Annotated in this window: 58 protein-coding genes (2 of these 58 running past the window's edge); 32 read left to right on the top strand and 26 right to left on the bottom strand. The window is 65.6% G+C overall.

Annotated features, from left to right (window positions below):
* The 3 genes from AC1DYL_RS01990 to AC1DYL_RS02000 all read right to left on the bottom strand — a co-directional run.
* Window positions 1–160, bottom strand: partial view of a diacylglycerol/lipid kinase family protein gene (locus AC1DYL_RS01990; RefSeq protein WP_477171857.1) — the 5' portion only. 782 nt of this gene lie to the left of the window's left edge; the window shows 160 of its 942 coding nt (coding positions 1–160); the start codon lies at window positions 158–160; the stop codon falls past the left edge of the window.
* 46 nt (window positions 161–206) lie between these two features.
* Window positions 207–1601, bottom strand: a complete 1395-nt coding sequence (locus AC1DYL_RS01995; RefSeq protein ID WP_477171858.1) for a sensor histidine kinase — start codon at window positions 1599–1601, stop codon at window positions 207–209.
* A gap of 117 nt (window positions 1602–1718) precedes the next feature.
* Entirely contained in the window at window positions 1719–2474 is a 756-nt protein-coding gene (locus AC1DYL_RS02000) for a Crp/Fnr family transcriptional regulator (protein ID WP_477172026.1), read from the bottom strand.
* Between the two features lie 158 nt (window positions 2475–2632).
* On the opposite strand from AC1DYL_RS02000, the gene AC1DYL_RS02005 reads away from it, so the two are divergent.
* On the top strand, window positions 2633–2998 hold the full coding sequence (locus tag AC1DYL_RS02005; RefSeq protein WP_477171859.1) for a response regulator: 366 nt from the start codon (window positions 2633–2635) through the stop codon (window positions 2996–2998).
* Here AC1DYL_RS02005 and AC1DYL_RS02010 read toward each other — a convergent pair.
* Together AC1DYL_RS02010 and AC1DYL_RS02015 are read right to left on the bottom strand one after the other, a co-directional pair.
* Entirely contained in the window at window positions 2995–3549 is a 555-nt protein-coding gene (locus AC1DYL_RS02010; RefSeq protein ID WP_477171860.1) for an RNA polymerase sigma factor, read from the bottom strand. The genes AC1DYL_RS02005 and AC1DYL_RS02010 overlap by 4 nt on opposite strands.
* A gap of 3 nt (window positions 3550–3552) precedes the next feature.
* The gene (locus tag AC1DYL_RS02015; RefSeq protein ID WP_477148681.1) at window positions 3553–3726 is read right to left on the bottom strand and encodes a NepR family anti-sigma factor; all 174 of its coding nucleotides are present in this window, start codon (window positions 3724–3726) and stop codon (window positions 3553–3555) included.
* A 193-nt stretch (window positions 3727–3919) separates the two neighbouring features.
* Between AC1DYL_RS02015 and AC1DYL_RS02020 the strand changes: the two genes are divergently transcribed.
* Together AC1DYL_RS02020 and AC1DYL_RS02025 are read left to right on the top strand one after the other, a co-directional pair.
* Complete coding sequence (locus tag AC1DYL_RS02020; protein WP_477148680.1) at window positions 3920–4714, top strand: response regulator; 795 nt, start codon at window positions 3920–3922, stop codon at window positions 4712–4714.
* Between the two features lie 111 nt (window positions 4715–4825).
* Complete coding sequence (locus AC1DYL_RS02025) at window positions 4826–4993, top strand: DUF1328 domain-containing protein (protein WP_477148679.1); 168 nt, start codon at window positions 4826–4828, stop codon at window positions 4991–4993.
* A gap of 174 nt (window positions 4994–5167) precedes the next feature.
* On the opposite strand, the gene AC1DYL_RS02030 is transcribed toward AC1DYL_RS02025, so the two are convergent.
* Complete coding sequence (locus tag AC1DYL_RS02030) at window positions 5168–5368, bottom strand: CsbD family protein (RefSeq protein ID WP_477156512.1); 201 nt, start codon at window positions 5366–5368, stop codon at window positions 5168–5170.
* Between the two features lie 135 nt (window positions 5369–5503).
* Here AC1DYL_RS02030 and AC1DYL_RS02035 point away from each other — a divergent pair, with 135 nt between their 5' ends.
* From AC1DYL_RS02035 to AC1DYL_RS02060, 6 genes are all read left to right on the top strand, one after another.
* Window positions 5504–6286 carry an ABC transporter ATP-binding protein gene (locus tag AC1DYL_RS02035; RefSeq protein ID WP_477171861.1) on the top strand — a complete coding sequence of 261 codons (783 nt, stop codon included), beginning with the start codon at window positions 5504–5506 and terminating at the stop codon, window positions 6284–6286.
* A gap of 170 nt (window positions 6287–6456) precedes the next feature.
* On the top strand, window positions 6457–7212 hold the full coding sequence (locus tag AC1DYL_RS02040; protein WP_477148676.1) for a transporter substrate-binding domain-containing protein: 756 nt from the start codon (window positions 6457–6459) through the stop codon (window positions 7210–7212).
* A gap of 51 nt (window positions 7213–7263) precedes the next feature.
* Window positions 7264–8073 (top strand): ABC transporter permease subunit, encoded by an 810-nt coding sequence (locus AC1DYL_RS02045; protein WP_477171862.1) that lies wholly within the window; start codon window positions 7264–7266, stop codon window positions 8071–8073.
* Window positions 8070–8822, top strand: a complete 753-nt coding sequence (locus tag AC1DYL_RS02050; RefSeq protein WP_477171863.1) for an ABC transporter permease — start codon at window positions 8070–8072, stop codon at window positions 8820–8822. Before AC1DYL_RS02045 ends, AC1DYL_RS02050 begins: the two co-directional genes overlap by 4 nt.
* Window positions 8823–8826: 4 nt before the next feature.
* Window positions 8827–9969, top strand: coding sequence for a succinylglutamate desuccinylase/aspartoacylase family protein (locus tag AC1DYL_RS02055; protein ID WP_477171864.1), 1143 nt, complete (start codon window positions 8827–8829; stop codon window positions 9967–9969).
* Window positions 9970–9984: 15 nt separating this feature from the next.
* Window positions 9985–10497, top strand: coding sequence for a hypothetical protein (locus tag AC1DYL_RS02060; protein WP_477171865.1), 513 nt, complete (start codon window positions 9985–9987; stop codon window positions 10495–10497).
* Here AC1DYL_RS02060 and AC1DYL_RS02065 read toward each other — a convergent pair.
* Window positions 10494–11567 (bottom strand): Gfo/Idh/MocA family protein, encoded by a 1074-nt coding sequence (locus AC1DYL_RS02065; RefSeq protein WP_477171866.1) that lies wholly within the window; start codon window positions 11565–11567, stop codon window positions 10494–10496. The two genes, AC1DYL_RS02060 and AC1DYL_RS02065, sit on opposite strands and share 4 nt — an antisense overlap.
* On the bottom strand, window positions 11567–12784 hold the full coding sequence (gene uxuA, locus AC1DYL_RS02070) for a mannonate dehydratase (protein ID WP_477171867.1): 1218 nt from the start codon (window positions 12782–12784) through the stop codon (window positions 11567–11569). The genes AC1DYL_RS02065 and uxuA overlap by 1 nt, the downstream gene beginning before the upstream one ends.
* Window positions 12785–12850: 66 nt before the next feature.
* Between uxuA and AC1DYL_RS02075 the strand changes: the two genes are divergently transcribed.
* Window positions 12851–13555, top strand: a complete 705-nt coding sequence (locus AC1DYL_RS02075; protein WP_477171868.1) for a GntR family transcriptional regulator — start codon at window positions 12851–12853, stop codon at window positions 13553–13555.
* A gap of 3 nt (window positions 13556–13558) precedes the next feature.
* Here the strand turns inward: AC1DYL_RS02075 and AC1DYL_RS02080 are convergent, their stop codons facing one another.
* From AC1DYL_RS02080 to AC1DYL_RS02095, 4 genes are read right to left on the bottom strand one after another with little or no spacing between them, the layout of a single operon-like run.
* Window positions 13559–14686, bottom strand: coding sequence for an iron-containing alcohol dehydrogenase (locus AC1DYL_RS02080; protein WP_477171869.1), 1128 nt, complete (start codon window positions 14684–14686; stop codon window positions 13559–13561).
* A 5-nt stretch (window positions 14687–14691) separates the two neighbouring features.
* Window positions 14692–15087 (bottom strand): DUF4326 domain-containing protein, encoded by a 396-nt coding sequence (locus AC1DYL_RS02085; RefSeq protein ID WP_477171870.1) that lies wholly within the window; start codon window positions 15085–15087, stop codon window positions 14692–14694.
* Window positions 15087–15704 carry a trimeric intracellular cation channel family protein gene (locus AC1DYL_RS02090; protein ID WP_477148666.1) on the bottom strand — a complete coding sequence of 206 codons (618 nt, stop codon included), beginning with the start codon at window positions 15702–15704 and terminating at the stop codon, window positions 15087–15089. The genes AC1DYL_RS02085 and AC1DYL_RS02090 overlap by 1 nt, the downstream gene beginning before the upstream one ends.
* Window positions 15705–15760: 56 nt before the next feature.
* Window positions 15761–16207: a hypothetical protein gene (locus tag AC1DYL_RS02095; RefSeq protein WP_477171871.1), complete on the bottom strand. Its 447-nt coding sequence runs from the start codon at window positions 16205–16207 to the stop codon at window positions 15761–15763.
* Between the two features lie 85 nt (window positions 16208–16292).
* Here AC1DYL_RS02095 and AC1DYL_RS02100 point away from each other — a divergent pair, with 85 nt between their 5' ends.
* From AC1DYL_RS02100 to AC1DYL_RS02115, 4 genes are all read left to right on the top strand, one after another.
* Window positions 16293–16910, top strand: a complete 618-nt coding sequence (locus AC1DYL_RS02100; protein WP_477171872.1) for a hypothetical protein — start codon at window positions 16293–16295, stop codon at window positions 16908–16910.
* A 429-nt stretch (window positions 16911–17339) separates the two neighbouring features.
* Window positions 17340–18251 (top strand): acetamidase/formamidase family protein, encoded by a 912-nt coding sequence (locus tag AC1DYL_RS02105; protein ID WP_477171873.1) that lies wholly within the window; start codon window positions 17340–17342, stop codon window positions 18249–18251.
* Window positions 18248–18769 carry a GNAT family N-acetyltransferase gene (locus tag AC1DYL_RS02110; RefSeq protein ID WP_477171874.1) on the top strand — a complete coding sequence of 174 codons (522 nt, stop codon included), beginning with the start codon at window positions 18248–18250 and terminating at the stop codon, window positions 18767–18769. Before AC1DYL_RS02105 ends, AC1DYL_RS02110 begins: the two co-directional genes overlap by 4 nt.
* Before the next feature lie 165 nt (window positions 18770–18934).
* Window positions 18935–19294, top strand: coding sequence for a hypothetical protein (locus AC1DYL_RS02115; RefSeq protein ID WP_477171875.1), 360 nt, complete (start codon window positions 18935–18937; stop codon window positions 19292–19294).
* Window positions 19295–19297: 3 nt separating this feature from the next.
* Here the strand turns inward: AC1DYL_RS02115 and denD are convergent, their stop codons facing one another.
* From denD to AC1DYL_RS02140, 5 genes are all read right to left on the bottom strand, one after another.
* Complete coding sequence (denD, locus tag AC1DYL_RS02120; protein ID WP_477171876.1) at window positions 19298–20284, bottom strand: D-erythronate dehydrogenase; 987 nt, start codon at window positions 20282–20284, stop codon at window positions 19298–19300.
* Window positions 20285–20371: 87 nt separating this feature from the next.
* Entirely contained in the window at window positions 20372–21124 is a 753-nt protein-coding gene (locus AC1DYL_RS02125) for an SDR family NAD(P)-dependent oxidoreductase (RefSeq protein WP_477171877.1), read from the bottom strand.
* Between the two features lie 88 nt (window positions 21125–21212).
* Complete coding sequence (locus tag AC1DYL_RS02130; RefSeq protein ID WP_477171878.1) at window positions 21213–22037, bottom strand: sugar phosphate isomerase/epimerase family protein; 825 nt, start codon at window positions 22035–22037, stop codon at window positions 21213–21215.
* On the bottom strand, window positions 22037–23200 hold the full coding sequence (locus AC1DYL_RS02135) for a dihydrodipicolinate synthase family protein (RefSeq protein ID WP_477171879.1): 1164 nt from the start codon (window positions 23198–23200) through the stop codon (window positions 22037–22039). The genes AC1DYL_RS02130 and AC1DYL_RS02135 overlap by 1 nt, the downstream gene beginning before the upstream one ends.
* 1 nt (window position 23201) lies before the next feature.
* Complete coding sequence (locus AC1DYL_RS02140; protein ID WP_477156493.1) at window positions 23202–24356, bottom strand: Gfo/Idh/MocA family protein; 1155 nt, start codon at window positions 24354–24356, stop codon at window positions 23202–23204.
* A 185-nt stretch (window positions 24357–24541) separates the two neighbouring features.
* Between AC1DYL_RS02140 and AC1DYL_RS02145 the strand changes: the two genes are divergently transcribed.
* The 8 genes from AC1DYL_RS02145 to AC1DYL_RS02180 all read left to right on the top strand — a co-directional run bounded on the left by AC1DYL_RS02145 (window position 24542) and on the right by AC1DYL_RS02180 (window position 32321).
* Window positions 24542–25222 (top strand): TetR/AcrR family transcriptional regulator, encoded by a 681-nt coding sequence (locus AC1DYL_RS02145; protein WP_477156492.1) that lies wholly within the window; start codon window positions 24542–24544, stop codon window positions 25220–25222.
* Between the two features lie 242 nt (window positions 25223–25464).
* Entirely contained in the window at window positions 25465–26745 is a 1281-nt protein-coding gene (locus AC1DYL_RS02150) for an ABC transporter substrate-binding protein (RefSeq protein ID WP_477156491.1), read from the top strand.
* Window positions 26746–26764: 19 nt separating this feature from the next.
* A complete protein-coding gene (locus tag AC1DYL_RS02155) occupies window positions 26765–27694 on the top strand; it encodes a carbohydrate ABC transporter permease (RefSeq protein ID WP_477172027.1) in 930 nt (309 codons plus the stop codon).
* 109 nt (window positions 27695–27803) lie between these two features.
* The gene (locus tag AC1DYL_RS02160) at window positions 27804–28577 is read left to right on the top strand and encodes a carbohydrate ABC transporter permease (RefSeq protein WP_477156752.1); all 774 of its coding nucleotides are present in this window, start codon (window positions 27804–27806) and stop codon (window positions 28575–28577) included.
* A 157-nt stretch (window positions 28578–28734) separates the two neighbouring features.
* Window positions 28735–29145 carry an endonuclease domain-containing protein gene (locus AC1DYL_RS02165; protein ID WP_477171880.1) on the top strand — a complete coding sequence of 137 codons (411 nt, stop codon included), beginning with the start codon at window positions 28735–28737 and terminating at the stop codon, window positions 29143–29145.
* 7 nt (window positions 29146–29152) lie between these two features.
* Window positions 29153–30172 carry a Gfo/Idh/MocA family protein gene (locus AC1DYL_RS02170; RefSeq protein WP_477171881.1) on the top strand — a complete coding sequence of 340 codons (1020 nt, stop codon included), beginning with the start codon at window positions 29153–29155 and terminating at the stop codon, window positions 30170–30172.
* Window positions 30169–31248: a Gfo/Idh/MocA family protein gene (locus AC1DYL_RS02175; RefSeq protein ID WP_477171882.1), complete on the top strand. Its 1080-nt coding sequence runs from the start codon at window positions 30169–30171 to the stop codon at window positions 31246–31248. Before AC1DYL_RS02170 ends, AC1DYL_RS02175 begins: the two co-directional genes overlap by 4 nt.
* On the top strand, window positions 31248–32321 hold the full coding sequence (locus tag AC1DYL_RS02180; protein ID WP_477156488.1) for an ABC transporter ATP-binding protein: 1074 nt from the start codon (window positions 31248–31250) through the stop codon (window positions 32319–32321). The genes AC1DYL_RS02175 and AC1DYL_RS02180 overlap by 1 nt, the downstream gene beginning before the upstream one ends.
* Here the strand turns inward: AC1DYL_RS02180 and AC1DYL_RS02185 are convergent.
* The 3 genes from AC1DYL_RS02185 to putA all read right to left on the bottom strand — a co-directional run bounded on the left by AC1DYL_RS02185 (window position 32318) and on the right by putA (window position 38379).
* Window positions 32318–33568: a phage tail tip lysozyme gene (locus tag AC1DYL_RS02185; protein WP_477171883.1), complete on the bottom strand. Its 1251-nt coding sequence runs from the start codon at window positions 33566–33568 to the stop codon at window positions 32318–32320. The genes AC1DYL_RS02180 and AC1DYL_RS02185 overlap by 4 nt on opposite strands.
* 47 nt (window positions 33569–33615) lie before the next feature.
* Window positions 33616–34683, bottom strand: coding sequence for a hypothetical protein (locus AC1DYL_RS02190; RefSeq protein WP_477171884.1), 1068 nt, complete (start codon window positions 34681–34683; stop codon window positions 33616–33618).
* Between the two features lie 144 nt (window positions 34684–34827).
* The gene (gene putA, locus AC1DYL_RS02195) at window positions 34828–38379 is read right to left on the bottom strand and encodes a bifunctional proline dehydrogenase/L-glutamate gamma-semialdehyde dehydrogenase PutA (RefSeq protein WP_477171885.1); all 3552 of its coding nucleotides are present in this window, start codon (window positions 38377–38379) and stop codon (window positions 34828–34830) included.
* Window positions 38380–38853: 474 nt separating this feature from the next.
* Between putA and AC1DYL_RS02200 the strand changes: the two genes are divergently transcribed.
* From AC1DYL_RS02200 to AC1DYL_RS02230, 7 genes are all read left to right on the top strand, one after another.
* Window positions 38854–39882 carry a VWA domain-containing protein gene (locus AC1DYL_RS02200; RefSeq protein WP_477171886.1) on the top strand — a complete coding sequence of 343 codons (1029 nt, stop codon included), beginning with the start codon at window positions 38854–38856 and terminating at the stop codon, window positions 39880–39882.
* Window positions 39883–39908: 26 nt separating this feature from the next.
* Entirely contained in the window at window positions 39909–42506 is a 2598-nt protein-coding gene (locus AC1DYL_RS02205) for a vWA domain-containing protein (RefSeq protein ID WP_477171887.1), read from the top strand.
* 125 nt (window positions 42507–42631) lie between these two features.
* Window positions 42632–43231: a DUF4360 domain-containing protein gene (locus tag AC1DYL_RS02210; protein ID WP_477148644.1), complete on the top strand. Its 600-nt coding sequence runs from the start codon at window positions 42632–42634 to the stop codon at window positions 43229–43231.
* Window positions 43232–43358: 127 nt separating this feature from the next.
* Entirely contained in the window at window positions 43359–43922 is a 564-nt protein-coding gene (locus tag AC1DYL_RS02215; protein WP_477171888.1) for a DUF4360 domain-containing protein, read from the top strand.
* 12 nt (window positions 43923–43934) lie between these two features.
* Window positions 43935–44495 (top strand): DUF4360 domain-containing protein, encoded by a 561-nt coding sequence (locus AC1DYL_RS02220; RefSeq protein WP_477156480.1) that lies wholly within the window; start codon window positions 43935–43937, stop codon window positions 44493–44495.
* A 120-nt stretch (window positions 44496–44615) separates the two neighbouring features.
* Window positions 44616–45623, top strand: coding sequence for a glycosyltransferase family 10 fucosyltransferase (locus AC1DYL_RS02225; protein ID WP_477171889.1), 1008 nt, complete (start codon window positions 44616–44618; stop codon window positions 45621–45623).
* Window positions 45620–46756, top strand: a complete 1137-nt coding sequence (locus AC1DYL_RS02230; protein ID WP_477171890.1) for a nucleotidyltransferase family protein — start codon at window positions 45620–45622, stop codon at window positions 46754–46756. The genes AC1DYL_RS02225 and AC1DYL_RS02230 overlap by 4 nt, the downstream gene beginning before the upstream one ends.
* Here the strand turns inward: AC1DYL_RS02230 and AC1DYL_RS02235 are convergent.
* The 6 genes from AC1DYL_RS02235 to AC1DYL_RS02260 are packed head-to-tail and all read right to left on the bottom strand — an operon-like array spanning window position 46701 to window position 51929.
* Window positions 46701–47840 (bottom strand): glycosyltransferase, encoded by a 1140-nt coding sequence (locus AC1DYL_RS02235; protein ID WP_477171891.1) that lies wholly within the window; start codon window positions 47838–47840, stop codon window positions 46701–46703. The genes AC1DYL_RS02230 and AC1DYL_RS02235 overlap by 56 nt on opposite strands.
* Complete coding sequence (locus AC1DYL_RS02240) at window positions 47837–48016, bottom strand: hypothetical protein (RefSeq protein WP_477171892.1); 180 nt, start codon at window positions 48014–48016, stop codon at window positions 47837–47839. Before AC1DYL_RS02240 ends, AC1DYL_RS02235 begins: the two co-directional genes overlap by 4 nt.
* A gap of 59 nt (window positions 48017–48075) precedes the next feature.
* The gene (locus AC1DYL_RS02245) at window positions 48076–48903 is read right to left on the bottom strand and encodes a hypothetical protein (RefSeq protein ID WP_477171893.1); all 828 of its coding nucleotides are present in this window, start codon (window positions 48901–48903) and stop codon (window positions 48076–48078) included.
* Window positions 48876–49172: a hypothetical protein gene (locus tag AC1DYL_RS02250; protein WP_477148636.1), complete on the bottom strand. Its 297-nt coding sequence runs from the start codon at window positions 49170–49172 to the stop codon at window positions 48876–48878. The genes AC1DYL_RS02245 and AC1DYL_RS02250 overlap by 28 nt, the downstream gene beginning before the upstream one ends.
* Window positions 49173–49197: 25 nt before the next feature.
* Window positions 49198–50430 carry a glycosyltransferase gene (locus AC1DYL_RS02255; RefSeq protein WP_477171894.1) on the bottom strand — a complete coding sequence of 411 codons (1233 nt, stop codon included), beginning with the start codon at window positions 50428–50430 and terminating at the stop codon, window positions 49198–49200.
* Window positions 50427–51929, bottom strand: coding sequence for an alpha-mannosyltransferase (locus AC1DYL_RS02260; RefSeq protein WP_477171895.1), 1503 nt, complete (start codon window positions 51927–51929; stop codon window positions 50427–50429). The genes AC1DYL_RS02255 and AC1DYL_RS02260 overlap by 4 nt, the downstream gene beginning before the upstream one ends.
* 94 nt (window positions 51930–52023) lie before the next feature.
* On the opposite strand from AC1DYL_RS02260, the gene AC1DYL_RS02265 reads away from it, so the two are divergent.
* The 3 genes in view from AC1DYL_RS02265 to AC1DYL_RS02275 are tightly spaced (at most 34 nt apart) and all read left to right on the top strand, a layout consistent with a single transcriptional unit that may run on beyond the window.
* Window positions 52024–52797, top strand: coding sequence for a glycosyltransferase family protein (locus AC1DYL_RS02265; protein WP_477171896.1), 774 nt, complete (start codon window positions 52024–52026; stop codon window positions 52795–52797).
* A 34-nt stretch (window positions 52798–52831) separates the two neighbouring features.
* Entirely contained in the window at window positions 52832–53659 is an 828-nt protein-coding gene (locus AC1DYL_RS02270) for an FkbM family methyltransferase (protein WP_477171897.1), read from the top strand.
* A protein-coding gene (locus AC1DYL_RS02275; RefSeq protein WP_477171898.1) for an NAD-dependent epimerase/dehydratase family protein crosses the window boundary here: on the top strand, window positions 53656–54606 show its 5' portion. It continues 18 nt past the right edge of the window; only the first 951 of its 969 coding nucleotides appear in the window; its start codon is at window positions 53656–53658; its stop codon lies beyond the right edge, outside the window. Before AC1DYL_RS02270 ends, AC1DYL_RS02275 begins: the two co-directional genes overlap by 4 nt.

A 54606-nucleotide genomic window follows, 5' to 3' on the forward strand; every position in this document is an offset into this window, starting at 1 on the left:
CCCGCTCCAGCTCGGCAAGTAGTTCGTTGCCATCGACCACCCGGCATTCGAGCACGTGGCCCTGTTCGGTGAAGATCTTCTCGGCCATGGCAACGAACGCCGATATGTCCATGGTGCGGAACGTGCCGCCGTCCTTGTTGAAGACGCCGATGAAGTGCATGCCCGCCTCCGTTGCCCGCCTCGCCTCGACGAGACCGCTTTGTTCCTTAGGCCGCCGGCGAAACATCCAGTCGCGGCAATTGCACAGTCACGGAAGTACCACCGCCGGCTCGTGTGCGATACTCCGGCTCGGCCCCGCCGAACTGCCGCGCCAGCTGCTTGACGATCAGCGCACCGAGGCCGTCTTCGCCGTCAGTAGTGGCCATGCCTTTGCCGCTGTCCTCGACCGTGAGCTGGGTCACGCCTCCGTCCGGTCGATCGAAGCGCACCCAGATCGTGCCGACCTGGCCCTCATCGAAGGCGTGCTTGACCGCGTTAGTCACCAACTCGCTGAGCACGATCCCCAGGCTCGTTGCATCGCGCGCCGGGATGACCATTGCCTGAAGCTGCTTCTCGAACCTCACCGGCTTGCTTGGTGGCACGGTCGTCGCGAGATCGTCTATGACATCTGACAGGAACTCGGCCGCATCGGTGGTTTCGAGGTCAGCGCCCAGCCGCAGCCGGCGGTGACCGGAGGCGATCGCCTGCACACGCAGCTGTGCCGCCTCGAGGGCGTTGCGCACTTCGTCGGAGGACGTGCGCGCCAACTGCAGGCCGAGCAGCGATGATACGGTCGCCAGCGAGTTGCCGATGCGGTGGTTGGTGTCTTGCAACAGCGTTTCGAGCCGGGCCTGCTCGCGCTCGGCACGGCCTCGCGCCTCCTCGACCTCCGCAGTTCGTATCCGCACATGTTCCTCCAGCTCGACGTTCTGGCTGCGAAGGAGGTTCTGCTCCTCCGATAGCCTCGCGACCTTTCTCTGGGTCCGGGAGAGCAGAGCGTAGGCAAGGATGGCGGCGGCACCCAAGGCAGCGAGAATAGTGGACACCAGCAGCTGCCGGTACATCTCCATCCGACCGTTGCGCTCGACCAGTTTCCCGTCTTCATCGCCGATCACCAGGCGGAGCGATGTGCTGATCCGCTCCATCAGTTCGAGCCCGGTGTCGGAACGCAGCAGGGCCAGTGCCTCGGCACTCTGCCCGGCCGACATCAGCTCGATAGTGCGCGCCATCTCGGCGCGCTTGGCGTCGAGATCGGGCACCAGGCCCTCGATCCGGGCGCGCTGCGTGGGGTTGTCACTGAGCAGCGCCAGGAGGTGCTGGTAGGTCTGGCTCAGATTGCCGACTGCAGCGTTGTAGGGATCGAGATAGGTCTCGTCGCGGGTGATCAGGTAGCCGCGCTGCCCGGTCTCGGCATTGACGATCGCCAGCATCAACTCGCGCGCCTGGCGCCGGATCTCGTAGGTCTTGGCGATATCGGCGAGCTGGCTGTCGACGGTGCGGACCAGATAGAGCGAAGCCGCCACCGCGACGAGCACCAGCGTCATCGAGGCAATGATGGCGATGCGCCGCACCCCTCGCCGCGGCGCAGCGTAATCGATCGACTGCGTGCTGACATCAAGCATCAAGGCGCCGTTCCTCGGCCGGGATGGTGCTGGACGACCCGGCTTTGCTTGCGGGATCAAACGATCGAAAGAACTGGAGGATGCTTAGGCCGACCGGGTGGCAAGAATGCGGCTCGTTCATATCAGGGGCCGTTTCCCCTCGCCGAGCCCATCCCAGCCGGCGAGCCCGGCCAGCGCCTCAGGATCGAGCACTTCACACGCGCGATCGTGCCAGCGAATAAGCTTCCGCTCGGCGAGTTTGCGCAACGTCTTGTTGGTATGAACGATCGACAACCCCAGCGTATCGGCGACGTGCTGCTGGGTAATCGGGATCATGTGCTTGGAGGCCCGGGACTGCCCGACCTGTTCGGAGCGCTGATGCAGGAAGGCAATCAGGTAGGCAGCCCGCTCCATGGCGCTGCGGCGCCCCAGGCTCAGCAGGTTCTCGTCGAGCATGCGCTCCTCGCGCGACGCCAGCCAGGTGACATCGAAGGCAAGGCCGGGATGGTTCTCGAAAAGCGTCGGGAGGTTGTCGCGCTGGAACACGCACAGCACCACTGCGGACAGCGACTCCACCGAGTGTTCCATCTCACCGATCACCGACCCCTGCAGGCCGACCAGGTCGCCGGGCAGCAGGTAGTTGAGGATTTGCCGGCGGCCATCCTCGAGCGTCTTGAAGCGGAATGCCCAGCCCGAAAGCAGGGTGAACAGCTGGGCGCTATGCGCTCCTTCGGCGAGGATCGTCGAGCCGGGCTCGCTCACGAGTTCGCCGCGCTTGAAGGCGCTGACGAACTTCAGCTCCTCCGGAGTGAAATCCCGAAAGTGCTCGTTGTCGCGAAGCGGGCAGGCCTCGCATGGGATGCGTCGAGCGGTTGCGGCGTTGGCCAGGGTCATGCTCACAGTTCGGGCTCTGCGCAGCATGTCGGATGGGCCGACGAACGCAACTGGTAACTGTGCCGGGCGCAGCCAACCGGCATGTCATTGTTAAATGACCGATCCTGCCGAACCACCGATGGTGCGGACCATTTCCATCGCGTCATGGTCACAACCCAATGCACGGACTGCGTGTCCTCGTCGTCGAGGAAGAATATCTCGTTGCTGCCGACATAGAGGAGACGCTGCGAACTGCAGGTGCCGAGGTAGCGATCGAGCGGGACGCCGAGGAAGCGCGAGCCCTCGACCTCTCCGCCTTCGATTTCGCGGTGATCGAAGCGAAGTTCGGCAGCCCCGCCGCGCTGGCACTCAGCAATTCGCTTCGAACCGCCGGAATCGCGGTCGTCGTGACCTCTGCCGACCACGCGGTGCAGTCGCTCTTCACCGGTGCAATCCCCCTGCAGAAGCCTTTCGACTCCGCTGCCCTGCTGGCGGCCTGCGACGCCGCCCGGCGCCGCGACCCTTCGTTTCCCGAGCCCGCTTAGGTGAAACGGGGCGTCGTGGTGACCTGCGCCGACACCGCATCCGGTCCGTAGTCGGACTCGCCGGTGATCTTCAGCAGTTCCTGCAGCTTGGTACGCGCACGGCTGACGCGGCTCTTCATCGTGCCGACCGCGCATTTGCAGATCTCGGCCGCTTCCTCGTAGGAAAAACCCGAGGCGCCGATCAGGATGATCGCTTCGCGCTGGTCGTCCGGCAGCTTGTCGAGCGCGTTCCGGAAATCGCCCAGATCCAGTATGCCGTACTGAGCCGGGTGCACCGCCAGGCGTTCGGTGAACGCGCCGTCGCTGTCCTGCACCTCGCGGCCGCGCTTGCGCATCTGGCTATAGAATTCGTTGCGAAGGATCGTGAACAGCCACGCCTTCATGTTGGTGCCCATTTCGAAGCTGTCCTGCTTCGCCCAGGCCTTCATCACCGTATCCTGAACGAGGTCGTCGGCCTTGTCGTGGCGGCCGGAGAGCGACACTGCGAAAGCCCGGAGACTTGGCAGGGTCGAGAGCAGCTCACGCTTGAAGCTCGGTTTCTCGGCTTCCATGAACTACTCACCCTTCGAGGGCTTGGTCTGCTTCTCGACGGCATCGAGCTGTTCCAGCAGGTCGATGAGCTTGGAAGGGATCTGCTCGCCCTGTACTGCGCCGTAAAGCGCGCGCAGCTTGTTGCCGATGTCCGAGTTTGGCCCCAGCCCATCGTCGCGGCGGCGCGGCCGCATCATACCCAAATCATTCATTGTTGTTTTGTCTCGCATAAACCCTTAGCCCCACAGCAGGATCTGACGCCCCATACTCCAGCTGCGGCTACCTAAATGCGCCGCAGCAAAAAAAGTTCCACGCGAACGGGAACCAAGTTTTCAGCATACCGTTCTCGATCATGGTAAGCTCTAATAGCGTCACGGGAGTAGCATATCGATGTCCCTATCTACGCGGATCGCACCGCATCTTCCTTATTTGCGCAGGTTTTCGCGCGCCGTCACCGGCTCGCAGACTTCGGGCGACGCCTATGTAGCGGCAACGCTCGAGGCTTTGATTGCCGATCTGACGATCTTCCCCCAAGCGAGCAATGATCGTATCGCGCTCTACCGGTTGTATTCGGCCCTGTTCTCCAGCTCGGCCATCCGCGTACCGGAACCGAGTTCGACCTTCCCCTGGGAATCACGCGCGGCGGCCAATCTCGCCAATCTCGCCCCACGACCGCGCCAGGCGTTCCTGCTCGTCGCAGTGGAAGGCTTCACCCACGCCGAAGCCGCGGAAATCCTCGACGTTTCCACCGACGAGTTCGCTGACCTGCTCTCGCAGGCCTCCGCCGACATCTCGCGCCAGGTGGCGACCGATATCCTCATTATCGAGGACGAGCCACTGATTGCGATGGATATCGAGCAGATGGTGGAGGGCCTCGGCCACCGCGTCGTCGGTATTGCCCGCACCCACAAGGAAGCGGTGGCGCTGTACCATAAGACCAAGCCGCGGATGATCCTCGCCGACATCCAGCTCGCCGACGGATCCTCGGGCATCGATGCGGTCAACGACATCCTCCACGCCCATCCGATCCCGGTGATCTTCATCACGGCGTTCCCCGAGCGCCTGCTGACCGGCGAGCGGCCGGAGCCGACATTCCTCGTCACCAAGCCGTTCAACCCCGACATGGTGCGGGCGCTGATCAGCCAGGCGCTGTTCTTCGACGAAGGCTCGCGGGCTGCGGCCTGACGAAATCCGGACGCCCCTCCGGAGATAAGCCGGGCTCCTGCCCGGCTTCTTTTTTTGCCCGGAACCCACGACGCCGCCCGCCGTTACTCCTTGATCAACGGAGCCACGAGAATGTTGCAATACGCTCTGCTATTTCTGGTCATCGCGATCGTCGCCGGCGTGCTCGGCTTTGGTGGAATCGCCGGGACCGCCTCGGGCATCGCACAGATTCTGTTCTTCCTGTTCCTCGCCTTCCTGGTGGTCTCGCTGATCATCGGCCTGTTCCGGCGCGCTTCGTAATACCAGACGCAGAACTCGGGCCGTCCCAGCCGGGTCCGCGGTTCGAGGTGGCGGCGGCTCCATCCGAGTGGATGGAGCCGCTAGCTCCATGGGGCACAAGAACGGCCCCCGAAGCGGGCCAAGGGGGCACAAAAAAGGCCCCGCCGAAGCGGGGCCAAGTGAGGCAACTCGTTTTCAGTGCAGGCGGTTGAACCAGTCATCCACCTCGCGCTCGGCGTCTTCCTGCACCTTGCCGTAGCGCTCCTGGATTTTGCCGGCGAGTTGCTTGCGGCTGCCTTTGATGATGTCGAGGTCACTGTCGGTCAGCTTGCCCCACTGGGTCTGGACCTTACCCTTGAACTGCTCCCAGTTGCCTTCCATCTGGTTCCAATTCATTGCAAATCTCCCTTTCTCAGGTGTTGAGGAAAGGAGCCGCCGTCTTGGTGGGCTCCTGGAAAAAGAACGCCTCGCGAGGGTGTCGGTTCCGCAAAAGCCTTGCCAGTCGGCGTTGCTTTGGGTTTTGTGCGAGCGATGCAGAACCCGCTCGCCCCACCCGTCGTCGAGATCGCCGATCTTCACAAGTCCTACGGCCCGCTCGAGGTGCTCAAAGGCGTGTCGATGACCGCCCGCCAGGGGGAGGTCGTGGCACTGATCGGCTCCTCCGGCTCCGGCAAATCGACGCTGCTGCGCTGCATCAACATGCTCGAAGTGCCCGAGAGCGGCACGGTACGGGTCGGCGGCGAGGAGATTGCCCTGACCGGCAAGCCGCCGCATCGCAAGCCCGCCGACGAGCAGCAGATCCGCCGCATCCGCTCCGAGCTGGGCATGGTCTTCCAGTCGTTCAACCTGTGGAGCCACATGTCGGTGCTCGGCAACGTCATGGAGGCACCGCTCCGGGTGCAGAAGCGCGACCGTGCCGATGTGCATGCCGAGGCGCTGGAAATGCTGGCCAAGGTCGGCATCCGCGACAAGGCGGAGAACTATCCCAGCCAGCTCTCCGGCGGCCAGCAGCAGCGCGCCGCGATTGCCCGGGCCCTGTGCATCAACCCCAAGGTGATGCTGTTCGACGAGCCGACCTCGGCGCTCGACCCCGAGCTCGAGGTCGAAGTGTTGCGGGTGATCAAGCTGCTGGCTGACGAAGGGCGGACGATGATCCTCGTTACCCACGACATGCAGTTCGCCAAGACCATCGCCGACCGGGTGATCTTCCTGCACCAGGGCAAGATCGAGGAAGAGGGCACGGTGGCCGAGGTGTTCGGCGCCACCAAGTCGACCCGGCTCAAGCAGTTCCTCAGCGCGGCCGGACACGGGTGATCCGGCCTCTGCCGCGGATCGAGCCTGTGCAACAATCTTCTAATGATTGACCAACCGGTAAAAACCGATAGCGTTATCGCAATGCCCGCCTCCGCAGGGCGGCGCGACCAATCAGCCGGGGGTTGGACCGGCAAAGATACGCCGGCATCAGCCCGGCGACAGGAGAGACAATGAAGAAGTTCGTCATCGCGGCAGCGGCGGCTATTGCCATGCTCGCGACTGCGGCCAATGCCCAGGCCATTCGCATCGGTACCGAGGGCGCTTACGAGCCCTGGAACTACGTCGACGCCAGCGGCAACCTCGCCGGCCTCGACATCGACGTCATGAACGAGCTGTGCAAGCGGGCTGCCCTCGAATGCACTTTCGTGCAGACGGCCTGGGACACGATCATCCCGAACCTCAACGCCGGCAACTACGACGTGATCGCTGCAGGCATGTCGATCACCGACGAGCGCAAGCAGTCGATCAACTTCACCGCCGACTATTCCCCGCCCGATCCGTCGGGCTACATGATGCTGGCGAGCAGCACCGTCGATCCCGCCAAGCTGACCGGCGTCAAGATCGGCACCCAGACCGGGACGATTCAGGCCGACTACGCGGCTGCGAACCTTGCCACCGGCAACACGCTGCTGACGTTTGATACGGCGGCCGACGCGCTGGCCGACCTGATGGCGGGCAACATCGACGTCATCCTTGCCGACAGCTCCTATATCGACGAAGCCGTCGCCAATTCGGCTAATGCGCTCAAGACCAGCGACATCACCGTGGCGATCGGTGGCGGCGTCGGCGCGGGCGTCCGCAAAGCCGATACCGAACTGCTGGCGAAACTGGATGAAGCGCTGGCCGCGGCCAAGGCCGACGGCACCATCGACGCGCTGATCACCAAGCACTTCCCGCAGCGCAAGGGCCCGTTCTACGCCAACTGATCCAAGGGCGGCGGGCCTCGGGTCCGCCGCCCTCTGCTGCGCGGGAGCGCGATGACCGAATCCTTTGAGTTCTGGGCCTCCTACCTGACCAATGGCAGGCACCTGAACTGGTACGCCAGTTTCCAGTATACCGTCATCGCCGCCCTCCTGGGCGGCGCTTTTGCGTTGCTGTTTGGCATTGCAGGCGCCGGGCTGCGCAATTCGACCGCCCGCCCGCTACAGGTGATCGGCAGCATCTACATCAACATGGTCCGCGGCGTGCCGGACGTGCTGTTCTTCATCTTCTTCCCGCTCGCCTTCGAGCAACTGGTCGAACTGTTCATCGCGCAGGGGGTCTGCCCGCCGGGCGAGGGAACGGCCGGAGTCTGGCCGCCCTGCCCCGCTGCCAACTGGTATCTCGGCACCGGGGAGTATTTGCTGCTCGCATCGGTATCGCTGGGCATCGTCTACGGCGCGTTCACCGCCAACGTGATCTTCGGCGCGCTGAAGAGCGTGCCGCAAGGCCAGCTCGAAGCGGCGCGGGCGTTCGGCATGTCGCGCTGGCAGGTGCTCTGGCGCGTTCATATCCGGCAGATGTGGGTCTACGCGCTGCCGGGCCTCTCCAATTGCTGGCTGCTGCTCATCAAGGCAACGTCGCTGCTGTCGCTGCTGCAGATCTCGGACATCGTGCGCGGCGCCAGCCTGCTCGGCGCGCCGAACTTCAGCCGCAGCGCCGGCGTGATCCATGGCGACTGGCGCTGGGGCTACTACCTGGCGCTGCTGCTGTTCTACATCATCGTGACCTACATCTCGGAGAAGGGCTTTGCGGCCCTGACCCGCTGGGCTTCGCGCGGCATGGCGGTGGCGGGATCGACGACATGATGGAGATGCTCGCGCCCATCTGGAACGACGTGACGGTGCTGGCGCGCGCCACGCTGTTCAACCTCTATTTCGCGTTTGCATCCATCCCGATCGGCTTCGTGCTGGCGATCCTGCTGGCCCTCGGACGCGCGTCTTCGAACAAGCTGCTCGCCCAACTTTGCGGCGGCTACATCTATGCCTTCCGCGGCTCGCCCTTCTTCATCCAGCTCTTCATGTTCTATTCGCTGGCGCTGGCGCTGAATGTCACGGTGTGGAAGCCGTGGGGCGTCGACTGGTTCGTACTCAACCCGCTGTTCCTGGGCCCGCTGATCCTCGCCATGAACACCACGGCCTATACCGCAGAGATCTTTTACGGTGCGCTGCGGGCCGTTCCCAGGGGTGAACTCGAAGCCGCTCGGGCCTATGGCATGACCCGCCTCGAGCAGTTCCGGCGAGTGACATGGCCGCACCTTATCCGGCTTGCCTGGCCGGCCTACACCAACGAGGTGGTGTTCCTGTTCCACGCCACCGCCCTGGTCTATTTCACCCTGCCGGTGATCGACGGCCAGCGCGACCTGATGAGCCAGGCGGAAGACCTGTTCGAACGCGACTACAACGCCGTGCTGCACTTCTCAGTCGCGGCGGGGTATTTTCTCGCCATCTCGCTCGCGGTTTTCTTCGTCTTCGGACTCGTATACCGCCGTCTGACGCGGCACATGCCCGGCGCGCCGCCTCCCGCCCGCTTCGGGCTCATCCGCCTGACGAGGTAAGCTCTTGAGCTTTGAACGAAAAACCATAGCGCTGCGTGGCGATACCCCCGGCGCGACCACCGACTTCACCTACTACGTGATCGGCCCCAAGGACGCGCCGGAAAAGGTCCACCTGCAGGCGGCGCTGCATGCCGACGAGCACCCAGGCACCATGGTGCTGCACCACCTGCTGCCGATGCTGCGCCAGGCCGACGACCAAGGGCTGCTCCGCGCTCGCTTCACGGTGATGCCGCTGGTCAACCCACTGGGCATGGCGACGTTCTCGCTGCGCCGGCATATCGGCCGCTACGACGCCAACACCGGCATCAACTTCAACCGCCGCTGGCCCGACCTGTTCGCGGCGATCCGCTCTCAGCTCAATGGCCGGCTCTCGGATGACGAGCGCTTCAACGTCAACCTGATCCGCAAAGCCGTGTCGAACTGGATCGACGCCCAGCAGCCGCGCAACGCCAACGAGCAGCTTCGCCTGTTGGTGCTGAAGGAAGCGCATGACGCCGAGTTCGTGTTCGACCTCCACTGCGACGACGACTCGCTGATCCATATCTTCACCTCGCCCGAGCTGATGCCGGAGTTGCAGGACCTTGCGGACTGGATGGGCGCCGCGGCAACGCTGACTGCGGCTGACAGCGGTGGCGGCTCGTTCGACGAGGTGCTGCCGCAGCTCTATCGCAAGGTGGCCCTCGCCAATCCCGGCAAGCCCGTGCCGATGGCCAGCGCTACCGCGACGCTGGAATATCGCGGCCAGGCCGACGTGTTCGATCATTTTGGCGCTGACGACGCGCGACGGCTCTGGGGGTTCCTCTGCGAGCGGAACCTAGTCGATGCGGACCCGGGCGGGCGCCCGGCACCGCTCTCCGAGGCGACGCCGTTCGAGGCAACCGAGATCGTGAAGGTCGATCGACCGGGACTGGTTGCCTATCGCGTCGAACTCGGCGAGCGGGTGACCAAGGGCCAGCCGGTGGCGGACCTGATCGCGCTCGACGGGCCGGAGGCGTTCATGGGCCGTACCCCGATCCTTGCCGGGACGGATGGGCTGGTGCTGTCGCGGGTTTCGGCGAAATATGCGCCGCGCGGGGCCGGTATCATGAAGATCGTCGGCAAGACGACGCTGAGCGGCCGCAAGGGCGCGTACCTGCTCGAAGACTAGCGATCGAGGAACCGAATGATCGAGCTGAGACGCCGGGACGGCGCGCTGACAATTTATGCATCGCACGAACAGCCACCACGGGCGATGTGGATCGTCGGCTCGGTGGTGGCGGCAGCGGTGCTGTATTTCTACCTCCAGCAGCAGATCGCCGATCCGACGATCCGGCTGGTCTCGGCCGCCATCTGCATCGCAGGGCCGATCGTTGCGGCGGTGGTGCTGTACCTGAGGCCGCAGGCGACAAACATCATCACCTCGTTCGACATCGCCGCGCGCAGCATCCACTCGACGCAGAAGCTGGACCGCGGCAGCGACGTCGTCGTCGAAGTGGGCTTCGACGACGTGGTGGCGCTGAAGGTGACCGAAGATAACCCCGAGCGGCCACGGAACAACGTGCTGTCGCTGCAGCTGGCCGATGGGCAGAAGGTCAAGCTGGCGATGCAGTCCCGACAGTACTCCGAGAAGGACCAGGGCCAGGACCTGCGCAAGGTCGCGGCGTTCCTCCGCACCGAGACCGGCCTGCCGGACTAGCCAGCCCACGGCTGGCGGGTGCTCCGCAGCGTCTCGCCGGTCTTCGCGGCCTGATGCATCAGCAGCGACAGGTACTGGTCCTGCGCGCCCTCGGCATAGGAATACGGCCCCGCGCCCTGGCCCCGCGCCAGCTCGCCCATCCGTTGCATCGCCACCGCAATGGCGATCTCGTCGTCCATCAGGCGGGCATTGGGATAGGGCATGGTCCACACGGTCTCATCGCCGCAGAGCATGGCTTCGAGGGCGTAGCCGAACAGGTTGCCGTAGCGGCCGGATTCAACGCGGGTGAAGGTGCGGGTCAGTGGGTGGCCGTAGACCGGCATCACCCGGGCCTCGAGGTCGGCAATCTCGCCGCGATCACCACGGATCACGACCCGGTGCGAATGGACAGGTGAGCGGTACTGCACGTCGGTGAAATCGAACAGCCCGAGCCGGTCGCCGAAATCGAACTCGCCAAGCGTCTGGGTGGTGGGGGCGAACTGCTCGGATGCGGGCCAGTTGTAGCGGCTCGGACCCTCCAGGGCGCGGCTCTCAAAGACTTTGCCGCGGATGGTCGCGTCTTCGAAGCCGATGCCGAGGAAATGCCGCATCAGGCTGACGCCGTGGTAGCCGTGCGCCGCCGAGACCCGAGCGAAGCTGACGCTGCCGAGCGCGCCGTTGCCGATCAGCTGCAGCCGCGAGGCATGCAGCGGCTGGAGCAGATACTGTTCGGCGATGTGGAGCTGCAGCCCCTGCTCCACCAGCCGCCAGATGGCGACCATGGCCTCGACATCGAGGGCCGCCGGGGTCTCGCACAGCACAGCTAGGCCGAGACTGTGGAGCTCGGTGAGGATCGGCAGGTGCGCATCGGGCTTCACCGAGAGAACGACGAAATCGGGCTCGGCGGCCGCGAGTTCGCCATAGCCGGCGAACGCCGGAGCACCCCACTTCGCGCCGAACGCCGCCGCCTTGGCCTGGTCGCGCTGGACCACACCGCTCAGTTGGAACCGGTCCGGCAGCTCGCGGGCGATGCGAGTGAAGAACTCGGCGCGCCAGCCGCCGCCGATCATGCCGAAGCGGATGGGCGTCATCAGGCGTGGAGCCCGTACTCGCGATGGCCCAGCGCGGTCATCACGCCGCGCAGCTCGGCAAGGCCCTTGAGCCGGCCGATGGTCGGATAGCCCGGCTGGGCGCGGCGGCCGAGGTCGTCGAGGATGTCCTGGCCGTGGTCGGGGCGCATCGGGATCTGCGCATCCTCGCGGCCCTCGCGCTTGCGGCGAGCCTCTTCCTTGAGGATGGCGGCGATGAGCGCCACCATGTCGGTGTCCCCGCCCAGGTGCTCGGCCTCGTAGAACGAGCCGGCGATGGCGATGCCGTCACGCTTGACGTTGCGCAGGTGGAGGAAGTGCACCTTGGGGCCAAAGTCCTCCATGATCTGCGGCAGGTCGTTGTCGGGCCTCGCGCCGAACGAGCCGGAGCAGAGGGTCATGCCATTGGCGGGGCTGTCGACGGCGTCGAGGATCTGCTTGTAGTCCGCGGCGGTCGACATGATGCGCGGCAGGCCCAGCAGCGAGAACGGCGGATCGTCGGGGTGGCAGCAGAGGCGGACGCCGACCTCCTGGGCCACCGGCACAACCTCGCTGAGGAAATCGATGAAATGCCGGCGCAGCTGATCGGCCGAGATGTGGCCGTACTCGCTGAGATGGGCATGGACGTCGTCGAGCGTCATGCTCTCGGTCGAGCCCGGCAGGCCCATGGTGACATTGCGGGCCAGCTGTTTCTGCGCCGCGGCATCGAGACTGGCGATTCGCCTGGCGGCCTCAGCGACGATCTCGGGAGAGAAGTCCTCGGAGGCGCCCGGGCGCTTCAGGATGTGGATGTCGAAAGCGGCGAAATCGTTGATGTCGAAGCGCATGCAGGTGCCGCCATGGGCAACCTGGTAGCGCAGGTCGGTGCGCGTCCAGTCGAGCACCGGCATGAAGTTGTAGCAGACCGTGCGGAGGCCCGCCGCGGCGACATGTCGGAGGCTCTGCTTGTAGTTGGCGATCTGCTCGCGCCAATCGCCCTTCTGCTTCTTGATATCCTCGGAAACCGGCAGGCTTTCGATGACATCCCACTCGATGCCGGAGGGCGAGCCGTCCTTCTTGACGCGGATCTGCTGCTGGCGCTTGCCGATTTCCTCGGCGGTCCATATCACCCCGTTCGGCACGTGGTGCAGAGCGGTCACTACGCCTTGGGCACCAGCCTGTACGATGTCATCGATGCTTGCGAGGTCGGCCGGACCGAACCAGCGCCACGTCTGCCTCATTTGGCTTCTCCAAGCGCTTCCAACCGCGCTGACCGGTGCTAGTATGGCAGCTTGAGGGAAGTCAACATGACCATTGATTTGGAGCTGGCAAACCACCCGGGACCAGCCGGACTACGGCAGGCGACGATGGGGCTACGCGTCTACGATGCGGTGCGCGGGGCCATCGTGCAGTTGCAGCTGCGACCGGGCTACCTGCTGTCGGAGGCGGAGCTGGCGCGGCAGTTGGGCGTCTCCCGGCAGCCGGTGCGCGAGGCGTTCATCAAGTTGGCCGAGGCCGGGCTCGTCGACGTACGGCCGCAGCGCGGCACATTCGTGAAGCTGATCTCGATCCGCGAGGTGACAAACTCGCGCTTCATCCGCGAGGCCATCGAGCTGGCAGTGGTCCGCAAGGCCGCCGCAAGCATCGGCACGGCCGGCATTGCCGACCTGCGCGATATCGTCCGGGCCCAGGAGGCAGCGCTGTCCGGCGGGCTAGGCGAATTCATGCGGCTCGACGACATTTTCCACAGCGCGATTGCCGGGCATGCCGATTGCGAGCACGCATGGCGGCACATCGAGGCGCTGAAGGCTCAGCTCGACCGCGTGCGATTCCTCGGCTTCCCCGATGTGACGCCCCGGCCGATGGTGCTTGCCCAACACGCCAAGATCGTCGACGCCCTCGAGCAGGGCGACGGCGAAGCTGCGTCCGCCATGATGTGCAAGCATCTCAACGAGATCATGCCGTCGCTGCCTCACATGGCGGAAACGCATCCGGACCTGTTCGCGGACTGACGCTCAGTCCATCGCTGCTTCGAGCAACCCGCGATAGTCTTCGGCGGTGGCGAGCCGCGGGTTCGTGGCGTGGCTATGATCGGCCAGGGCCCGCTCGATCACCCAGGCGAAGTGGTCCTCTCGCACCCCCAGCACCCGCAGGCCAGCGGGAACGCCCAGGCGGCGGTTCAGCGCATCGAGTTCGAGCGACAGGTCGGCGGCGGGCGGAAAGCCCATGGCGGCCTTCAGGCGGCCGAGCTTGTCGGCGATCTCAGGCGCATTGAAGCGAAGCACCGGCGGCATCAGGATGGCATTGAGCGTGCCGTGATGCAGCGAGACGTCCTTGAGCCCGCCAAGGGCGTGGCTGAGTGCGTGCACGGCGCCGAGCCCCTTCTGGAAGGCGAGCCCACCCATCAGGGCGCCCATCATCATCTCCGAGCGCGCCGCCGCGTTGCGTCCATCGCGGCAGGCATTCTCGATCTGGCGCCAGATGCGCCCTGCCCCGTCGAGCGCAATCGCCTCGGCTGGCGGATTGACCCGCGGCGAGCACAGCGTCTCGATACAGTGGCTGAGCGCATCGAGGCCGGTAGCGGCGGTGAGACCCGCCGGCAGCCCGTAGGTCAGCTCGGGGTCGCAGATCGCCCGCTTCGGGATCAGGTGAGGCGAGATGAAGCCGAGCTTGCGACCGTCGTCAAGCGTGAGCAACGCCGCCCGACCGACCTCGGCGCCGGTGCCGGCGGTGGTGGGGATGGCGATCAGCGGCGCCACGGAGGCACCGATACGGTCGATGCCGCCATAGATCACCGCGTACTGCTCGAGCGGCCCCGGATGAGTCGCGAGCAGCGCCACGCCCTTGGCGAGGTCGATCGGCGAGCCGCCACCAATCGCGATGATGCCATCGCACCCTTCGGCGCGATATTGCTCGAGCGCGGCGATCACCGCACCCTCGGTGGGATTGGGCGGCGTATCGAGGAATACCGGTGTTTCGGCGGGCAGATGCGCCAGCGCCTCGGCGGCGAGACCGGCGGCCATTACGCCGCGATCGGCGACCAGCAGCGGCCGATTGAGCCGGAACTCCTCGACCGTGCTTGCAAGCGTTCCAAGGGCGCCCGCGCCAAACTCGATGCTCGTCAGGTAATTGATCCGCGCCATGTGCCTTATCCGTTTGCCAGTTCGATCAATACGTCCGCGTGGCAAGGCGTGCCTGCCTTGCACCAGCAGGCGAGATTATGCCCCGCCAGTTCGCTGCGGATAACTTCGCGCGATGGCGGCGGGCTGGGCGACCGGGCCGGCTCGATGGTGCCGCGCAGCCACTGGCCGCAGAGGGCGACGGCCTTTTCCTGGGCGGCAGCGTGGTCGAGCCCATAGCGCCGGGCGGTGTCGTCGATGGTGAATGGGTTGCCCCACCTACCGGGCCGCGTGATCAGCTTTGCCGGCAGCCCGTTCAGCGCCAGCGACGCTGCCTGCAGGTTGAAGCCGGCCTTGCGCGACAGCTGCATGCGTTGTGGCCGGGGCACGTGTGACGGCCCGGGCACGTGTGACGGCCTGGACATCAGCGGAGCTCCTTGTCGTAGACGAACTTCGGCATTTCGAGCTTCCAGACGATGGCAGCGACGCGCAGGGCGAAGCCGATGGCGATGGTGCCGAGCACGAGCAGATCATGCGGCACATCGAAGTACCTGCCCAAGTAGTAGAGCGTGCCAGAGACGATGGCGACCGTGGCGTAGAGCTCGGACGAGAACACCAGCGGCACTTCGGTGCAGAGGATATCGCGCATGATGCCGCCGACGATGCCGGTCATCATGCCGGCGACCACTACGATGATCGGCTGCTGCCCCATCTCCAGCGCCACGTTGCAGCCGATGATGGTGAAGGCGGCGAGCCCAAGCGCGTCGAGCAGCAGGAAAGGCCAGCGCAGCGCCGCCATGTAGCGGGCGAGAGCGATGGTGACGAACGCCGCGGCGCAGCAGATGATCAGCAGGTACGGGTTCTCGACCCAGATCAGCGGGTAGTGCCCGAGCACCAGGTCGCGCGCCGTGCCGCCGCCCAGCGCCGTGACGCAGGCCAGGACGCAGACGCCGAACCAATCCATCTTCCGCCGACCGGCAGCGAGCGCCGCGGTCATCGCCTCGGCGGTGATGGCGACATAGAAGATGATTTGCAGCAGCATGGCGTCCCCCGGGGTGCTCCCCTCGGGAGACTAGAGCAGAACCAGCCACCCCAAGGCTAGTTGGCCGATTGGATGGTGACGATCCTCACGTCGAATTCGGAGCAGCCGTCGTTCTTGCAGATGCCGTTCATCCAGACCTGCCCGTTGCCGAACATGATGCCGTCCGCATTGACGAGCACGGACGCCCAGGCCTGGTCGAGGATCGCCTGGCGAATCTCGTCGGTCAGGATGTTGTCGTAGTGCTCGGTGAACTGCTCCTCGTCGCTGAGCAGCATGTCTTCGCCGTCGGCCACGACCTTGATCGGATAGCTGACCCACTTGGCAAAGCCGGCGGCGTCACCGTCTCCGACAGCCTGCTGTATCGCATCGAACGCCGCGCGATAGGCGTTGTGATCGCCGAGGACGTTGTCGACGGTAGCGTCGGTATCTGCGTCACTTTGGGCCAGCGCCGGCGCCGCCCCGAGGCAAAGCGCCAGGGCGATGCTTGCGATCAATCTCAGCATGCTGCAACTCCTGTTGGAAACGGGTGGTCCGCCAAGCCATTGATAGCGCACAGTATGTGACGGGAACAGGTGGAGACCGGCCGAGATGCGCAGACCACAATCGATGAAGGGGCTCGAAGAGCTTGGCCGCGTGCGGCTGAGCCCGAACTTCTTCATGCGCGACTTCCTTCACTCCGAGATTGCCAGCTTCTACGGCATCCCGAACATTCCCGACGATCCCGATCTCGCCATCGAAGCCGGAAGGCGGCTTTGCGAGGAATGCCTCGAGCCGCTGATGGCACGCTTCGGGCGGATCTCGATCCGGTCCGCCTTTCGCTCGGTGGAGGTCAACCGCTTCGGCAACGAGCACAACCTCAATTGCGGGCGGAACGAGACCAATTTCGGCGGGCACATCTGGGACCGGCGCGACGCGCAGGGCGGCATTGGCGCGACGGCCTGCGTCGTCGTCCATGCGCTGATCCCCTACTACGCAGCGACCGGCCGCTGGGAGGCGCTCGGCTGGTGGATCCACGACCACCTGCCCTATGACGAGCTCGAGTTCTACCCACGGTTCGCCGCGGTGAACATCAACTGGCGCGAGTTCCGGCGTGGCCGGATCACCTCGATGATCCCGCCACGTCGAGGTCTCCTGACCAAGCCCGGAATGGCGAACTTCGAGGGGCGGCACGACGCCGAGTATGCGGAGTGGCTGGCGGGGCTGTGACGTGCCGAAGCGCCCGACGGCCTTGGGCCTCGGGGTTTCTTGTCAGTCTTGCCGTTTCCTGCGAAAGCGGCATGGGCGGGACTTCGTCCCTGTGGCGGTCGTCCGCCGAACTGTACAAGGTTGGGACTTTCGCCCCGCCCATTGCGAACGGTCTTTGGCTCGATGGTGCGCAAAGCGGACGCTTCCACCAAGCCCTGGCCAGGACGCCTCCCAACCAGCCCGAACCCTCCCCGCGACGCCGCGTAGCGCCTCACATCGGAAAGGTGGAGGGAAGGTACGAGATGGCTGGAGTGCGGGGATAAGTTCTTTGCAGGCCGATAGAGACGGCCCCCTCCCAAACGTGCCCTCCATCGACCCCCTCTCTTGCGGTGGATGGATGACAACAACCTGACGACCCGTTACCCCTTATCGCCTCACCGGAATTTGCCCATGACCACGCATCGCTTCGTTCCCACCGAATGGCACAACGTGCTCGGCACGCTCCCGCCTGCCTTCACTGTCGCGTCGGGCGACACAGTCATCACCGAGACGCTCGATGCGTGGGGATTCGACAAGGACGGCGTGCATCGCCAGCCGGGGCCCAACCCGATGAACGGGCCGATCTTCATCGAAGGGGCCGCACCCGGCGATGCGCTGAGGGTCGAGATCGTCCGGATGACGCCGAACCGGGCCACCGGTTTCACCCGCTCGTCACTCTCCGCCAATGTTGTCGACCCTGAAGCGGTGCGGGACCTGCCGTCGCGGGAAGCCGCCTACTGGTCGATCGACCGGCAAGCCGGCACCGCGCAGCTCGACCCGCCGGTAGAGGGGTTGGAGCACTTTGTGCTGCCGCTCGACCCGATGATCGGCTGCTTCGGCGTGGCACCGAGCATGGGCCAGGCCTTCTCCACCGCCACCAGCGCCGAGAACGGCGGCAACATGGATTGTCGCCGCTTCGGCCCGGGTGCGACGGTGTGGTTCCCGATAGCCGTGGAGGGCGCACTGTTCTTCCTTGGCGATTGCCACGCCGTGCAGGGTGACGGCGAAATCGTCGGCACCGGCATCGAGACCAGCTTCGAGGTCGAGGTCCGGCTGACGGTGGAAAAGGGTCGGAAGCTGGTTTGGCCGCGCGCCGAGAACGCCGAGGATATCTTCTCGGTGGGCAATGCCCGGCCGCTCGACCAGGCGCTGCAGCACGCCACCAACGACATGTTCAACTGGCTGACCTCGGACTACGGGCTGTCGAAGACCGCTGCGAGCCACCTGATGGGCCAAGTGGTGCGCTACGACGTGGGCAACGTCTACGACCCGGCCTACACGATGATCTGCCGCATCCCCAAGAAGTGGCTGCCGAGCAAGTGACCAGGCTGCGGGAAACTAACGGCAACGTATCGATTGTCGCCGCGACGCCGGTGTTGCTGGATCTCGAAGAGCAGAGCGGTGCAGCGCTAGCCGCCGCCCTGGGCGTCGAACCGCCGGCAAGCTGGCCGCCGCCCAATAACGGGCCGGAGACGCGGGCCTGGATTCGCAAGGTGCTGGCCGACAACCCCGGCGAGCCGGGCTTCGGCAGCTGGTATGTGATCGGCAACGGCCAGCTGGTCGGCAGCGCCGGCTACAAGGGACCGCCCGACGAAGCAAGAACGGTGGAAGTCGGTTACTCAATCGTCGAGGCCGCGCAGCTTCGCGGCTACGCCTCGGGCGCCGTGAACCTGCTCGTCATCAGGGCTTTTCGCGACCCGCGGATTGTAGCGGTGCGAGCCGAGACGCTGCCGGAGCTTGTGGGCTCGCAAGCGGTGCTGAAGCGCTGCGGCTTCTCGTCGGTGGGGCGGCGGCACGACCCCGAGGACGGCGAGATCCTGATGTACGCGATCAGCCGCTAACCGCCAGCTGCGGCCCGACCGTATTGCTACGTAGCGGCATATGCAGAGGACGGGCAGCTGGGCATGCGCTCAATTGTGCATTGCCCGCCAGCACCCGGCGGACCTACCCTCCCACTGTCGGGGACGGAATCACCGAGGAAGTCCAGTGCCTGGAGCCATTCGCGCATGAGCTCACCGCAAGCCTTGCCCTCCGATGCTGAGTTTGCGGCGCTGTCGGCCGCCGCCGAGGGCGTTGCGCCCGATGCGCCGCCCCGCCCGGTCCAGCTGCGACCCGGTGAAAGCACCTTCGCCTTCACCCTCGACAACGACCTGGTCAAGCTAGTGACGCTGCGACTGGGTGACGCCGGACTGGCGATAGCGGTGCGCTATGCCAGCGACGTGGTGCTCGATGAGGAGTGCCACACCATCCGGCCTGCGGCCAATCCCAGCATCGTCGCCGATGGAATGGGGCTAGTGGTGAGTTGGCGCACGCCGCTGGTCCCCGGGCTGAGCTGGCCCATGATCAGCCGCACACGCCGCTTCTGAGATTTAGCCGCCGATCTTGCCGCCCAGCTCATCCTCGATGTGGATGCGGATGATCTCGTCAAAGCTCGACTCGGCCTTGAAGCCTAGCTGGATGGCGCGCTTGGCGTCGAAGTTGCGCGGCCAGCCGGCGACCATCGAGATGATCTTGGGATCCGGCACGTCCTTGATCAGGCTGACGGCCTTGTCGCCAGCGACGCGGCGCAGCGCCTCGATTTCCTCGCCCACCGTGGTCGAGAGGCCCGGCACCGACAGGGTGCGGCGCCACCCGAGCTTCGTCGTATCGAGTTCGGCGGCGTGCGTGAGGAACCCGATCGCGGCGCGTGGGCTGGCGAACCAGTGGCGCACGTCCTTGGACACCGGCAGCACCGCTTCCTGGCCGACCAGCGGCTCGCGCAGGATGTTCGAGAAGAAGCCCGAGGCGGCGGCGTTGGGCTTGCCGGGGCGGATGGTGATGGTGGGGAGGCGAATGCCGACGCCGTCGACGAAGCCCTTGCGGGAGTAGTCGTTGAGCAGCAGCTCGCAGATGGCCTTCTGCGTGCCGTAGCTGGTGAGCGGGGTGTTGAAGAACTCATCGCCGATGGCTTCGGGGAAGGGCGCGCCGAACACTGCGATTGACGAGGTGAAGACGAGGCGCGGCAGGTAGGGCGCCTTGAGGCCTTCCTGCCGGATGGCTTCGAGGAGGAAGCGCATGCCGTCCATGTTGATCCGGTAGCCCTTGTCGAAATCGGCCTCGGCTTCGCCTGAAACGATGGCGGCGAGGTGGAAGATCAGGTCCGGGCGCGAGGCGATGAGCTTCGTGGCTTCACCGGGGGCGGAGAGGTCGGACGCGATCGCCGTCACTTCGCCGGAGAAGTCGACCTTGGTCGGCTCGATGACGTCGGCGAGCGTGAACCTGCTGATGGCCTTGCCACCCACTTGCCCCGACTTGAGCAAGGCGGACGTGAGCTTGCGGCCGACCATGCCGGCCGCCCCGATGATCAGGATATGCATGGAGTCTCCTCGATTTTGGCGGGGAGATTACCGCTCGGGGCAGCACGCGCAAGGCGGCTTTTGGTTCAATCCGAGTGGCGGAGCGGGCTACTGAGCAACGTAGCCGCCATCGACAAGGTGGTAGCTGCCGGTGATAAACGAGGCTTCCTTGGAGAGCAGGAACACCGTCAGCGCGGCGACCTCCTCGGCCTTGCCGAGCCGGCCAACCGGATGGAGCGACACGAGATGGGACTTGGCGGCGGCATCGGCGCCCGCCAGGAGCGGCGTGTCGATATAGCCGGGACCGACCGCGGTGATACGGATGCCCTTCGTAGCATACTCGAGCGCGGCGGCCTTGGTGAGGCCGACCACAGCGTGCTTGGTGGCGACGTAGGCGGGAGAGCCCTGCGTGCCGACGGCACCGAGGATCGAGGCCATGTTGACAATGGCGCCACCGCCCGAGGCAAGGATCGCCGGGATTTCGTAGCGCAGGCCGTAGAACACGCTGTTGAGGTTGACGTCGATGACCTTGGCCCAGCCATCGAGCGGATACTCGCCGGTGGGGGCGATTGGTCCGCCGATGCCGGCATTATTCACCGCGAGGTGCAGCCCACCGTAGGCCTTCGTCGCCGCCTCCACTGCCGCCTCGACGTCGGCAGCCTTGCCTACGTTGGCCACCACCGAGGTGGCCGCGTCGCCGGCGTCGGTGATCTTCTTCGCAACGGCAGCGGCGCCATCGCCGTTCAGGTCGGCGACCACCACCTTGGCGCCGCCGGCGGCCAGTTGCAGGGCGACGGCCTCGCCGATGCCCGATGCACCACCGGTGACGAGAGCGACCTTGCCAGAGAAATCGTAGGACATTTCAGTACTCCGTAGCCTCATCCTCAACGGGATGTAGGGCTGCGGAGCGACACGGAAGGCGGTGTGTGACGAACAGTGCGTTCGAGCGTCAACAGACGGTGTCGAACCGCTCGACACATGTACGGACCACCTCGTCGCCGGGGCGTTTCCACCAGTTCTCGCGGGAAAAGATCTCGACCTCCTGCGGGCCGTGGTAGCCGGCGGCTTCGATCATGGCGCGGATGGCTTTGAGGTCGATCACGCCGTCGCCCATCATGCCGCGATCGAGGAGCATGTCGGTGGTCGGGACCAGCCAGTCGCAGATGTGGTGGGCGAAGATGCGCTGCTCGCGGCCGGCGCGGGCGATGGCGGCGGCGAGGTTTGGGTCCCACCAGACGTGGTAGACGTCGATGGCGACCCCGACGCCTTCGCCCAGTTGCGCGGAGATATCGAGCGCCTGGTCGATGGTGTTCACGCAGGCCCGGTCGGCCGCATACATCGGATGCAGCGGCTCTATGGCGAGCGGCACGCCGGAGGCACGGGCGTGCGGGAGCATCGCCGCGATGCCGTCGGTGACCATCTGACGGGCGCCGGCGATGTCCTTGGATGAGCCCGGGAGGCCGCCGACGACGAGCACGAGACAGTCGGCGCCGAGGGCGGCGGCTTCGTCGATGGCGCGGAGGTTGTCGTCGATATTGGCTTGGCGGCCTGCCGCGGTGTCAGCCGGGAACATGCCGCCGCGGCAGAGGCCGGTGACGCGGAGACCGTTGGCTTTGACGATGCGGGCGGCTTCGGCGAGGCCAACGGAGGCCACCTGGTCGCGCCAAGGGGAGATGGCGGTGACGCCGTGGCGGAGGCAATCGTCCACCATCTGCGCAAAGGTCGAGCCGTTCCGCAGGGTCGCGAGGTTCATGGAGAGCTGGCGGTCGGCCATCAGGCAATCCCGTGCACGGCGAGCACCCGCTTCATCCGATCCACTGCAAGCGCTGGATCGGCCAGTACGCGGGCCTTGTCCGCCAGCCGGAAAAGCTCGCTCAAATGCTGCAGTGAGCGGGTGGATTGCTGGCCGCCAATCATGGCGAAATGGTCCTGCAAACCATTGAGATAGGCGAGGAAAACCACGCCGGTTTTGTAGAACCTCGTGGGCGCCGCGAAGATGTGGCGGCTCAGCGGCACGGTGGGCTCGAGGAGCTCGAAGAACTCGTTGTCGCTGCCGCGGCCGAGGGCGGCGAGGGCCGCCGAAGCGGCCGGGGCGATGGCGTCGAAGATGCCGAGTAGCGCGTCGGAGTGGCCCTCGGCATCGCCGGCGATCAGCTCTGCATAGTTGAAATCGTCGCCGGTATACATGCGGACGCTCTGCGGCAGGCGGCGGCGCATGGCGATCTCCTTCTCCTTCGACAGCAAAGAGATCTTGATGCCGTCGACCTTGTCGGCATGGGCGGCGATAACGTCGAGGCATACATCCATCGCGGCACTGTGGTCGGCGTGGCCCCAGTAGCCGACCAGCGCCGGATCGAACATCTCGCCCAGCCAGTGGAGGATCACCGGCTGCTTCACCTGGCTGAGGATGCGGCCGTAGACGCGGGCATAGTCGTCGGGCGACTTGGCCGCCACGGCGAGGGCGCGCGACGCCATCAGGATGATGCGGCCGCCCTGCCCTTCGACGAAGCCAATCTGCTCCTCATAGGCGCGGATGATGTCGTCGATGGTGGCATCAGGGCCGGGCATCAGGTGGTCGGTGCCGGCGCCGTAGGCGATCAGCGCGTCGGAGCGCGTGCGGGCTTCGGTCTGGGCGCGGCGGATCAGCTCCTGCGCCTCGGCCCAGCCCAGCCCCATGCCGCGCTGCGCTGTATCCATGGCTTCGGCGACGCCGAGACCGAGGTCCCACAGCCGGTGGCGGAAATTGAGCGTGGTATCCCAGTCGATCGCGGGATTGAGCCACGGATCGTTGGAAGCCAGCGGGTCGGTGACGACGTGGGCTGCGGCGTAGGCGATGCGCGGGAAATCGCTGGCGGCGTGCTTCTCGAACGGAATCGGCGTGCCGCTAAGGCGATAGGTGGTGATGCTGCGGTCGGGGTTGGGGAGCGAGATTTCCATCTCAGATCCCCAGCGCCGGGACATCCAGCCAGCGGCGTTCCTTCCAGCTCTGGAGGCCGAGCATCGCGAGCTGCACGCCCTTGGCGCCGGCTTCGAGGCCGTAGGGCCACGGCGCGTCTTCGGCGACGTGCTTGAGGAACATCTCCCACTGCGCCTTAAAGCCGTTCTGGGCCGGCCAGTTGTCGGGCACTTCTTCCCAGTTCTGGAAGAAGTCGATGGTCTGCGGCTGGTCGGGGTTCCACACTGGCTTGGGGGTGTTGACCCGGTGCTGGCTGAAGCACTTGTGGAGGCCGGCGACGGCTGAGCCGTGGGTGCCATCTACCTGAAAAGTCACGAGATCATCGCGGCGGACGCGGACGTCCCAGCTGGAATTGATGTGAGCGACGACGCCGCCGGCGAGCTGGAACGTGGCATAGGCCGCGTCGTCCGCATCGGCGGTGTAGGTGTTACCCTTCTCGTCGACGCGCGACGGAATATGCGTGGCGCCGAGGCAGCTTACCGCCTCGACTTCGCCGAAGAGGTTATCCAGCACATAGCGCCAGTGACACAGCATATCGAGGATGATGCCGCCGCCGTCGGCCTTCCTATAGTTCCAGCTCGGACGCTGCGCCGGCTGGCCCCAGTCGCCCTCGAACACCCAGTAGCCGAACTCGCCGCGCACCGACAGGATGCGGCCGAAGAAGCCCGCATCCTTGAGCATCTTCAGTTTCAGCAGGCCGGGGAGGAACAGCTTGTCCTGCACCACTCCGTGCTTCACGCCGGAGGATTTCGCCTTCTTTGCCAATGCGATAGCGGACTCGAGGTCGTCGGAGACCGGCTTCTCGCAATAGACGTGCTTGCCGGCGTCGATGGCGCGGCTCAGCAGCTCGGTGCGCATCTGGGTGGTGCCGGCGTCGAAGAACACTTCGTCTTCGGTGTCACCAAGCACTTCGTCGAGGTTGGTCGACCAGCGCTTGATCTGGTGCTTTTCGGCAAGCCGTTGAATCTTCTCGCGATCCCGGCCGACGATGATCGGATCTACGACCAGCCGGTCGCCGTTCGAGAGGGCAATGCCGCCCTGGTCGCGGATCGCCAGGATCGAACGCACCAGGTGCTGGTTGTAGCCCATCCGGCCGGTCACGCCATGCATGATCAGCCCCAGCCGCCGCTCGGCCATCGCAACCTCCTTGTCAGACTTGTTTGTAACTGCTTGGTTACTTAGATACACGTCGCTAGGATGGAGCGTCAAGTACGGCTGCGGAGGCTTGAACGAAAGAACGATTTTCGTTCGGTTCGAGTGCCGGTGACGAACCGGCCTGTTCAGCCCGGACAGCATAACCGCAACGGCGCGGGAGAGGATTTATGGCGAGCGACGTGGCAGCGGTGAAGGTTCGGCGGCGTACCGCCACGCCCGCGCCGGTGCGTCCGCGCGATGCCGAAAAGACCAAGGCGTCGATCCTCAAGGCGGCCCGCGACGAGTTCTGCGAACAAGGCTTCAACGGCGCGAGGGTGGACGCCATTGCCGACCGCGCCAAGGCCAACAAACGGCTGCTCTACCACTACTTCGGCAACAAGGAAGCGCTGTACGAGGCGGTGTTGCTGGACGCCTACCAGGAGATCCGGCGCGGCGAGCGCGAGTTGCGGATCGGCCAGTATGATCCGGTGGAAGCAATTGACCGGGTTATCCGATTTACCTTTCGACACTTCCTCGCCAACCCCTGGTTCCCCCGCTTGCTGTCTGTGGAAAACCTGCAAAATGCGAGGTTTGTCAAAAAGATAAAGAACCTCGACGAGATCCGCTCGCCCATCGTCGGCGAGTTGCACGAGATCGTAAAGCGCGGGCATGAGCAGGGCATCTTCCGGACCGACGTCGATCCGATGCAGCTCTACATCTCGATCATTTCGCTCTGCTACTTCTACGTCTCGAACATGCAGACGCTGTCGGTGGTTTTCGGCAAGGACCTCAGCCAGTTCGCGCTGATCCAGGATCGTGAAGCGCAGGCTGTGCAGATGGTGGTAGACTACCTCCGGACCCGCCGCTGAGCACTGTTCGGCAGCCCGCTGTCGTATCAACTTGCCGCGTCTGGCCCATAAATCCTAAACGACCGGCCCGAGTGCAGCAATAGTCCAACCGTAGACCATGAACTTCTGCCAGCCCCTGGCCGCTTGACAGGTCGCACGTCCCGGCCCATGGTTGTAACCAGTTAGTTATTTAGCGCCACCAAGAGCGCTGGAGGTTTCGGGACAGCGCCGCTGCCCGGAGAAGCTAGATGGGAGGAACATCGATGACTATTTCACTCGACAGACGTCAGTTTCTGATGGGAACGACGGCGCTGCTCGTCGGCGCCGGCATGTCGCCGGTGCTGGCGCAGGACACCGCGCTGCGCCTGATCTTCTGGGGTGGCCAGGCCCGCGCCGACCGCACCTATGGGGTAACGGACCTCTATGCCAAGGCCGGCGGCCCGGCGATCGAAGGCGAGTTCCTCGCCTGGAACGATTATTGGCCCAAGCTCGCGACCCAGACCGCCGGCGGCAACGCCCCCGACATCATCCAGATGGACTACCGCTACATCGTCGAATACGCCAAGCGGAACGCCATCGCCCCGCTCGACGAGTTCGTCGGCGGCGCGCTGCAACTGGCCGATTTCGACCAGGACCAGCTTGACGGCGGCAAGGTCGACGGCAAGCTCTATGGCATCAGCCTCGGCGCCAACTCGGTGGCCCTGATGATCAACACGGCCGCCTTCGAGAAGGCCGGCGTGGAACTGCCCGGCCCCACCACCACCTATGACGACATCCGCAAGATGGGCGAGGCGTTCAACTCCAAGAACGTCGGCACGAAGGTGATCGGCGACGGTTCTGGCTCCGAACCGATGTACGAGAACTGGCTGCGCCAGAAGGGCAAGGCGCTCTACACCGCCGACGGCAAGCTCGCCTTCGACGAAGCAGACGCCACCGAGTGGTTCACCATGTGGAAGGGCCTCCGCGACGACGGCATCTGCGTCAGCCCGGACGACCAGGCGCTCGACACCGGTCCGCTCGAGACCACCATGCTGACGCTCGGCAAGGCGGCGGTTATCCCGTCCAACTCCAACCAGCTGGTGGCCTTCCAGGCGATCAACAAGGACAAGATCACCATCTCGAACTTCCCCCGCATCGCAGCCGATGCGCCTGGCGGCCACTACCGCAAGCCTTCGATGTTCTTCTCCATCGGCGGCACCTCGGCACAGAAGGAAGCCGCGGCGAAATTCCTGAACTTCTTCGTCACCGACAAGGACGCGAGCCTGGTGCTTGGCGTCGAGCGCGGTATTCCGTGCTCGAAGGCCGTGCGCGAGAACCTTGCCCCGACGCTGGACGAGCAGAGCCAGATCGCGCTCAACTTCGTCTCGAACCTCGGGCCGCTGCTCGGCAAGCTGCCGCCCTCCCCGCCCGCCGCGGCAGGCGAGATCGACAGTTCGCTGTTCCGCACCCTGAGCCAGGAAGTCGCCTTCGGCGCCAAGACCCCGGAAGCCGCCGGCCCCGAGCTGGTCAAGGGCGCCACGGACATTCTGAACCGGGCGGCCTGACATTATGACCGCGCGTGCCATGGAGGCCGATACTCCCAAAGTGGAGCGCGCGGTCCAATCCTGGTGGTCGCGGGTGTGGCAGAACCACGCCCCCGGCTACCTCTTCCTCCTGCCCTGGTTCATCGGCTTTCTCTGCCTGACCATCGGGCCGATCATCACCTCGTTCTATCTCAGCTTCACCAATTTCGACCTGCTGACCGCACCGGAATGGGTGGGCGCCGACAACTACATCCGCATGTTCACCGCGGACCCGAAATTCGCCGCCTCGATGAAGGTGACGCTGTTCTTCGTGGTCTTCTCGGTGCCGCTGAAGCTGGCCTTCGCGTTGTGCGTGGCGCTCCTGCTCAATCGCGGCATGCGCGGCCTGCCGATCTATCGCGCCATGTTCTACCTGCCGAGCCTGCTCGGCGCCTCGGTCGCCATTGCCATCCTGTGGCGCCAGATCTTTTCCGGCGGCGGGCTGGTCAACCAGTTCCTGCTGCTGTTCGGCATCCATGGGCCGAGCTGGATCTCCAACCCCAACTACTCGCTGTGGACGCTGATCATCCTGGCGATCTGGCAGTTCGGCTCGCCGATGATCATCTTTCTCGCCGGCCTGCGCTCGATCCCGCAGGACATGTATGAGGCGGCGAGCCTCGAGGGCGCCAGCAAGTGGCGTGTGTTCTGGAAGATCACCCTGCCGATGCTGACCCCGGTGGTGTTCTTCAACGCCATTATCCAGACCATCGAGGGCTTCAAGAGCTTCACCCCGGCGTTCATCATCTCGGGCGGCACCGGCAATCCGATCAACTCGACGCTGTTCTACACGCTCTATCTCTACCAGGAGGCGTTCGGCTTCTTCCGCATGGGCTACGCCTCGGCGCTGGCCTGGGTGCTGCTGCTGATCGTCGCGATCTTCACCGCCTTCTCGTTCCTGACCTCGAAATACTGGGTGCACTATGACGACTGATGTGCACCGGCTGACCGTGGTGACGGGCGAGGTGAGCCCGGCAAAGCTCTGGCGCAAACGGGCGCTGAGCCTGCTCGCCCATGCGCTGCTGATAGGCGCATCGATCCTGATGCTCTATCCGCTGCTCTGGCTGCTGTCGGCCTCGTTCCGGCCCGAGAACGAGATCTTCAACGCCACCACCCTGTGGCCGAGCGAGTGGAGCCTCGACTCCTATTTCCGCGGCTGGCACGGGCTGCGCGTGTCGTTCGGGACCTTCTTTGCCAACTCGCTGGTGATTGCGATCCTCTGCGTCTGCGGCAACCTGATCGCCTGCTCGATGGCGGCGTTCGCCTTCGCCCGGCTGCAGTTCAAGGGCCGGACCTTCTGGTTCGCCATGATGCTGATGACGCTGATGCTGCCCAGCCAGGTGACGCTGATCCCGCAATATGTGCTGTTCCGCTCGATCGGCTGGGTCGACACGGTGCTGCCGCTGGTGGCGCCGAAGTTCCTCGCGGTCGACGGCTTCTTCATCTTCCTGATGGTGCAGTTCTTCCGCGGCATCCCTAGGGAATTGGACGAGGCGGCGATGATGGACGGCTGCTCGGCCTGGCGCATCTACTGGAAGATCATGCTGCCGCTGTCGATGCCGGTGCTGGCGACGGCCGCCATCTTCACCTTCATCTGGACCTGGGACGATTTCTTCGGGCCGCTGATCTACCTCAACGAGATGAAGCAATACACCGTGATGCTGGGGCTGCGGACGTTCACTGACTCGACCGGCGAGAGCGACTTCGGCGGACTGTTCGCGATGAGCGTGCTGAGCCTGGTGCCGATCTTCCTGTTCTTCCTGTTCTTCCAGCGGCTGCTGATCGAGGGCATCGCGACGACGGGGATGAAGCGGTGAGGGTCTTGTGCCTGCCGCTCCCCCCACCCTTAATCCCTCCCCACAATGGAGAGGGAGACCTGACTGCCGGCTTCGGTTCTTTCGTCTCCCTCCCCCTTGTGGGGAGGGTAGCGCAGCTAGGGGCAACGGCCCGTAGCGAAGCTGGGTGGGGGTGGCCATGAGCATCGAGCGCGCGAGGGACCTCCGCAAGCGCATGCCGCCGGCCGAGGCCAGGCTGTGGAATTACCTCCGCTCGTTGAAGGCGCAAGGTTACCACTTCCGACGCCAGGTGCAGCTGGGTCCGTTCTATGTCGACTTCGCCTGCCACCATCCGAAGCTCGTGATCGAGGTCGATGGGCAGACGCACTTCACCCCTGAAGTGATCGCTTACGATAACAGGCGATCGGAACTCATCCGCGGCGAAGGCTATCGCGTCGCTCGCTATTCGAACCTCGATGTCCGCGACAACCTAGAGGGTGTTGCCACTCATTTGTCTGCGGTGCTTGCGGCCCTCCCCCCACCCTTGGTCCCTCCCCACAAGGGGGAGGGAGACGATGGAGCCGCGACCTCTGCGGCCTCAGGACTCTAGGATAGACATGACCATCAAATTCGCGGCCATTGGCCTCAACCATTCCCATATCTACGGCCAGGTGAACCTGCTGCTGCGCGAGGGCGCGGAGCTGGTGGCTTTCCACTCGCCCGAGGATGATCTCGCGGCGCAGTTCAGCGAGAAGTTCCCGCAGGCGAAGCGTGTTGCCGACCAGAGGGCGATCCTCGAGGACCCGTCGATCGCAATGGTGCTGACCGCAGCGATCCTGAGTGAGCGCGCGGCAATTTCGATAGCGGCGATGCGGCACGGCAAGGACGTGATGAGCGACAAGCCGGGGATGACGAGCCTCGCGCAGCTCGCTGAGATCAAGAAGGTGCAGGCCGAGACCGGGCAGATCTATTCCGTTTGCTATTCCGAGCATTTCGAGACGCGTTCGACGGTGAAGGCCGGCGAACTGGTGCAGGCGGGCGCGATCGGCCAGGTGATCAACACCGTGGGGCTTGGGCCGCATGCCATCCGCAACAACCAGCGGCCGGACTGGTTCTTCGATCGGAAGCGCTATGGCGGCATCCTCTGCGATATCGGCAGCCACCAGTGCGAGCAGTTCCTGTTCTTCTCGGGCACCGACACCGAGGCCGAAGTGGTTTCGGCTTCGGTGAACAACCGCGGCAATCCGGGGAAGCCCGGGCTGCAGGACGTGGGCGACATGCACCTCAAAACCCCGACCACGACCGGCTATGTGCGCGTTGACTGGTTCACCCCGGCGGGCCTGCCGACCTGGGGCGACGGGCGGCTGACCATCTTGGGCACCGAGGGCTACATCGAGTGCCGGAAGTATATCGACATCGCCGGGCGGCCAGGGACCGACCACCTGTTCCTCGTCGACAAGCACGGCACGCAGCATATCGACTGCTCGGCGCAGGACCTGCCCTATGGGCGGCAGCTGATCGCGGATGTGTTGAACCGCACTGAAACGGCGATGCCGCAGGTGCGCGCCTTCAAGGCGATGGAACTGGCTTTGACGGCGCAGGCGATGGCCGAGCGCGGAACGGTGTGGGCGCAATGAGCAGGATTTACACGGTCGCCGTCGTCGGCGGCGGCATCGGCAAGAGCCACATCGTCGAGGGCTACGAGAACAACAAGGATCGCTTCAAGGTCATCGCGATCTGCGATCTGGACGCGGGTCGCCGCGACGGGCTGGCCGACGAGTTCGGCATCGAGCGGCGGATCGAGAAGTTCGACGACCTCTTGGCAATGGACGACCTCGACATCATCGACGTCTGCACCCCGCCGATGGTGCACTACCCGATGGTCGTGGCGGCGCTGAAGGCCGGCAAGCACGTGATCTGCGAGAAGCCGCTGGTCGGTTCGCTCGCCGAGGTCGACGAGATCATCGCGCTCGAAAAGCAGAGCCGCGGCAAGCTGATGCCGGTGTTCCAGTATCGCTACGGCAACGGCATCGAGCAGGTGAAGCGGATCATCGAGGCCGGCATCGCGGGCAAGCCCTATGTGGGCACGGTCGAGACGCTGTGGCGGCGCGGGCCGGACTATTATGCGGTGCCGTGGCGCGGCAAATGGAAGACCGAGCTCGGCGGCGTGCTGATGACGCATGCCATCCACCCGCACGACATTTTCACCTACCTGATGGGAGAGCCCAAGAGCCTGTTCGGCCGGGTGGCGACGCGGGTGAATACGATCGAGGTCGAGGACTGCATTTCGGCCTCGCTGGAAATGGAGTCGGGGGCGCTGGCGAGCTTCACCGCGACGCTCGGCTCGGCCGACGAGATCAGCCGCATCCGGCTGGCGTTCGAGAACGTGACCTTCGAGAGCGACCACGAGGCTTACAACCCGGGCAAGCTGCCGTGGAAGATCCTGCCGCGGAACGATGAGACCAAGGCGAAGATCGATGCGCTGCTGGCCGATTGGCAGGACGTGCCGTCGCGCTTTGCCACGCAGATGCGCCGCTTCTGGGATGCGCTGGAGGGGCTGGCGCCGATGCCGGTGACATCGAGCGATTCCCGCCGGGCGCTCGAAATCGTCACCGCATTCTACCATTCGTCCGAGACGCACGAGGAGGTAAGCTTCCCCGTGACCGCGACCCATCCGAAATACCGCAGCTGGCTGCCCAAGGAGTTCGTGTGATGTCGACGAGTGTGGTGCTGCAGCAGGTCGAGAAGCGTTATGGCGACGTGGAGGTGATCCACGGCATCGACCTGAACATCGAGCCGGGCGAGTTCACCGTGTTCGTCGGGCCTTCGGGCTGTGGCAAGTCCACCCTGCTGCGGATGATCGCCGGGCTCGAGCCGATCTCGGGCGGGAGCCTCTTGATCGACGGCGATAGGATGAATGAGGTGCCGGCGGCCAAGCGCGGCATCGCCATGGTGTTCCAGAGCTACGCCCTCTACCCGCATATGTCGGTGTACCAGAACCTGGCGTTCGGGCTGGAAACGGCGCGGGTGCCTAAGGCTGAGATCGCCAAACGGGTGCAGCGGGCGGCAGAGATCTTGCGGATCGAGCCGCTGCTGAAACGGAAGCCGAAGCAGCTCTCCGGCGGGCAGCGCCAGCGCGTCGCCATCGGGCGGGCGATTGTGCGCGAGCCGCGGATCTTCCTGTTCGACGAGCCGCTGTCGAACCTCGATGCCGAGTTGCGCGTACAGATGCGGGTGGAGATCGCAAAACTCCACAACGACCTCGGCAACACGATGATCTACGTGACCCACGACCAGGTCGAGGCGATGACCATGGCCGACAAGATCGTGGTGCTGCAGGCCGGGGTCATCGAGCAGGTCGGCGCGCCGCTCGAGCTCTACAACCATCCGAAGAACCGCTTTGTCGCCGGCTTCATCGGCTCGCCGAAGATGAACTTCCTCGAGGCCAAGGTGGAGAGCGCCGACGGCGCCGGGGCCAAGCTGCGAGCCGGCGGCAGCGAGATCGTGGTGAACCGCAAGGTCGATGCCGGCGATGCGGTGACCTTCGGCGTGCGGCCCGAGCATATCGGGATTACCGAGGGTTCGGGCGTGCAACTGGCCAATGTGAAGGTCGACCTGGTGGAGCAGCTGGGTGGGCAGACCATGGTCTACGCGACGACCGCCGATGGGCAGGCGATGATCATCGCCGTGGACGGGCAGCGGCCGGTGGAGCTGGGCTCGACGCTGACGGCCTACGTGGACCCCGCCCGGTACCACGTGTTCGGCAAGGACGGGCGCGCGATCTAGACCAACAGGGTCTGGGCGATCGCGCTCCGCTTGGCGATGGCGCCGGCCGAGTCCGCCGGCCGCTCGAAATCGCGCACGAAGATCGCGACTGCGTCGTGCAGCGAAGCCGTGCCGCTGAATGCGGCGTTGGCCGAGAGCGTCGCGATGTAGGCCAACATGATCGCGATGTTGCGCTCGGGATCGATCAGCTCGGCCGGGTCGTGGCCATGGCCGACGCCCTTGAGGTTGAGCTGGAACAGGCCATAGCTCTGCTCGCTGCCAGCCGACTTGATGTCGGGCTTGAGCCCGGATTCGCCGATGGCGTTGGCGATCGCCGCGATCTGCTGGATGACGCCATAGCCGGCCTCGGCGAAGCGCAGTGCGATGAGCTTGGCCATATCGCGGCGGGCGGCCGGGACTTCGGGAGAGTCGAAATTGATCCGGCCGCTGACTGCGCCATCGGGCAGCATGGCGGTGGCCGTGTCGTCGATCAGCTGGTCGCCGGCGGTCAGGACGAAGGGCTTCGTCGCCTCGAGCGCAGCCGTCAGCGCCATCGATATCGCCTTCAGCGCCGCTTCGATGCTGCCGGTGCCGAGCAGCGCCGCGTCGCGTGTGGCGAGGTTGGCGACGTCGATGCCATCGCCCTTTGCCGACGCGGGATCGATGACCGAGACGATGTCGGCAAGCTTGGCCTTCCGATCCTGTAGCGCCGCGACAGCCGCCTTGCTGCCTACCAGCTGCGAGAAATAGAGCTCGGCAGCGGTCGGCTGGCTACCGAGCAGGGCCGCAAACCGCTGCTGCGCGAGGCGCGCGGTTATGGCGAATACGGCGACCTGCAGGCTCCACGAACCGATTGCCTGAGGCGTGGCGTCCAGCATGAATTGCGGCTGCTTGCTGCTGAGCGCCCACTCGTCGCGCGAGAAGGCGTAGGGTCCTGTTCCGCCGCCAGCGGAGGCACCATCGGTGATGTTGGTGCGCAGCGCCGCGACGGCGGCAATGTAGTGGGCGCTGACGCCGAAAAGCAGCGCCTGCCAATGGCACTCGAGCGCGAAGAGCTGCTTGTCGAGCGGGCCCAGCGTGTCGGCCGCCTGATCGACAGCCGCGGCGCTGACCCAACCCTTGGGCGTTCCCGGCAGGTCGATCAGCGTGACCTCGAGCCAGGCACCGTGCGTGTTGCCGACGGTGACGCGGGTGCCACCGGGAACCTGCATGACCTCCGCACCATTGGGTGCGTCACGCAAGGTGCGCGTGTCCTTTAGTACCGCCATCACGACCTCCTGGGATGTTGAATGCCGGCGCGCCGCCGGCGGCTGGATCACTTGACGAGCGCGCCGGCTTCCCGGGCGTTGGCGACCTGACGGTCGGCGCAGGATTGACCGCTCGCCTCCCGTACCGCCTTGCGCAGCGCGTCCATCTGCACTGGCCCGATTCCGCGTGTGGTGATTTCCGGGTCGGGCTCGCCATAGCCGTCGAAGAACTCGGCCATCGCCTCGTGCGTCGCCGACCCGGGGTTTCCGTCGACCTCAGCGCAGATCGCGAGTTGCACGGCCTCCCACTGCCCGCGCCGCACCAGCTTCTCGTACGCGTTGAGGCCCGGCGCTTCGGCAGGCGGCAGGGCGACGGCTGGCAGCCGGATATCGGCGTTTGCGAGCACGTCCGCAGGGCCGGCAGAGCGGACGCTCACCTCGATATTGGTGCCGGTCCGGCCGGCTTTCGGCTCTGCGACGCTGTCGCTGATGTGTTCGATGAGCTGGCCTTCGATGGTCACCGGCAGGCACATATTGAGGTAGCCGCGGACCGCGCTGTAGGCCGAGGCGGGGCTATTGATGGTGCCCCGCTTGTCGTCGGCGGCCTGCTTGTAGGCGGCCATGGTCTTCTGCACGAATTTCTGCGTGTTGGCCGGCGGCAACTCGTAGAGGAACGTGCCGGCGACGACATCGGTCATGCTGCCGGCGAGGCCGAAGGCCTGGGCGATCACGCCCATGGTGACGCTCGCCGTTCCGGTGATCTGGAGGATCGCGCTGGTGGTCTGGTCGAAGGCGTTGAGCCCCGACTTGATCGCCGCCGTCCGGCGGTTGAAGGCGAACAGCGAGTCGAAATAGACCGCGCATTCGTCGTCGACATAGTTGAAGCCGGCGAGCGCCACTTCGTACCAGTCGGAGCCGCCATAGCCGAGGACATCCGCGTCGGCGCGCAGCGCCTCGATCAGTATCTTGTGCTCGGACACGCTGGTCGCGACGGCCCTGCCGTCAAGCTTGGGCGAAACCACACGCGGCGTCAGCGAAGAACACGCTGCTACGAGGATCACCAGCGCGGCCGCAAACGCACGCGCAACGATGCCTGCGCCGGCGATGTGCCGGCGCGCTGAATTCAACGCCGCCATGATGAAACGCCCTGCCCCCGAGGCGCCGACAACAAGATCGGCGCCGCCGAGAAAGAGGTATCACGCCGCCTGCGGACGTAACGTTGGGGAGACTACGTGGGGGATTCGACGGATTGGATCCGTCAGCTGTTGGCAGACGGCCCCCTACTGCCCCGCCAGCAGCTCCGCATTGCCGCCGCTGGCTGTCGTGTCGATGCAGACATGCCGCTCGGTGATCAGCCGTTCGGCATCGCTTGGCCGGGTGATGAGGGGGATGATCACGCCCTCGCGCCGGGATAGCGCTTGCCGCCAGGGGCGGAGGTCGGCGTCGGTGCCGAAATGCATGATCGCGTCGACGCTGAGGCCGGCTTCGATGGCGGCGGGCGACAGTTTCTTGTCGAGGCCGCCGATGGGCTCGCCATTGGCGCCGAGCGCTTCGGCGATGCGGCTGGCGCCGGGGGCGACGACGAGCACGCCGTTGCCCTGTTCCAGCGCCAATGTGGCCTGCTGCAGGGCGCTCTCGGTGCCGGGACCGAGGCAGAGCACGACCCCACGCGGCCAGGTGTAGAGCGTGTTGGATTCGCCGGTGGGGCCTGGCAGCGTCTGCTGGGCCGGCTCGATGCCGACGCGTTCGATGCCGATCTTCACCTGGTCGACGGCTGCGATGGCAAAGCCGATGGAAAGGCCGGAGAGCGGGTTGACGCTGGTGGAGGGCTCGAACCGCTCCTCCGGGCGCCAGAAGCGCTTGAGGTAGTTGGGGCCGCCGGCTTTCGGGCCGGTGCCACTGAGGCCTTCACCGCCGAACGGCTGCGAGCCGACCACGGCGCCGATCTGGTTGCGGTTGACGTAGATATTGCCGGCGCGGACGCGGTCGGAGATCTGCTCGACGCGGCCATCGATGCGGGTGTGGAGGCCGAATGTGAGGCCGTAGCCCGAGGCGTTGATGGCGGTGATGACGGCGTCGAGGTCTTCGGCCTTGAAGGTCGCGACGTGGAGGACCGGGCCGAAGATCTCTTCCTTCATCTCGGCGATACCCGAGACCTTGAGCACGGTAGGAGCGACGAACGTCCCCTGCTCCGGCGCAGCGAGCTGGTGCAGCACGGCGTCGCGGGCGGCGAAGTCGGCGATGTAGGCATCCATCTTCGCCTTGGCCCTCTGGTCGATCACCGGGCCGATATCGACGGAGAGGTCCCACGGGTCGCCGAGCTTCAGCTCGTCCATGGCGCCGTAGAGCATCTCGAGCGTCCGCTCGGCGGCGTCTTCCTGCACGTAGAGGATCCGGAGCGCCGAGCAGCGCTGGCCGGCAGACTGGAAGGCAGACGAGAGGATGTCGCGCACCGCCTGCTCGGGCAGCGCGGTGGAGTCGACGATCATCGCGTTGAGGCCGCCGGTTTCGGCGACAAGGGCGGCACCGGCCACCAGGTTGTCGGCCATCTTGACGTCAATGGCCTTGGCGGTGGCGAGCGAGCCGGTGAAGCAGACGCCGTCGATGCGCGGATCGGAGGTGAGCACGGTGCCCACCACCGGGCCGGAGCCGGGCACCAGTTGCACCACCTCTTCGGGGATGCCGGCCTGGTACATCAGGCGAACGGCAAGCGCGGCGATCAGCGGCGTCGTTTCAGCGGGCTTGGCCAAGACGGTGTTGCCGGCGACCAGCGCAGCAGCAACCTGGCCGGTGAAGATGGACAGCGGGAAGTTCCACGGCGAGATGCAGGTGAAGACGCCGAGTGGCTGGCGCGGCTCGCTGGCTTCGGCCTCGGCGGCGTAGAAGCGGAGGAAATCGACGGCCTCGCGAACTTCGCCGACGGCGTCAGCGAGCGTCTTGCCGGCCTCGCGGGCGCAGAGCGCGAAGAACTCGGCGGCGTTGTCCTCGTAGAGATCGGCGACCTGGCGCAGCAGCAGCGCGCGCTCGGCGACCGGGCGGGCGGCCCAGCCTGGGGCGGCGTCCTTGGCGGTGGCGATGGCCAGTTCCAGCGTCTCGGGCCCTGCCCCGATGGCGTCGCCCACCGGCTCGCCGGTGGCGGGGCTGACGATGTTGAACTGCTCGCCCTGGCTTCCGGCGACCAGTGAGGCCGGCACGGCATGCCAGCGCTTTTCGCTCGGGCGGAAGCGGTCGCGGTCGGCCAGCAGGTACTGGACGACCAGCGGATCGGTGAGATCGTGGCCGCGCGAGTTGGCGCGTGTTGGAGCGAACAGGCCGTTCGGCGCGCGCACTTTGGCCTTGGCGGTTTCGACCGCCTCGAAGGGATCGTGCACCACCTCGGCGGCCGGCACGTCGCGATCGGCGATCATGTTGACGAACGAGCCGTTGGCGCCGTTTTCGAGCAGGCGGCGGACGAGATAGGCGAGGAGGTCGGAGTGGCGGCCGACCGGCGCATAGATGCGAGTGCGGGTCTGGTGCTCGTCGTGGAGGATCTGGTGCAGCCGCTCGCCCATGCCGTGGAGGCGCTGGAACTCGAAGGCATCGTTGGCGACGCCGAGGGTCTGCGCCAGCTCAAGTACGGCGGCGACGGTGTGGGCGTTGTGGGTGGCGAATTGCGGGTAGATGCGCGTGGTCTTCGACAACAGCCGCTTGGCGTTGGCGATGTAGCTGACATCGGTCGCGGCCTTGCGGGTGAACACCGGGAAGCCTGATAGACCCAGCACCTGGGCGCGCTTGATCTCGCTGTCCCAATAGGCGCCCTTCACCAGCCGCACCATGACGCGGCGATCGAGCTGCTCGGCCAGCGCCTCGATCCAGTCGATGACATGGCTGGCCCGCTGGCCATAGGCCTGCACCACGATACCAAAGCCGTCCCAGCCGCTGAGGCGCTCGTCCGAGAGAACGGCGGCGATGACATCGAGGCTGAGGTCGAGCCGGTCGGCCTCCTCGGCATCGATGTTGAAGCCCATGTTGGCGCCGCGGGCCATCATGGCGAGGGCAAGCGTGCGCTCGACCAGTTCATCCATCACCCGCTCGCGCTTCATGAATTCGTAGCGCGGGTGGAGGGCGGAGAGCTTTACCGAAACGCCCGGGTTATCCCGGACCGAGCCGGCCGTAGAGCGGGTGGCGAGCACCGCGATCGCCTCGGCATAGGCGGCGCGATAGCGCTTGGCGTCGGCCTCGGTGCGGGCGGCTTCGCCCAGCATGTCGTAGGAATAGGTGAAGCCGTCTTTCTCGGCGCGGCGCGCGATGCGGGTCGCCTCCTCGATGTCGCGGCCGAGCACGAACTGGCTGCCGAGGATCTTCATCGCCTGCATCACGGCGGAGCGGATCACCGGCTCGCCGATGCGCTGCACGAAATTCTTGATGGTGCCGGCGATGCCTGCCCCGCCCTCACGCAACACCGAGCCGGTGAGGGTGAGCGCCAGGGTGGAGACGTTGACCAGCGCCGAATTGGCGCGATCGAGATGCTCGGCCCAGCGCGACGGCGCGATCTTGTCCTCGATCAGGTCGTCGATGGTGCGGTTGTCGGGGACGCGCAGCAGCGCCTCGGCGAGGCACATCAGCGCGATGCCTTCGTCGGTGGAGAGCGAATACTCGGCGAGGAAGGATTCCAGCATGCCCGAGGACTGGGCGGCGCGTACCTTCTCGACCAGGTTCAGCGCACGCGCGCCGATGGCGGCACGGTCCTCGGCGGAGAGCGCCGCATCGGCCTTGAGCCGCGCGATGGTCTCGGCCTCGTCGGCGAGGATGGCTGCCCGAATGCGGCCGCGGAGTTCGTTGAGATCGCCCATTTATGCCCCCGTGCCTGACTGTGGCACGCGTCGCTGATTTGTGTGGGGAAAATGTGATGGGCCGCACAGGATTTTAGCTGGACTAAAAGTCGCAGCGGTCATTCCGTCGCCAGGCCGGCGACGCTTCGGGTGGAGCGTCCGTTCCGAAGTTCCCGGCGTCGTGACTTGCATCCGAAACGACCGATCTATAGTATATCTTTCTGGAGATAGACGAACGACTTGACCGCCGGACACGCAGGCAAGACGTCGATGGCGACAGTTGCCGCGGCCATCTCTATCCGCGCGATTATTACAACATCTATGTTCGGCCGCCTGGGGCGACCAATACTGACAGATGTCGCGCAGGAAGGAGCTTACGACATGAGGCTTCTTGCAAGGTTTACATCATTTAGATTTCTGATGGTTGTTTGCCTGGCTTTATTCTTGCCGGTGAGCGCAGCCAATGCCGCCTTGACCGATGAGCAACGGGATGCGTTGCGCACTTATTTCGAGGCCAACGACAAGGTAGCGTCGTTCGGCTCAAAGCCGCTGGAATTGCTGAACAAGCCCGAGCTGAACGATTTCTTCGAGCAATACGGCAACGCGTTGCTGCTGGTGCGCATCGGCAATGACCTGCAGAGCGCCAATGATGGCGAAGCGCTCAAGAAAGTCCTCGAAAAGATCGGTGAGGAAGCCCTCAAGAAGATGGGGAGCTTCGATCCCGCGGTCGCTGCATTCATGAAGGGCTTCAGCGCCTTCAGCTGGGTCAAGACCGGCATGGAGCTGGTAAACAAGTTCGTCTACGAGCCCGCTGTCACCCAGGCGGTGGTGGATGGGTATGCCCGGCGTCGCGACAACGGGGCGCCCCCCGAGGAGGCAATCGTCAACATTTCCTTCGGTGCGATGCGGGTCATGGCGACCGAGGAGTTCTTCAAGCAGTACACCAAGGATGCGCTCATCGTTCCGGGAACCAGGGACAAGCTGACTCCCGAGTGGGAAGCCAAGCTGGACCAGTTCCTCAACGCCTGGGTCGAAGACATGTACCAGCAGCAGCTGGCCGAGAAGGCCAAGGCTGCGCTCGCTGCAAAGGCCAAAGCTGCCGAGGGGGAGGTCGCGGGCCTCGACAAGCAGCTGCTCGAGATGCTGGGCGGCGAGGTCGATGAATCAATCGCGATCCTCCTCGATGCCTCGGGCAGCATGGAGGAACAGGGCCGCATGGATAAGGCCAAGGCCTCGGCGCGCCAGGTGATCGGCCAGATGAGCGGCAAGGTCGAGGTCGCCCTGATCGTCTTTTTCGAATGCAGCGACATCCGCGTCGTGCAGGACTTCACCACCACCTCGGCGCCGCTGCTGGCCGCCCTCGAGCCGATCACGCCCAGCGGCGGCACCCCACTGGCCGCGGGCATCAGCTTTGCCAAGGAGCATTTGCGCGCCAACGGCAAGGGCAAGAGCCAGCGCCTCGTCGTCTTGACCGATGGGGCGGAGAGCTGCAGTGGCGACCTGATCGGGGCCGCCAAGGAATAGTCGAACCTCGCGCACAGGGGGACCTGATGAGCGCCAAGCGTATCGCCGCCACCCTCGCCTTCTTCCTGGCCCTGCTCTACCCGGCCGCCCAGGCGCAGCAGGCCCCGGGCCTGGTTCCTCCGCCAACTAGCGGCCAGCCCGCGGTTGGCCAAGGTCCGGGTCCTGCGCCCGGCAAGATCGACATCGACCTGCAGATCATCGGCTTCGGCGTCGACGAAGCGACCAAGGCGCAGCTGGAGGAAGCGGCCAAGGCCGGCGGCGGCCAGTACTACGCCGCCGAGAACCAGCAGCAGCTCACCGACGCGCTGGGCAAGGCGACAGGCCTCGGTTCGGGCAGCCCGGCAGACGCGTCGGCACGCCCGGCCGTGATGCTGGTGCTCGACGAGTCCAACAGCATGTGGGGCCAGATCGAGGGCCGGGCCAAGATCGAGATCGCCCGCGAATCCGTCCGCTCGCTGCTGCAGTCCTGGAACACCGCCGCAGACCTTGGTCTGGTCGCCTACGGCCACAACCGCACGTCCGACTGCACCGATATCGAGACACTGCGGTCGGTCGCCCCGCTCGACGCCGGCGCGTTCAGCACGCTCGTCGACAACCTGACGCCGCGCGGCAAGACCCCACTCACCGAGGCTGTTCGCCGCGCCGCCGACGACCTCGCGACCACCGACCGACCGGCCAGCGTCATCCTCTTCTCCGACGGCATCGAGACCTGTGGCGGCGACCCCTGCGCCCTCGCCGGCGAACTCGCCAAGATGGGCGTCAACTTCTCCGTCCACGTGATCGGCTTCTCGGTCGCCGCCAACGAAAAGCAGCTGGCCTGCCTCGCCGAACAAACCGGCGGGCTATACCTCACCGCTGACAACGCCCCGCAGCTGCAGCAGGCGCTGCAGACCGTCGCCAACCGTGCCGCGGCGCCGGCGGCCACCGACCTCATCACGCTCGAGGCACTCGACCAGGCCGGCAACGCCATCACCACCGGCGTCATATGGACCGTTACCTCGCTGGCGAGCGAAGACACCGTTCCGCTCACAGCGGGCGTGTCGCGGCCAGCTTTGCCGCTGGCGCCCGGCCAATACCTTGCGGAGGCCACCGTGGGAACGACCACGGGCCGTACGCCATTCGAAGCCGTTGCCAAGCAGGCGCAAACCGTGCAGGTGCGGCTTGGCATCGGATCGCCGGTTCAGGCGCTGGCCTGCGGCGAGCCCAACAATAGTTTCGCGGCCGCTCCCCCGTTCGACATCGCGCGCGGTATCGAGGACAGCATCAGCCCGCAGGGTGATGTCGATTTCTGCGCGCTCGACGTTCCGGGCGCGGGGGTGCTGACGATCGCTGCGAACGCCATGCCCTCGCCTGTCGACTTGGTGGCCCGTGTCGACGACATCGATCGCCGGCTGGTGCGGGACTGGACGTCGGCATTGCTTCCCGGCACCGCGCCGGCCGAGGCCGATCTGCCCGAGGCAGGGCGCTACATCATCGAGATGTCGGACAGCTACTCCGATGCGACCTCGCCCGCCCCCTACTCGCTGGCGCTGTCCTTCACCCCGGCCATCGACGCGACCGAGCCCAATAACAGCCTGACCCGGCCGGCGATCCTGTCCCTCGGGACCCCCACGGATGTCGCCGTATTCCCGCGCACCGAGCACAATTTCCTCGCCGTGGAAGTGGAGGAGCACGGTGAATTGACGGTGACCGCCAGCGGCGTCCCCGCGGCGATCGATCCTGCGCTGCGCCTCTACGGGCCAGACAACGCCATGCTCCGCGACTGGCAGTCGACGCCAGCCGGCGTCGACAATACCTTCGTCGTCGATCTGCCCGGGCCCGGCCGCTATGTCATCGAGCTCGCAGATTCCTATGACGACGCGCGCTCGCCCGCTCCGCTGAAGCTCAACGCGGCGTTCATTGCATCACCGGATGCCAATGAGCCCAACAACACGAGCGTGGCTGCAACGAGCCTCGCCTTCGGCATGCCAACCCAGCTCACCATCCTGCCACGCGGCGACCGCGACAACTTCGTGCTCGACGCCGCGCATCGCGGGCGCCTGTCGATCGCGGCCACTGGCGTCGCGGGGATCGAGGTGGCGATGCGGCTGGTCGACAGCAACCTCAACGTCGTCCGCGATTGGGCGACGGCACCGGCCGCGGGCGCCCCCTTCACCTTCGATGCCGACCTGCCCACAGCTGGCAAGTACTGGCTGCTGGTGGCCGACGCCTATGACGACGGGCGTTCCATTCTGCCGGTGACGCTGACCGCGACGCTGACCGCCGCCGAGGACGCGCTCGAGCCGAATGACCGCCCACGGGACGCCAAACCGCTCGCGCTCGGCTCGCCCTTGCAGGCCAGCATCCTGCCGCGCGGCGATCACGATCTCTACCTGCTCGATGCGACCGCGGGGCCGCTCACCGTCCGTGCCTCTCAGGTCCCCGTCAACATCGACGTCGCGATGCGCCTGCTCGACGCCAACCTCGACGTAGTCGCCAACTGGACGTCCTCGCCTGCCCCCGGCGCCGATGGCGAGCTGAAGCTCGAGGTGCCGGCCGGCGGCCGCTACTGGCTCGAAGTGGCCGACAGCTACGACGACGCAAGCGCGCCGGACTCGTTCACCTTGACGGCGACGCAACCCTAGTCGGGCCGGCGCGCTCGGGCACCTGAACCGAGCCTGAACGCGCCTCTCATGCGAAGCTCACTGACCATCTGCTAGGTTCAACACTGGGGGCATGGTTGCCAACTTGGAAGCGAAGGACCCCCAAAATGAAACAGATCTTGGCGATTGCAGCACTGGCCCTTACCGGCACATTTGCTCCGCTTGCTCATGCACAAGACGACATCGCGTTGGGTGAGCCGGGGTATGGCGGGACTGGCTGCCCGGGTGGCAGCGTCTCGGCGACCCTAAGTCCTGACGCAAAATCACTGAGCCTGCTGTTCGACGCCTATTCGGTCGAGGCGGGTGGCGACACCGGCAGGACGTTCGACCGCAAGAGCTGCAACGTTGCCATCCCGGTACTCGTCCCCCAGGGCCTTTCCATCTCCGTCCTGGCCATCGATTACCGCGGCTACAACAATGTCCCCGTCGGCGCCAACTCGCAGTTCAACGTCGAGTACTTCTTCGCGGGCGCTCGCGGCCCGACCTTCACCCGGAGGTTCAACGGCCCCAAGGACGAGGACTATCTGATCCACAATGAGCTGGTGGCACAGGCGATCGTCTGGTCGGCCTGCGGTGCAGACGTGAACCTGCGCACCAACTCGAGCATCAGGGTCACCACCACCGGCAACAAGCAGGCCCTCGCAACCGTTGATTCCGAGGACGTGAGCGCCGCCATCGTCTACCTGCTTCAGTGGAAGCAGTGCTAGCGCACCTCACCCGGGCAAAGGGGACGGCACGCGCCGTCCCGCTTGCTCGGGGACGGACGCCGGGAGTCGGCGAATAGCAGGAGGCTTGGGGGTAGGAACGGGGAGTTTCACCGTGCGAGCCTTACTGTTGGCCTTATCCATTCTCGCGATCAGCCTGCCTGCCTACGCCCAGACCGGTTTGCGCCTGGGCAAGGCAAGCTACGGCGGAACAGGCTGTCCCGCCGGCACCGCAGCAGTGGCGCTGAGTGCCGACAAGAAGAGCCTCAGCCTGAGGTTCGATCGCTACCAGGTCGCGGCAGGCGGAAGCCGCAGCTTCGACCGCAAGAGCTGCAACCTGGCCATCCCCCTCAGTGTTCCCCAGGGCATCTCGGTCTCGGTCGTGGCGGTGGACTATCGCGGCGTCAACCGGCTGCCGGCCGGCGCCAAGGCGCAGTTCAGGGCAGAATACTTCTTCGCCGGAGGGCGCGGGCCGGTCCTGACGCGCGCCTTCGATGGACCGCTGCAGGGGCGGTTCGCGTTCTCCGACACGATCGCCGCCAGGGTGTGGTCGGCATGCGGGGCCGACGTCATCCTGCGCAGCAACACCAGCCTGCGCGTCAGCACCAGCGGGGGGCGCGCGGCATCCTCGAGCATCAGGTCGCAGGACATCAAGACCGCCATCGTCTACCGCCTGCAGTGGCGGAAATGCTAGAAAGGCCAGCGCATGAACATCAAGTTCGTTTTCGGCTTCCTGACACTGGCACTCGCCAGCCCCCTTGCTACCGCTGTCATGGCGCAGGACGGATGCCCGCAGGGCACCTATTCGGTGGTCAACTCGCCCGACGGCACGGCCCTGAGCATTCTCTTCGATGCGTTCCTGGTTTCCGCTGGGGACGAGCAAAAGCAGTGCAGCCTGTCGGTTCCCCTGCATCTGCCGGAGGGCTACAGCCTCGGCGTCTACCGGGTCGACTATCGCGGCTATGCGCACCTGGCGCGCAAGGAAACATCGGAGCTAACCGTCGACTACCAGCTGGGCCCGCGCAACAAGGGCCGCCACTTCCGCCGCACCACCAAGGGCGAGCACGATGGCGAGTTCCTGTTCACCGAAAACATCGGCGCCGGCCTGATGAAACGGGTGGGTTGCGGCGACGAGGCCGTCCTCAACGTCTCGGTGAAACTGGCGCTGACCGGCGCAGGGGAGGCGATGGCGACGCTGGACTCGGCAGACGGCGCCGCCAAGGGTGGGCTGATCTACTACTTCGACACCAAGAAATGTAAACCGTGACCGCCCTGGGCCATGAGTTGCCTCTCGTGGGCGACTGCTTTGAGCCATAGGCCATCGTCGCCCTTGCCTAGCTCCCGTGGTGGCGGCTACGGATCGGAGGAACGGTGACAGGCGCGCATTTTGACGGATACAAGCCCGCTAGTGTTGTTTCGCACGCCCTATTTCCGGGGGCCGGTGCCGCTCGAGGGCGTGCCGGCGGGGCTACGCGGACATTTCACCACCGATGCAGCCCGGATTGCGGAAGCCGACGCGGTGGTGTTTCACATCCCCGACTGGAGGCCTAGCCAGTTACACGACACGCCGAAATATCCCGGACAAATGTGGGTGCTGTGGTCGATGGAAAGCGCCATCAACTACCCGCGCATGGCCGACCCTGCGTTCCTCAGCCATTTCGACCTGACGGTTACCTACGAGCGTACGGCTGACGTCTGGTCGTCTTACCTGCCGGGCCTCCCGCGATGGAACGCGGCCCTTGGCTTGACGCAGCCCGAGAAGACGGAGGCTGCCCCGCTCGTCATGTTCCAGACGGCGATCATAGATGGGTGCGGCCGCAACGCCTTTTCGCGCGCCCTGATGCGGCAGATTAACGTCGACTCCTACGGACGGGTCTATCGCAACCGCGAGCTCGGCGAGGACAAGGGCCGGCAGAGCAAGCTCGACACCATCGCGCGCTACCGCTTCTGCCTGTCGCTCGAGAACTCGATCGGCATCGATTACGTCACCGAGAAGCTGTTCGATCCGCTGATGGTGGGTACCGTGCCGGTCTACCGGGGGGCCCCGAACGCGGCCGAGTTCGCGCCTGAGCACTCGTATATCGACGCCGAGGCCTATGGCGGAACCAAGGGCCTCGCGGAGTACCTGCGACATCTGATGAACAGCCCGGACGAGTACGAGGCCTACTTCGCCTGGCGTAGCAAGCCGCTGCCGGTGTGGATGCGCGAGAAGCTGGAGGCGACGGCGACGCCCTATTGGGTCCGGCTTCTCGAACTGGTCCGCGAGGCACGGGCCAATCACAGGCGGGGCAGGCCCAGCCTTCCCTTCGGGCTCAGGGCTGCGTTGTCCGCGCGCAGCACGCGGCTGGCTCGGCGGTTGGCCGGCAAGCCGACGACGAAGGTGCAGTTCCAGTGACGGCAGATCCGGCTAGCCGCGACGCGGCGCACACCCTGCTTTGCGCCTGCATCAGGTTCGATGCCGATGCGGCGCACGCCGATGAGCTCAAGGTGCGCATCGACGCGATCGGGTGGGACCGCTTGCTTGCTTACGCCGACGAGCAGCGCCTGGGGTCGGTGCTGGTGCGCGCGGTGGCGCGGCTGCGGCTCGCCCCGGCGGTGCCGCCGCTGACGTTGCCGGATGGACGGATGACGGTCACCAAGGCTCTCGCCCAGCGCGAGGCTGACCATGTCGCCCGTCGGCTGGTCCTCGGGGAGCGCCTCGCGGAGATCACAACGGCCCTCGGTCGCGCGGGGATCGTGCCAATCGCGCTCAAGGGAGGCCGCTCGATCGTCACTGGGCGGCCCGACTGGCGGCACTTGCGCGACATGGACCTGCTCGTTGCGCCGCACCAGGCAGTCGAGGCGCAGGAAATCGTACTGTCGCTGGGGTATCGGCCGGACGGCAAGCCCCGCCCTCGGCTCGTCCATCACCACCTGCATGAGCTCTATCGTGACGACCTGCCCGGCTGGATCGAGATCCACCGTCGCGGTGGCCCGTCGCGGGTAGAGCAGTTCCTGCCCACCGCAGAGCTGATCGGTGCCGCAGTCGCCTCCCCGACTGGTGTCGCGGTATTGCCGCCCCAGCTCAGCGTGCTGCACGGCATGGTGCACCACCATGTCGGGCACCGCGCCGTGAAGCGGGCGCTGATCGAGCCCAAGGGCCTCTACGAGTTCGCCGCCGAGGTGATGGAGTTGGGTGCGGACGAACGTGACGCACTGGTCGCGCGAGCGGCGCGCCATCCGCGGCTGCTGGCGATCCTCGAGCTCTGGGTTGCGGCGGCGGTCGACTTGTTCGGCATGCCCGTTGTGGCGCCGCTGCGGCTGGCCGAGGACGCCATGCAGTGGTGGGACAACATGCGCACAGCCGAGGGTGAGACAGGCATCGGTCCGGAACTGCGTGCGGCCAGGCACCCGGAGCGCATGCGGCGAGCCCAGGGCGGCGAAAGCACCCTGCGACGGATGTACTGGTGGCTCGCGATGCCGCTGACCTTCGTCAAGCGGCCGATGATCCTGCCTCGACCGATGCGCCGCCAAGCGCCAACGCCTTGACGCGGTACTCGAGCACATCGGGTGCAGCGGCGGCGGCGCGGGCGAATGCCGCGGCGGCGCCGGTCCGATCCCCCATGCGCAGGAGCGCAAGCCCCATGAGGTCGTGGGCGTAGCAGCCAAAGATCCGCCGGTCATGCGCCAGAAGGTCGTCACAGAGGCTCTCCGCATCCTGGGCGACGAGCGCTTCCAGATCGGCCAGTGCGGCATCGGGCGCGCCGGCGTCGATCTGGGCGTGCGCGCGAAGGAAGCGAAGACTCCAGTTGGCGGGGTAGAGTTGAAGCCCGGTCTCGATCAACTCGCGCACATCCTCGCCGCGTTGCGCGCGGAGGCGGGCGTGGGTGTGAATCAGCATGCTGCGGAGGATGCGGCTCGATCGATCGGCAGGCACGGCGCGCGCCACGCCTTCCCCCGAGACGGCGATCGCCTCGTCTGTCTCACCGAGCCCGGCGAGGGTGTGTGCGAGGTCGTTCCAGTAGTAAACGCGGTCCGGATCGCGGAGGACGGCTGCCCGCAACAGTGGCAGGTTGCGCAGGTACTTCCGGGTCATATCGCCGTCATAACCCAGGTGGACGAGCTTTGCCGGCACGTCGATCACGCGGGCGCCGATGTCTCGCTGCAAGACGTCGAGATCAGGCCGGATCGTCTCGTGCATGGCGCCCTTGAAACGCAGCCGCGGATCATTCCGGAACAGCCGATACTCGCGGAACAGCGTCCGGTTGCTGGCCACTCGGAAGACGAGGCGAGCGCAAAAGACATCGGGCGAGGAAAGGCCCTCGCGCAGGTCCTCGCGCGTTGTTCCTACCAGCCGCTCATCGGCATCGATGTAGAGCAGCCACTCACACGAGGCAGCCGCCAGGCCAACATTACGAGCCGCTGCAAAGTCATCGTGCCACGCATACTCGATCACACGGGCGTCGTGCCGTCGCGCGATATCAATGGAGGCATCGGTGGAGCCCGTATCGACGACGACGACCTCGTCCACGAGGCCTTGCAACGACGACAAGCAGCCGTCGAGAAACAGCTGCTCGTTCTTGACGATCAGGCAGGCGCTGATCCTGGGATCAACGCCCTGCGCTTGATTCACGAAACGTTGCTGGCCGCGAGAGCCGGGCTGACGGTGAGACCGCCGATAGCGAAGGACACCACCACCGGGGCCGCGAAGGCCGAGGTGGTTACCAGCTTGCGCAGCGCGGCGCGGCGGCCCTGGTCAACAGTTTCGAGCGCCTGTTCGAGCCGCTCATGTTCATTCTTTTCGGACAAAGCAATCCCCTAAAAATGATCCCTCAACGACGAAATGTTGGCGCGTAACGTCGATTACGTCAACTGGCTGCGATCTTGCGCAGGTGCCATTCCGCAGTATCGAGGTCTCCGAGCAACAGTTGGTACGCCGGCACCTCGAGCGCGAGGCGGCGCAAGCGGCCAGTAGCGGCGGCAACGCCAGTGCGCGGGAGCATGATCTCGCCCATCAGGCGGCCGAAGGCGTCGTTGCCGGCGATCCGCCGCGCGGCCGAGCGGCCGCCATGGTTGGCAACGAGAAAGACGATCGCGTCGAGGTGTCCGGCGCGAATCACCCATGGCCTGCCGCCCATCGCCGGGCTGACCGAGCGGATCGCTGTGCCATCCCAGTTGAGGATCGATGGCGCCTCGAGTATCGCGGCAGGAAGGCCGGTCACGAGTTGCAGGCTCCCCTCCTTCACGCGCAGCGTGCGAGGCCGGGCGATCACTTCGCTCTCCCGGATCATCAGGTGCTCGTCGCCCTCAACGTCGTGTCCGGCCATCGCGAGGTGCAGCGAGAACGTGCTCTTGCCGCAGCCCTTGTGACCGACCATCAGCACTCGCCGCCCCTCGACCACGACCGTTGCGCCGTGGACGAAAGGGGTATCGGGATCACCCTCGACGAGGTCCGTCAGCACCACCCGGTGCATGGCGCCGATCAGGTGATTGGGCGTGCCTTCGATGCTCCCCTCACCCGGCACCGAAGCGACGAGGAAGCCGTCCCGAAAGTGGATCGGAACATCGACGGGCTCGAGCGACAGCCCCGGCAGCGCAGGCTCGGCTCCAACGAAAGCCAGCAACGCGCCGATCTCGGCGGTGGGGGGATGGAGACGGTACTCGCGTCTCAGGGTGCGGCAGATGACGGGGCGCAAACGACGAGTCCTTCATCGAGCAGCGATGCGAGGCACTCGCGGACCGCCTCCGTGGGCGAGGCGCCGAGGCCAAAGGCATCGGCGAGGAAAATCTCGATCTCGCCGGCGGTCTTGCTGAGGCCGCACAGTTCATAGACGACGAGAGCTGTGGGATTGAGGAAGTGTACCCGCTCGCGGTCATTCTGATAAACCATGGCACCATCCGGAACACGATTGAGCTCGACGCCGTCAACGGTATGGAACTTCGTATCTGGGGTGATTTCGGTCATCGCATCGGTCTCCTTAGGCCGGCAGTCATGTAGCGGCAATGTTGCGCAGTCGGCAAGCGAGGCGCTCGACGGCTTGCGCCCGGTCGTAGCTTGCGCGGACGATTTCGTGCGCGGCCCCGGCCCGTGCGGCGCTCGCCTCGCGGTTCTGCAGCGCATCCAGAATGGCTGCGGCAAAGTCATCGGCTTCGTCTGCGACGAGCACGTCGCGGCCGGCGACGAGGGGCAAGCCACGGGCCCCAAGGCTGGTGGTGACGATCGGGACCCGATGCGCTGCAGCTTCCAGGAGCTTCATCCGGGTCCCTGCCCCGGCGCGCAGCGGAGCAACGAAAAGCGTTGCAGCGGCATATGCATCGGCAACGTCGGGGACGTCGCCGCGCAGCTCGACGCCGGGATGCGTTCCGAGATCGTCCACACGGTCGGGGTCGCGGCCGACGAGCACTAGCCGAACGGGTCGCTTGGCCCGCCTCTGCACGATCGGCCAAATGTCGTGCACCAGCCAGCGCGCTGCATCGACATTGGGTGAGTAGCCGAACGCGCCGAGGAACAGCAGCGTCCCGCCATCGTCGCTGCGGTCGTACTGGCCTGGGAGGACTACCGCATTCTCGATGATTTCCAGCGCCAGACCGGGATGCCGCCGGTCAATCCATTCCGCGTCGCGCTCGCTTGAAATGAAGTGCCGGATGACACCGGACGCCGAGCGGTCGATTAGGGCGGACATTGCCGTGGCCTCGGCCTCTGCCCAGGTAGCGCCGACCGGATCACTATCGCGCAGCGTCGCCCCGACCTCCTGGCAGGAGGTCCATTCGTCCTCATCGAGGTCCATCGTCGCGCGGGTTCCCGATACAACCGAGAGCGCGTCGGCGAGATAGGAGCGGCCGACATGGACCAGATCGTATGTCCCCTGCCCCACAACAGCCCGAAGCTCGGTCAGCACCGGCAGGGAGAGGTGGGCGGCCAGCGAACTGCGGCTGTACGACCGAAACGCCGCGACGCGAGCTATCGGATCGGTCAATCGCACCAAAAGCGAAAAGTGCGTGTCCTGCCTCCCCGCCACCGGGATGGATGTCGTCTGCACGCCGAGTTCGTCGGGCAGCGTTTGCGGATTCTGGGATCCTCCGGCGATGGGGAGGACCACTAGGTGCGTGTCGAACGCCCGGCTCAAGGCCTCGAGGAACATGCCCTGCCGCATGGCAAGGCCGTTGCCGGAGCGAGCCGGCATGATCGGCGCGATGTGCAGCGCCCGTGGGCGATCGTTCATCCGGGAATCTCGGCGCGGATGTAACCGACCTCGAATTTCAGGCTGCGATCGACGTCGCGGTGCATTGGTGGTTGCCCCAGGCCGTCGGCCAAGGTGCGCAGCCGCTCGCCGACACCTTGGTCTGGCTGGGTTTGGGCCAGATGCTGGAGGCGATCCCGCACGCCGGGGATGACTTCTGACAACAACCTGAGCGCATCACCCAGCCGCGGCTGGGGGTCGTCGTGCCCTCCGAAGGCCCCGCCCGCCCGCAGCAGGTCGTCGATGAGCCCGGCCTGGTCCGGGCTCGGCACGGACTGGCCGCGTCCTCCAGGAACGAGGCTGACGTTGACCGTCGGCAATCTATGTCGCCTGCCTCTCCAAACGTTGTCGGTGCCACGCTCCAGCACGTAACTCTGCTGGTCGCCCCCGGAGAGGATCAGCCGCACCTTGTCGCCGGTCACCTCGACCCACCAGTGGCGGCGGTCGGCGGCCCGCCCTTGGCCGATCTCGGCGTGTGGTTCGAACTTGATGGAGAAGGTCGGCTCGTCGCCTGCTTCGAATACGAGCGATCCCAGCGCGATCAGTTGTTGCTCGATCTCCCGCGCATCAAGGCTGCGGTCGGGCGGGGTGAAGACGTGGCCGCTCCAGCGGCGTTCGAGTTCCGCGAGGGCGGCAAGACAGGCCGTCTGGTGCTGGAAGCCGAACAGCTCCCGCTGCTCCGCCCCGTACTGCCATTTGGCGTTGGTGCGGTGCTGGAACAGGGCGTTGCCCTCGAAGTCACGCTGCACGAGCATGAACTCGTCGACATAAGGCCGGTGGGGAACGAGCGCGTACGGCGCGCCCAGCATCTGCCATGCCAACAGGTATGTGTCCTTGTCACCGTAGATCAGCTGATAGATGTCGTCGGCCGCCTCGTTCAACCTCACGGCGGCGGCGAGCCCTGCCGCGTGGCGGCGGCGATCGACGAGAAGCTGGCCGCTCTCGAACGAGACGGCGCGTCGCGGCTCGAGCCCCAGCAGCGGCCAGATGCCGTTGTCTTTGCGCAGATCGACGATGTCGGGCCAGAACACCGCGCCGGTCTCGGAATATTGCGGCCAGTCGAAACAGGCGGCCGGCTCGCTGACCGGGACTTGATCTGCATCGAGCAACAGCACCTCGGCAAAGCGGCTGTGCAGAAGGGCGAACGACTTGAGCTGCCAGCCGTCCTGGATGTTTACGCCCGTCGCTGCGATGAGCGGCACTGCATCGACCAGCCGGACATCAAGAGGCTGCACCAGGGCCGCCATGGCCGGAGAAATCTCGGCCTGGCCGAAGTACCAAAGCTCCACCGGGATCGATGACCCCAGCGTATGCCGGAGCACATTCAGCAGCACATAGGCATTGGTGAAGATCCGCGCGCCGCCGGCCACAACGACGAGCCCTCGCCCGGTGCCTTCGAGGGGCGGCTGATCGCGCGCCGCAGTTCGGATCTGGGTGGCCAGCTGCCGGACACGTTCGGCTGCAGCCTCTGCCTGGTTCATCGATCGACCCTGATGGATGCCACGACGGCCACCGACCGATCGCAGCTTGCGCCTTGTGCGCTCATTAGATTTGATCGCGCCGCCCGGAGCAACCATGTCGACGACGCAAGTGCCAGATCCCAACATCCTGATCCTGACCCCGATGAAGAGCGCGGCGCGTCACCTGCCCCGCTATGTCGAACTGATCGAGCAACTGGACTGGCCGCGCGAGCAGCTGTCAGTCGCGTTGCTCGAAGGGGACAGCACGGACGATACCCATGAGGTCGCCGAGGCGCTGCTGCCACGGCTAAGCAGCCGGACTCGGCGAGCGGAGCTGTTCCATCGCGATTTCGGCTTTTCGATTCCGGCTGGCGTGCCGCGCTGGGCCCCCGCTTTTCAGCTGATGCGGCGGGCGGTGCTGGCACGGGCCCGCAACCACCTGCTCTTCCGCGCACTCGACGACGAGGACTGGGTGCTGTGGATCGATGTCGACGTCATCGACTATCCAGCCGACGTGCTGCGGCGGCTGCTGGCGACCGGGTTCGATATCGTTGTGCCCAATTGCGTCAAGCGGCCCGGCGGCAAGACCTTCGACGCCAACAACTGGACCAACGGCGGCGCGACGACGCTGTCGGATCGGAGAGGCAGCGGCGCCATGCGGCTCGATGCTGTCGGCGGCACGATGCTGCTGGTCCGCGCGGACCTCCACCGGGACGGGCTGGTATTCCCGCCTTACCCCTATGGCGTCGAGAGCACGCATGTTCGCCCGCGCCATCCGGTATGGGGCAAGGGAGAGATCGAGACCGAGGGCCTTGGCGTCATGGCGGCTGACATGGGCATCCAATGCTGGGGCCTGCCGGACCTCGAGATCATCCATGCCGATGAGTAATCTCATCCGCAGGCTGCGGGGACAGGCTCGGTTGGTGAACATCGAACTCATCGGCCTGCCGCGCTTCCGCATGGAGACGCATGGAAGGGCCGACATATTCGTGTCGACCGCTATCGAGGACTGGGGCAGTTGGGAGGGCAGCAGCACCGCCATCGTGCTGCAGCTGCTGCGCAACGCAGTGGACTTCATCGATGTCGGGGCCAATATCGGCTGGTACACGCTGGTCGCGGCGCATGCGCTGGCTGGCCGCGGGCACGTCCACAGCTTCGAGCCCGATCCCGCCCATCTCGCCAAGCTCAGGGCCAATGTCGCGGTGAACCGGCTCGACAACGTCACTGTCAGCGAGCTGGCGCTGTCGGACCATAGCGGGACGGCAACACTTCACCTCAGTGCGCTCAACCGGGGCGACAACAGCCTTTTGCCCCTAGCAACGCGGCAGGGTTCGGCAACAGTGAAGCTGGGACGCCTCGACGATTATTCCGGATTGAGCCGCGAGCGTCCCCTCATCATCAAGATCGACGTACAGGGTAGCGAGATCGACGTTCTTGCAGGCGCTCGCACGCTGCTCGAGAGCCATCCGCACGAGATTGTGCTGCTGTGCGAGATCTCGCCTTCCGCACTCGCAGCGGGCGGACGAAAGGCGCGGGAGCTCACCGGCTTGCTCGACGAGCTGGGCTTCTTGGCGGCGCGCATCGACCGCGTCAGCCCGCGGATCATCCCGATGAGCTGGGAGCGGGTGGTAGAGATCCTCGTTGCCGAGGATGCGCGGAGCCCAGGGGCAGACGGCGATGTTGTCGCCTACCGACGCATCGACGGGCTGATGGCGCCGATTTTCAGTGGAACAGGATTTCAGCAAGCATGACCAGACATGTATTGGTCCTCGGTGCCGGTGGGTTCATCGGCACGCACCTGGTTCGCCGGCTCAGCGCCGAAGGCTGCCGGGTCCACGGGGTGGATCTGAAACACCCCGAGTTCTCTGCCTCGGCCGCCGACCACTTCACCATCGCGGATCTTCGCGACCCACAGGCCTGCAGCGCGGTCATCGACCGACCCTATGACGAGGTCTATCAGCTGGCCGCCGACATGGGCGGCGCCGGCTACATCTTTTCCGGCGACAACGACGCGCAGATCATGCGCAACTCCATGGCGATCAACCTGAACGTGGCTGAGTGTAGCGCGCGGCAGGGCGTCAAGCGCCTGTTCTATTCTTCATCGGCCTGCATCTACCCGGCCCGCAACCAGACCGATCCGGCGCACCCCGATTGCAGCGAAGACTCGGCCTATCCGGCCGATCCCGACAGCGAGTACGGATGGGAGAAGTTGTTCTCCGAGCGGCTCTACATGGCGCACGCGCGAAACTCCGGAATGGCGGTGCGGATTGCGCGCTACCACAATGTGTTCGGCCCGGAAGGCGCGTGGAACGGCGGGCGCGAGAAGGCTCCAGCCGCCATCTGCCGCAAAGTCGCCGTGGCGCAGAGCGGCGACGAGATCGAGGTCTGGGGCGACGGCAGGCAGACCCGCTCGTTCCTCTATGTCGATGAGTGCCTTGAGGGAACACTGCGCCTGATGCGCTCGGACTTCAGCGGCCCGGTCAATATCGGCTCCGACGAGATGGTAAGTGTCGACACGCTCGTCGATATGGTCGCGGCAATCGCCGGCAAGCGGCTTCACAAACGCCACGTCGCCGGCCCCACCGGCGTCCGGGGCCGCTCGTCCGACAACCACCTGATCGAAGAACGCCTGCAGTGGCGGCCCACTGCTAAACTGCAAGACGGGCTCAAAATGACCTATGCGTGGGTCGAAAAGCAG

It is taken from the genome of Devosia sp. P1_H9, from assembly GCF_056405135.1.

Excerpts from the sequence above, each read along its gene's own strand:
- AC1DYL_RS02030 (WP_477156512.1), bottom strand. The coding sequence starts at position 5,368 with ATGAATTGGAACCAGATGGAAGGCAACTGGGAGCAGTTCAAGGGTAAG.
- AC1DYL_RS02105 (WP_477171873.1), top strand. The coding sequence starts at position 17,340 with ATGACCACGCATCGCTTCGTTCCCACCGAATGGCACAACGTGCTCGGC.
- AC1DYL_RS02130 (WP_477171878.1), bottom strand. The coding sequence starts at position 22,037 with ATGGCCGACCGCCAGCTCTCCATGAACCTCGCGACCCTGCGGAACGGC.
- putA (WP_477171885.1), bottom strand. The coding sequence starts at position 38,379 with ATGGGCGATCTCAACGAACTCCGCGGCCGCATTCGGGCAGCCATCCTC.
- AC1DYL_RS02115 (WP_477171875.1), top strand. The coding sequence starts at position 18,935 with ATGAGCTCACCGCAAGCCTTGCCCTCCGATGCTGAGTTTGCGGCGCTG.
- AC1DYL_RS02015 (WP_477148681.1), bottom strand. The coding sequence starts at position 3,726 with ATGATGCGGCCGCGCCGCCGCGACGATGGGCTGGGGCCAAACTCGGAC.
- AC1DYL_RS02125 (WP_477171877.1), bottom strand. The coding sequence starts at position 21,124 with ATGTCCTACGATTTCTCTGGCAAGGTCGCTCTCGTCACCGGTGGTGCA.
- AC1DYL_RS02075 (WP_477171868.1), top strand. The coding sequence starts at position 12,851 with ATGACCATTGATTTGGAGCTGGCAAACCACCCGGGACCAGCCGGACTA.
- AC1DYL_RS02000 (WP_477172026.1), bottom strand. The coding sequence starts at position 2,474 with ATGACCCTGGCCAACGCCGCAACCGCTCGACGCATCCCATGCGAGGCC.
- AC1DYL_RS02175 (WP_477171882.1), top strand. The coding sequence starts at position 30,169 with ATGAGCAGGATTTACACGGTCGCCGTCGTCGGCGGCGGCATCGGCAAG.
- AC1DYL_RS02045 (WP_477171862.1), top strand. The coding sequence starts at position 7,264 with ATGACCGAATCCTTTGAGTTCTGGGCCTCCTACCTGACCAATGGCAGG.
- AC1DYL_RS02085 (WP_477171870.1), bottom strand. The coding sequence starts at position 15,087 with ATGTCCAGGCCGTCACACGTGCCCGGGCCGTCACACGTGCCCCGGCCA.
- AC1DYL_RS02135 (WP_477171879.1), bottom strand. The coding sequence starts at position 23,200 with ATGGAAATCTCGCTCCCCAACCCCGACCGCAGCATCACCACCTATCGC.
- AC1DYL_RS02250 (WP_477148636.1), bottom strand. The coding sequence starts at position 49,172 with ATGACCGAAATCACCCCAGATACGAAGTTCCATACCGTTGACGGCGTC.
- AC1DYL_RS02210 (WP_477148644.1), top strand. The coding sequence starts at position 42,632 with ATGAAACAGATCTTGGCGATTGCAGCACTGGCCCTTACCGGCACATTT.
- AC1DYL_RS02050 (WP_477171863.1), top strand. The coding sequence starts at position 8,070 with ATGATGGAGATGCTCGCGCCCATCTGGAACGACGTGACGGTGCTGGCG.
- denD (WP_477171876.1), bottom strand. The coding sequence starts at position 20,284 with ATGCATATCCTGATCATCGGGGCGGCCGGCATGGTCGGCCGCAAGCTC.
- AC1DYL_RS02170 (WP_477171881.1), top strand. The coding sequence starts at position 29,153 with ATGACCATCAAATTCGCGGCCATTGGCCTCAACCATTCCCATATCTAC.
- AC1DYL_RS02090 (WP_477148666.1), bottom strand. The coding sequence starts at position 15,704 with ATGCTGCTGCAAATCATCTTCTATGTCGCCATCACCGCCGAGGCGATG.
- AC1DYL_RS02180 (WP_477156488.1), top strand. The coding sequence starts at position 31,248 with ATGTCGACGAGTGTGGTGCTGCAGCAGGTCGAGAAGCGTTATGGCGAC.
- AC1DYL_RS02100 (WP_477171872.1), top strand. The coding sequence starts at position 16,293 with ATGCGCAGACCACAATCGATGAAGGGGCTCGAAGAGCTTGGCCGCGTG.
- AC1DYL_RS02260 (WP_477171895.1), bottom strand. The coding sequence starts at position 51,929 with ATGAACCAGGCAGAGGCTGCAGCCGAACGTGTCCGGCAGCTGGCCACC.
- AC1DYL_RS02095 (WP_477171871.1), bottom strand. The coding sequence starts at position 16,207 with ATGCTGAGATTGATCGCAAGCATCGCCCTGGCGCTTTGCCTCGGGGCG.
- AC1DYL_RS02020 (WP_477148680.1), top strand. The coding sequence starts at position 3,920 with ATGTCCCTATCTACGCGGATCGCACCGCATCTTCCTTATTTGCGCAGG.
- AC1DYL_RS01995 (WP_477171858.1), bottom strand. The coding sequence starts at position 1,601 with ATGCTTGATGTCAGCACGCAGTCGATCGATTACGCTGCGCCGCGGCGA.
- AC1DYL_RS02190 (WP_477171884.1), bottom strand. The coding sequence starts at position 34,683 with ATGGCGGCGTTGAATTCAGCGCGCCGGCACATCGCCGGCGCAGGCATC.
- AC1DYL_RS02150 (WP_477156491.1), top strand. The coding sequence starts at position 25,465 with ATGACTATTTCACTCGACAGACGTCAGTTTCTGATGGGAACGACGGCG.
- AC1DYL_RS02080 (WP_477171869.1), bottom strand. The coding sequence starts at position 14,686 with ATGGCGCGGATCAATTACCTGACGAGCATCGAGTTTGGCGCGGGCGCC.
- AC1DYL_RS02205 (WP_477171887.1), top strand. The coding sequence starts at position 39,909 with ATGAGCGCCAAGCGTATCGCCGCCACCCTCGCCTTCTTCCTGGCCCTG.
- AC1DYL_RS02025 (WP_477148679.1), top strand. The coding sequence starts at position 4,826 with ATGTTGCAATACGCTCTGCTATTTCTGGTCATCGCGATCGTCGCCGGC.
- AC1DYL_RS02010 (WP_477171860.1), bottom strand. The coding sequence starts at position 3,549 with ATGGAAGCCGAGAAACCGAGCTTCAAGCGTGAGCTGCTCTCGACCCTG.
- AC1DYL_RS02040 (WP_477148676.1), top strand. The coding sequence starts at position 6,457 with ATGAAGAAGTTCGTCATCGCGGCAGCGGCGGCTATTGCCATGCTCGCG.
- AC1DYL_RS02255 (WP_477171894.1), bottom strand. The coding sequence starts at position 50,430 with ATGAACGATCGCCCACGGGCGCTGCACATCGCGCCGATCATGCCGGCT.
- AC1DYL_RS02265 (WP_477171896.1), top strand. The coding sequence starts at position 52,024 with ATGTCGACGACGCAAGTGCCAGATCCCAACATCCTGATCCTGACCCCG.
- AC1DYL_RS02155 (WP_477172027.1), top strand. The coding sequence starts at position 26,765 with ATGGAGGCCGATACTCCCAAAGTGGAGCGCGCGGTCCAATCCTGGTGG.
- AC1DYL_RS02065 (WP_477171866.1), bottom strand. The coding sequence starts at position 11,567 with ATGACGCCCATCCGCTTCGGCATGATCGGCGGCGGCTGGCGCGCCGAG.
- AC1DYL_RS02160 (WP_477156752.1), top strand. The coding sequence starts at position 27,804 with ATGCTCTATCCGCTGCTCTGGCTGCTGTCGGCCTCGTTCCGGCCCGAG.
- AC1DYL_RS02005 (WP_477171859.1), top strand. The coding sequence starts at position 2,633 with ATGCACGGACTGCGTGTCCTCGTCGTCGAGGAAGAATATCTCGTTGCT.
- AC1DYL_RS02035 (WP_477171861.1), top strand. The coding sequence starts at position 5,504 with ATGCAGAACCCGCTCGCCCCACCCGTCGTCGAGATCGCCGATCTTCAC.
- AC1DYL_RS02185 (WP_477171883.1), bottom strand. The coding sequence starts at position 33,568 with ATGGCGGTACTAAAGGACACGCGCACCTTGCGTGACGCACCCAATGGT.
- uxuA (WP_477171867.1), bottom strand. The coding sequence starts at position 12,784 with ATGAGGCAGACGTGGCGCTGGTTCGGTCCGGCCGACCTCGCAAGCATC.
- AC1DYL_RS02145 (WP_477156492.1), top strand. The coding sequence starts at position 24,542 with ATGGCGAGCGACGTGGCAGCGGTGAAGGTTCGGCGGCGTACCGCCACG.
- AC1DYL_RS02140 (WP_477156493.1), bottom strand. The coding sequence starts at position 24,356 with ATGGCCGAGCGGCGGCTGGGGCTGATCATGCATGGCGTGACCGGCCGG.
- AC1DYL_RS02060 (WP_477171865.1), top strand. The coding sequence starts at position 9,985 with ATGATCGAGCTGAGACGCCGGGACGGCGCGCTGACAATTTATGCATCG.
- AC1DYL_RS02220 (WP_477156480.1), top strand. The coding sequence starts at position 43,935 with ATGAACATCAAGTTCGTTTTCGGCTTCCTGACACTGGCACTCGCCAGC.
- AC1DYL_RS02165 (WP_477171880.1), top strand. The coding sequence starts at position 28,735 with ATGAGCATCGAGCGCGCGAGGGACCTCCGCAAGCGCATGCCGCCGGCC.